The organism is Helicobacter sp. MIT 14-3879, assembly GCF_003364125.1.
The window spans coordinates 1-56,190 of the sequence record NZ_NXLP01000004.1 but is presented as its reverse complement, the minus strand read 5'-3'; the positions used below and the strand labels follow the sequence as shown (position 1 = coordinate 56,190).

Annotated in this window: 72 protein-coding genes, 2 tRNA genes and 1 pseudogene (1 of these 75 only partly in view); 11 read left to right on the top strand and 64 right to left on the bottom strand. The window is 28.4% G+C overall.

The window, feature by feature from the left end:
- Positions 1 to 560, bottom strand: the 5' portion of a protein-coding gene (locus tag CQA44_RS04285) for a hypothetical protein (RefSeq protein WP_115546055.1). 175 nt of this gene lie to the left of the window's left edge; only the first 560 of its 735 coding nucleotides appear in the window; the start codon lies at positions 558 to 560; its stop codon lies off the left edge, out of view.
- 45 nt (positions 561 to 605) lie between these two features.
- On the bottom strand, positions 606 to 1,409 hold the full coding sequence (locus CQA44_RS04280; protein WP_115546054.1) for a J domain-containing protein: 804 nt from the start codon (positions 1,407 to 1,409) through the stop codon (positions 606 to 608).
- A 95-nt stretch (positions 1,410 to 1,504) separates the two neighbouring features.
- Between CQA44_RS04280 and CQA44_RS04275 the strand changes: the two genes are divergently transcribed.
- Positions 1,505 to 2,266: a sulfite exporter TauE/SafE family protein gene (locus CQA44_RS04275; RefSeq protein ID WP_115546053.1), complete on the top strand. Its 762-nt coding sequence runs from the start codon at positions 1,505 to 1,507 to the stop codon at positions 2,264 to 2,266.
- A 58-nt stretch (positions 2,267 to 2,324) separates the two neighbouring features.
- Here CQA44_RS04275 and CQA44_RS04270 read toward each other — a convergent pair.
- The 43 genes and pseudogenes from CQA44_RS04270 to CQA44_RS04060 form a co-directional block, all read right to left on the bottom strand.
- A tRNA-Leu gene (locus CQA44_RS04270) sits at positions 2,325 to 2,411 on the bottom strand.
- A 12-nt stretch (positions 2,412 to 2,423) separates the two neighbouring features.
- Positions 2,424 to 2,508, bottom strand: a tRNA-Leu gene (locus CQA44_RS04265).
- A 38-nt stretch (positions 2,509 to 2,546) separates the two neighbouring features.
- Positions 2,547 to 2,864, bottom strand: coding sequence for a F0F1 ATP synthase subunit C (locus tag CQA44_RS04260; RefSeq protein ID WP_115546052.1), 318 nt, complete (start codon positions 2,862 to 2,864; stop codon positions 2,547 to 2,549).
- 101 nt (positions 2,865 to 2,965) lie between these two features.
- Positions 2,966 to 5,008, bottom strand: coding sequence for a polyribonucleotide nucleotidyltransferase (locus CQA44_RS04255; protein WP_115546051.1), 2,043 nt, complete (start codon positions 5,006 to 5,008; stop codon positions 2,966 to 2,968).
- A 12-nt stretch (positions 5,009 to 5,020) separates the two neighbouring features.
- The gene (locus tag CQA44_RS04250; protein ID WP_115546050.1) at positions 5,021 to 5,698 is read right to left on the bottom strand and encodes a phosphoribosyltransferase; all 678 of its coding nucleotides are present in this window, start codon (positions 5,696 to 5,698) and stop codon (positions 5,021 to 5,023) included.
- Between the two features lie 10 nt (positions 5,699 to 5,708).
- Positions 5,709 to 7,868, bottom strand: a complete 2,160-nt coding sequence (locus CQA44_RS04245) for an LPS-assembly protein LptD (RefSeq protein WP_147289747.1) — start codon at positions 7,866 to 7,868, stop codon at positions 5,709 to 5,711.
- A 20-nt stretch (positions 7,869 to 7,888) separates the two neighbouring features.
- Positions 7,889 to 8,362, bottom strand: coding sequence for an RDD family protein (locus CQA44_RS04240; RefSeq protein WP_115546048.1), 474 nt, complete (start codon positions 8,360 to 8,362; stop codon positions 7,889 to 7,891).
- Between the two features lie 35 nt (positions 8,363 to 8,397).
- Entirely contained in the window at positions 8,398 to 9,669 is a 1,272-nt protein-coding gene (gene purD, locus CQA44_RS04235) for a phosphoribosylamine--glycine ligase (RefSeq protein WP_115546047.1), read from the bottom strand.
- 364 nt (positions 9,670 to 10,033) lie between these two features.
- On the bottom strand, positions 10,034 to 10,390 hold the full coding sequence (gene rplQ, locus CQA44_RS04230) for a 50S ribosomal protein L17 (protein WP_115546046.1): 357 nt from the start codon (positions 10,388 to 10,390) through the stop codon (positions 10,034 to 10,036).
- Between the two features lie 11 nt (positions 10,391 to 10,401).
- Positions 10,402 to 11,394: a DNA-directed RNA polymerase subunit alpha gene (locus CQA44_RS04225; RefSeq protein WP_115546045.1), complete on the bottom strand. Its 993-nt coding sequence runs from the start codon at positions 11,392 to 11,394 to the stop codon at positions 10,402 to 10,404.
- Positions 11,395 to 11,413: 19 nt separating this feature from the next.
- Positions 11,414 to 12,040, bottom strand: coding sequence for a 30S ribosomal protein S4 (gene rpsD / locus CQA44_RS04220; protein WP_115546044.1), 627 nt, complete (start codon positions 12,038 to 12,040; stop codon positions 11,414 to 11,416).
- Between the two features lie 9 nt (positions 12,041 to 12,049).
- Positions 12,050 to 12,445, bottom strand: coding sequence for a 30S ribosomal protein S11 (gene rpsK / locus CQA44_RS04215; RefSeq protein WP_115546043.1), 396 nt, complete (start codon positions 12,443 to 12,445; stop codon positions 12,050 to 12,052).
- 9 nt (positions 12,446 to 12,454) lie between these two features.
- Positions 12,455 to 12,817 (bottom strand): 30S ribosomal protein S13, encoded by a 363-nt coding sequence (gene rpsM / locus CQA44_RS04210; protein WP_115546042.1) that lies wholly within the window; start codon positions 12,815 to 12,817, stop codon positions 12,455 to 12,457.
- Between the two features lie 10 nt (positions 12,818 to 12,827).
- A complete protein-coding gene (gene rpmJ, locus CQA44_RS04205) occupies positions 12,828 to 12,941 on the bottom strand; it encodes a 50S ribosomal protein L36 (RefSeq protein WP_112060632.1) in 114 nt (37 codons plus the stop codon).
- A gap of 168 nt (positions 12,942 to 13,109) precedes the next feature.
- Positions 13,110 to 13,367: pseudogene (gene infA, locus CQA44_RS04200) on the bottom strand (translation initiation factor IF-1); the annotation flags it as partial.
- A gap of 11 nt (positions 13,368 to 13,378) precedes the next feature.
- The gene (gene map, locus CQA44_RS04195; RefSeq protein ID WP_115546040.1) at positions 13,379 to 14,134 is read right to left on the bottom strand and encodes a type I methionyl aminopeptidase; all 756 of its coding nucleotides are present in this window, start codon (positions 14,132 to 14,134) and stop codon (positions 13,379 to 13,381) included.
- Entirely contained in the window at positions 14,134 to 15,393 is a 1,260-nt protein-coding gene (gene secY / locus CQA44_RS04190) for a preprotein translocase subunit SecY (RefSeq protein ID WP_115546039.1), read from the bottom strand. The genes map and secY overlap by 1 nt, the downstream gene beginning before the upstream one ends.
- On the bottom strand, positions 15,386 to 15,790 hold the full coding sequence (gene rplO, locus CQA44_RS04185) for a 50S ribosomal protein L15 (RefSeq protein ID WP_115546038.1): 405 nt from the start codon (positions 15,788 to 15,790) through the stop codon (positions 15,386 to 15,388). The genes secY and rplO overlap by 8 nt, the downstream gene beginning before the upstream one ends.
- Before the next feature lie 17 nt (positions 15,791 to 15,807).
- Positions 15,808 to 16,248, bottom strand: a complete 441-nt coding sequence (gene rpsE, locus CQA44_RS04180) for a 30S ribosomal protein S5 (RefSeq protein ID WP_115546037.1) — start codon at positions 16,246 to 16,248, stop codon at positions 15,808 to 15,810.
- Between the two features lie 15 nt (positions 16,249 to 16,263).
- Complete coding sequence (gene rplR / locus CQA44_RS04175) at positions 16,264 to 16,620, bottom strand: 50S ribosomal protein L18 (protein ID WP_115546036.1); 357 nt, start codon at positions 16,618 to 16,620, stop codon at positions 16,264 to 16,266.
- An 11-nt stretch (positions 16,621 to 16,631) separates the two neighbouring features.
- Positions 16,632 to 17,171, bottom strand: a complete 540-nt coding sequence (rplF, locus tag CQA44_RS04170; RefSeq protein ID WP_115546035.1) for a 50S ribosomal protein L6 — start codon at positions 17,169 to 17,171, stop codon at positions 16,632 to 16,634.
- Positions 17,172 to 17,180: 9 nt separating this feature from the next.
- On the bottom strand, positions 17,181 to 17,576 hold the full coding sequence (gene rpsH, locus CQA44_RS04165) for a 30S ribosomal protein S8 (protein WP_115546034.1): 396 nt from the start codon (positions 17,574 to 17,576) through the stop codon (positions 17,181 to 17,183).
- Between the two features lie 9 nt (positions 17,577 to 17,585).
- Entirely contained in the window at positions 17,586 to 17,771 is a 186-nt protein-coding gene (locus CQA44_RS04160) for a type Z 30S ribosomal protein S14 (RefSeq protein WP_115546033.1), read from the bottom strand.
- On the bottom strand, positions 17,772 to 18,317 hold the full coding sequence (rplE, locus tag CQA44_RS04155) for a 50S ribosomal protein L5 (protein ID WP_115546032.1): 546 nt from the start codon (positions 18,315 to 18,317) through the stop codon (positions 17,772 to 17,774).
- 16 nt (positions 18,318 to 18,333) lie between these two features.
- Entirely contained in the window at positions 18,334 to 18,558 is a 225-nt protein-coding gene (gene rplX / locus CQA44_RS04150) for a 50S ribosomal protein L24 (RefSeq protein WP_181881775.1), read from the bottom strand.
- Entirely contained in the window at positions 18,558 to 18,926 is a 369-nt protein-coding gene (gene rplN / locus CQA44_RS04145) for a 50S ribosomal protein L14 (RefSeq protein WP_115546031.1), read from the bottom strand. The genes rplX and rplN overlap by 1 nt, the downstream gene beginning before the upstream one ends.
- Positions 18,926 to 19,189 carry a 30S ribosomal protein S17 gene (rpsQ, locus tag CQA44_RS04140; protein ID WP_115546030.1) on the bottom strand — a complete coding sequence of 88 codons (264 nt, stop codon included), beginning with the start codon at positions 19,187 to 19,189 and terminating at the stop codon, positions 18,926 to 18,928. Before rpsQ ends, rplN begins: the two co-directional genes overlap by 1 nt.
- A complete protein-coding gene (gene rpmC, locus CQA44_RS04135; protein WP_408941378.1) occupies positions 19,176 to 19,397 on the bottom strand; it encodes a 50S ribosomal protein L29 in 222 nt (73 codons plus the stop codon). The genes rpsQ and rpmC overlap by 14 nt, the downstream gene beginning before the upstream one ends.
- Positions 19,384 to 19,809 carry a 50S ribosomal protein L16 gene (rplP, locus tag CQA44_RS04130; RefSeq protein WP_115546029.1) on the bottom strand — a complete coding sequence of 142 codons (426 nt, stop codon included), beginning with the start codon at positions 19,807 to 19,809 and terminating at the stop codon, positions 19,384 to 19,386. The genes rpmC and rplP overlap by 14 nt, the downstream gene beginning before the upstream one ends.
- A 2-nt stretch (positions 19,810 to 19,811) precedes the next feature.
- Positions 19,812 to 20,507 (bottom strand): 30S ribosomal protein S3, encoded by a 696-nt coding sequence (rpsC, locus tag CQA44_RS04125; RefSeq protein WP_115546028.1) that lies wholly within the window; start codon positions 20,505 to 20,507, stop codon positions 19,812 to 19,814.
- Entirely contained in the window at positions 20,507 to 20,863 is a 357-nt protein-coding gene (gene rplV / locus CQA44_RS04120; protein ID WP_115546027.1) for a 50S ribosomal protein L22, read from the bottom strand. The genes rpsC and rplV overlap by 1 nt, the downstream gene beginning before the upstream one ends.
- A gap of 9 nt (positions 20,864 to 20,872) precedes the next feature.
- Positions 20,873 to 21,154: a 30S ribosomal protein S19 gene (rpsS, locus tag CQA44_RS04115; RefSeq protein ID WP_115546026.1), complete on the bottom strand. Its 282-nt coding sequence runs from the start codon at positions 21,152 to 21,154 to the stop codon at positions 20,873 to 20,875.
- An 11-nt stretch (positions 21,155 to 21,165) separates the two neighbouring features.
- Positions 21,166 to 21,993 (bottom strand): 50S ribosomal protein L2, encoded by an 828-nt coding sequence (gene rplB, locus CQA44_RS04110; RefSeq protein ID WP_115546025.1) that lies wholly within the window; start codon positions 21,991 to 21,993, stop codon positions 21,166 to 21,168.
- Between the two features lie 10 nt (positions 21,994 to 22,003).
- The gene (locus tag CQA44_RS04105; RefSeq protein ID WP_115546024.1) at positions 22,004 to 22,285 is read right to left on the bottom strand and encodes a 50S ribosomal protein L23; all 282 of its coding nucleotides are present in this window, start codon (positions 22,283 to 22,285) and stop codon (positions 22,004 to 22,006) included.
- Entirely contained in the window at positions 22,285 to 22,902 is a 618-nt protein-coding gene (gene rplD, locus CQA44_RS04100; protein ID WP_115546023.1) for a 50S ribosomal protein L4, read from the bottom strand. The genes CQA44_RS04105 and rplD overlap by 1 nt, the downstream gene beginning before the upstream one ends.
- On the bottom strand, positions 22,899 to 23,477 hold the full coding sequence (rplC, locus tag CQA44_RS04095) for a 50S ribosomal protein L3 (RefSeq protein ID WP_115546022.1): 579 nt from the start codon (positions 23,475 to 23,477) through the stop codon (positions 22,899 to 22,901). Before rplC ends, rplD begins: the two co-directional genes overlap by 4 nt.
- A gap of 18 nt (positions 23,478 to 23,495) precedes the next feature.
- Complete coding sequence (gene rpsJ / locus CQA44_RS04090; RefSeq protein ID WP_115546021.1) at positions 23,496 to 23,804, bottom strand: 30S ribosomal protein S10; 309 nt, start codon at positions 23,802 to 23,804, stop codon at positions 23,496 to 23,498.
- A gap of 214 nt (positions 23,805 to 24,018) precedes the next feature.
- Positions 24,019 to 25,641, bottom strand: a complete 1,623-nt coding sequence (locus CQA44_RS04085) for an EAL domain-containing protein (protein ID WP_258864899.1) — start codon at positions 25,639 to 25,641, stop codon at positions 24,019 to 24,021.
- Positions 25,642 to 25,694: 53 nt separating this feature from the next.
- Complete coding sequence (locus CQA44_RS04080; RefSeq protein WP_181881774.1) at positions 25,695 to 27,212, bottom strand: hypothetical protein; 1,518 nt, start codon at positions 27,210 to 27,212, stop codon at positions 25,695 to 25,697.
- 56 nt (positions 27,213 to 27,268) lie between these two features.
- A complete protein-coding gene (locus CQA44_RS04075; protein WP_115546018.1) occupies positions 27,269 to 27,808 on the bottom strand; it encodes a HyaD/HybD family hydrogenase maturation endopeptidase in 540 nt (179 codons plus the stop codon).
- Positions 27,809 to 27,828: 20 nt separating this feature from the next.
- Positions 27,829 to 28,506, bottom strand: a complete 678-nt coding sequence (gene cybH, locus CQA44_RS04070) for a Ni/Fe-hydrogenase, b-type cytochrome subunit (RefSeq protein ID WP_115546017.1) — start codon at positions 28,504 to 28,506, stop codon at positions 27,829 to 27,831.
- A gap of 11 nt (positions 28,507 to 28,517) precedes the next feature.
- Positions 28,518 to 30,245, bottom strand: coding sequence for a nickel-dependent hydrogenase large subunit (locus CQA44_RS04065; protein WP_115546016.1), 1,728 nt, complete (start codon positions 30,243 to 30,245; stop codon positions 28,518 to 28,520).
- 28 nt (positions 30,246 to 30,273) lie between these two features.
- Entirely contained in the window at positions 30,274 to 31,434 is a 1,161-nt protein-coding gene (locus tag CQA44_RS04060; protein WP_115546015.1) for a hydrogenase small subunit, read from the bottom strand.
- A 289-nt stretch (positions 31,435 to 31,723) separates the two neighbouring features.
- Between CQA44_RS04060 and CQA44_RS04055 the strand changes: the two genes are divergently transcribed.
- Both CQA44_RS04055 and CQA44_RS04050 read left to right on the top strand, forming a co-directional pair.
- Positions 31,724 to 32,056: a histidine triad nucleotide-binding protein gene (locus CQA44_RS04055; RefSeq protein ID WP_115546014.1), complete on the top strand. Its 333-nt coding sequence runs from the start codon at positions 31,724 to 31,726 to the stop codon at positions 32,054 to 32,056.
- Positions 32,057 to 32,086: 30 nt separating this feature from the next.
- Positions 32,087 to 32,686: a UPF0323 family lipoprotein gene (locus CQA44_RS04050; protein ID WP_115546013.1), complete on the top strand. Its 600-nt coding sequence runs from the start codon at positions 32,087 to 32,089 to the stop codon at positions 32,684 to 32,686.
- A 124-nt stretch (positions 32,687 to 32,810) separates the two neighbouring features.
- Here CQA44_RS04050 and CQA44_RS04045 read toward each other — a convergent pair whose 3' ends face one another.
- The 9 genes from CQA44_RS04045 to CQA44_RS04005 form a co-directional block, all read right to left on the bottom strand.
- A complete protein-coding gene (locus CQA44_RS04045; protein WP_181881773.1) occupies positions 32,811 to 33,638 on the bottom strand; it encodes a TonB family protein in 828 nt (275 codons plus the stop codon).
- The gene (locus tag CQA44_RS04040) at positions 33,625 to 34,425 is read right to left on the bottom strand and encodes a hypothetical protein (RefSeq protein ID WP_115546011.1); all 801 of its coding nucleotides are present in this window, start codon (positions 34,423 to 34,425) and stop codon (positions 33,625 to 33,627) included. Before CQA44_RS04040 ends, CQA44_RS04045 begins: the two co-directional genes overlap by 14 nt.
- 2 nt (positions 34,426 to 34,427) lie before the next feature.
- A complete protein-coding gene (fliN, locus tag CQA44_RS04035; RefSeq protein ID WP_115546010.1) occupies positions 34,428 to 34,784 on the bottom strand; it encodes a flagellar motor switch protein FliN in 357 nt (118 codons plus the stop codon).
- Between the two features lies 1 nt (position 34,785).
- Positions 34,786 to 35,178, bottom strand: coding sequence for a hypothetical protein (locus CQA44_RS04030; RefSeq protein WP_115546009.1), 393 nt, complete (start codon positions 35,176 to 35,178; stop codon positions 34,786 to 34,788).
- Positions 35,175 to 35,819, bottom strand: coding sequence for an endonuclease III (gene nth, locus CQA44_RS04025; protein ID WP_115546008.1), 645 nt, complete (start codon positions 35,817 to 35,819; stop codon positions 35,175 to 35,177). Before nth ends, CQA44_RS04030 begins: the two co-directional genes overlap by 4 nt.
- A gap of 15 nt (positions 35,820 to 35,834) precedes the next feature.
- The gene (locus CQA44_RS04020) at positions 35,835 to 36,062 is read right to left on the bottom strand and encodes a FeoA family protein (protein ID WP_181881772.1); all 228 of its coding nucleotides are present in this window, start codon (positions 36,060 to 36,062) and stop codon (positions 35,835 to 35,837) included.
- A 69-nt stretch (positions 36,063 to 36,131) separates the two neighbouring features.
- Entirely contained in the window at positions 36,132 to 37,349 is a 1,218-nt protein-coding gene (locus CQA44_RS04015; protein ID WP_115546006.1) for a hypothetical protein, read from the bottom strand.
- On the bottom strand, positions 37,346 to 37,918 hold the full coding sequence (locus CQA44_RS04010; RefSeq protein ID WP_181881771.1) for a uracil-DNA glycosylase family protein: 573 nt from the start codon (positions 37,916 to 37,918) through the stop codon (positions 37,346 to 37,348). The genes CQA44_RS04015 and CQA44_RS04010 overlap by 4 nt, the downstream gene beginning before the upstream one ends.
- 61 nt (positions 37,919 to 37,979) lie before the next feature.
- Complete coding sequence (locus CQA44_RS04005; protein WP_115546004.1) at positions 37,980 to 38,447, bottom strand: hypothetical protein; 468 nt, start codon at positions 38,445 to 38,447, stop codon at positions 37,980 to 37,982.
- Between the two features lie 65 nt (positions 38,448 to 38,512).
- Between CQA44_RS04005 and der the strand changes: the two genes are divergently transcribed.
- Genes der through CQA44_RS03980 form a run of 5 tightly spaced genes read left to right on the top strand, consistent with a single transcriptional unit; the run spans position 38,513 to position 43,180 of the window.
- Positions 38,513 to 39,844, top strand: coding sequence for a ribosome biogenesis GTPase Der (gene der, locus CQA44_RS04000; protein ID WP_115546003.1), 1,332 nt, complete (start codon positions 38,513 to 38,515; stop codon positions 39,842 to 39,844).
- Positions 39,841 to 40,461: a dethiobiotin synthase gene (gene bioD, locus CQA44_RS03995; RefSeq protein ID WP_115546002.1), complete on the top strand. Its 621-nt coding sequence runs from the start codon at positions 39,841 to 39,843 to the stop codon at positions 40,459 to 40,461. The genes der and bioD overlap by 4 nt, the downstream gene beginning before the upstream one ends.
- A gap of 55 nt (positions 40,462 to 40,516) precedes the next feature.
- Positions 40,517 to 41,872: a cytochrome c oxidase accessory protein CcoG gene (gene ccoG, locus CQA44_RS03990; RefSeq protein ID WP_115546112.1), complete on the top strand. Its 1,356-nt coding sequence runs from the start codon at positions 40,517 to 40,519 to the stop codon at positions 41,870 to 41,872.
- A complete protein-coding gene (gene cmoB / locus CQA44_RS03985; RefSeq protein ID WP_115546111.1) occupies positions 41,859 to 42,743 on the top strand; it encodes a tRNA 5-methoxyuridine(34)/uridine 5-oxyacetic acid(34) synthase CmoB in 885 nt (294 codons plus the stop codon). The genes ccoG and cmoB overlap by 14 nt, the downstream gene beginning before the upstream one ends.
- Positions 42,743 to 43,180: a PaaI family thioesterase gene (locus tag CQA44_RS03980; RefSeq protein ID WP_115546001.1), complete on the top strand. Its 438-nt coding sequence runs from the start codon at positions 42,743 to 42,745 to the stop codon at positions 43,178 to 43,180. Before cmoB ends, CQA44_RS03980 begins: the two co-directional genes overlap by 1 nt.
- On the opposite strand, the gene CQA44_RS03975 is transcribed toward CQA44_RS03980, so the two are convergent.
- From CQA44_RS03975 to CQA44_RS03935, 9 genes are all read right to left on the bottom strand, one after another.
- Complete coding sequence (locus tag CQA44_RS03975) at positions 43,177 to 43,848, bottom strand: MqnA/MqnD/SBP family protein (protein ID WP_115546000.1); 672 nt, start codon at positions 43,846 to 43,848, stop codon at positions 43,177 to 43,179. The two genes, CQA44_RS03980 and CQA44_RS03975, sit on opposite strands and share 4 nt — an antisense overlap.
- A gap of 1 nt (position 43,849) precedes the next feature.
- A complete protein-coding gene (locus CQA44_RS03970; RefSeq protein ID WP_115545999.1) occupies positions 43,850 to 44,677 on the bottom strand; it encodes a peptidylprolyl isomerase in 828 nt (275 codons plus the stop codon).
- A gap of 27 nt (positions 44,678 to 44,704) precedes the next feature.
- Positions 44,705 to 45,646: a tRNA-dihydrouridine synthase gene (locus CQA44_RS03965; protein ID WP_115545998.1), complete on the bottom strand. Its 942-nt coding sequence runs from the start codon at positions 45,644 to 45,646 to the stop codon at positions 44,705 to 44,707.
- Positions 45,647 to 45,648: 2 nt separating this feature from the next.
- Complete coding sequence (locus tag CQA44_RS03960) at positions 45,649 to 46,149, bottom strand: hypothetical protein (protein ID WP_115545997.1); 501 nt, start codon at positions 46,147 to 46,149, stop codon at positions 45,649 to 45,651.
- Positions 46,150 to 46,229: 80 nt separating this feature from the next.
- A complete protein-coding gene (locus CQA44_RS03955; protein WP_115545996.1) occupies positions 46,230 to 47,243 on the bottom strand; it encodes a hypothetical protein in 1,014 nt (337 codons plus the stop codon).
- The gene (locus tag CQA44_RS03950; RefSeq protein ID WP_115545995.1) at positions 47,233 to 47,604 is read right to left on the bottom strand and encodes a TraR/DksA C4-type zinc finger protein; all 372 of its coding nucleotides are present in this window, start codon (positions 47,602 to 47,604) and stop codon (positions 47,233 to 47,235) included. The genes CQA44_RS03955 and CQA44_RS03950 overlap by 11 nt, the downstream gene beginning before the upstream one ends.
- An 11-nt stretch (positions 47,605 to 47,615) precedes the next feature.
- Entirely contained in the window at positions 47,616 to 48,065 is a 450-nt protein-coding gene (locus CQA44_RS03945) for a 23S rRNA (pseudouridine(1915)-N(3))-methyltransferase RlmH (RefSeq protein ID WP_115545994.1), read from the bottom strand.
- A complete protein-coding gene (gene accD, locus CQA44_RS03940; protein ID WP_115545993.1) occupies positions 48,025 to 48,912 on the bottom strand; it encodes an acetyl-CoA carboxylase, carboxyltransferase subunit beta in 888 nt (295 codons plus the stop codon). The genes CQA44_RS03945 and accD overlap by 41 nt, the downstream gene beginning before the upstream one ends.
- Before the next feature lie 9 nt (positions 48,913 to 48,921).
- Positions 48,922 to 49,632: an inositol monophosphatase family protein gene (locus CQA44_RS03935; protein ID WP_181881770.1), complete on the bottom strand. Its 711-nt coding sequence runs from the start codon at positions 49,630 to 49,632 to the stop codon at positions 48,922 to 48,924.
- A gap of 76 nt (positions 49,633 to 49,708) precedes the next feature.
- Between CQA44_RS03935 and recO the strand changes: the two genes are divergently transcribed.
- Both recO and CQA44_RS03925 read left to right on the top strand, forming a co-directional pair.
- The gene (gene recO / locus CQA44_RS03930; protein WP_115545991.1) at positions 49,709 to 50,326 is read left to right on the top strand and encodes a recombination protein RecO; all 618 of its coding nucleotides are present in this window, start codon (positions 49,709 to 49,711) and stop codon (positions 50,324 to 50,326) included.
- A gap of 597 nt (positions 50,327 to 50,923) precedes the next feature.
- On the top strand, positions 50,924 to 52,648 hold the full coding sequence (locus tag CQA44_RS03925) for a DUF262 domain-containing protein (protein WP_115545990.1): 1,725 nt from the start codon (positions 50,924 to 50,926) through the stop codon (positions 52,646 to 52,648).
- Positions 52,649 to 53,054: 406 nt separating this feature from the next.
- Here CQA44_RS03925 and CQA44_RS03920 read toward each other — a convergent pair whose 3' ends face one another.
- Positions 53,055 to 53,675, bottom strand: coding sequence for a methyltransferase type 11 (locus tag CQA44_RS03920; RefSeq protein ID WP_115545989.1), 621 nt, complete (start codon positions 53,673 to 53,675; stop codon positions 53,055 to 53,057).
- Between the two features lie 1,405 nt (positions 53,676 to 55,080).
- Between CQA44_RS03920 and CQA44_RS03915 the strand changes: the two genes are divergently transcribed.
- On the top strand, positions 55,081 to 55,404 hold the full coding sequence (locus CQA44_RS03915) for a hypothetical protein (RefSeq protein ID WP_115545988.1): 324 nt from the start codon (positions 55,081 to 55,083) through the stop codon (positions 55,402 to 55,404).
- The last annotated feature ends 786 nt before the right edge of the window (positions 55,405 to 56,190 follow it).

The window sequence follows — 56,190 nt, the reverse complement described above, 5'->3', positions numbered from 1 at the left end:
GGATTACTATCTACAATACCGCTAACCTCTAGTGCAATTAATTCTGTATTATCACTAATTAGTTTTTGGACTGCCACAGAAATATCATTTTCACATTGCTGTGGCATTTTCCATTTGCCATTTCTTAAATTTGTGCAAAAGAAAATATCTGCATTATTTGGCTTTATTGTATATTTTAAACTAGAAATTGTATTAACACTTGTTTGTTGAGGAACTTGAGATATATCTTGAACCGTATCCTCAATCACTGGATTATTAGCCTCTGTAATACTTGGTATATTTTGTTCTTGTATTACATTAGTTTGTGCAATTTGATCTTGTGTATTAACTTGATCTTGTCTATTATTAGATTGTTCTAAAACTTCTGTCTGTGTATTTGGGACTTGTATTTCATTTATTGCTGGAATATCTACATCATCATAGGTAGTTTGACTTGGATTATAAAAAAATAAGTAAGTAATTAATGCTAATATTCCCACCATTAGTATAATTATCACTAAAATCATAATTGCTTTTTTATTTTCACCATTTATTGTTGTTATTCTATTTAATATACTCATCAATATGCCTCTATATAAATTTTTAATTTCAAATTCTAGCAAAATTTAACTTGCAATTTCAAAATTACTCTTAATAATATCAAATGCTTCTTTTAACTCTATAAACTTAGTATTATAAGCCTGAATTATATCATTATTTTTCCCAAAAACTTTATCTGGGTGATATTGTTTAACAAGCTCTAAATATTTAGCCCTAATATCAAAAAAACTATCTGTATAATTGCAGCCAAGTATATTGTATGCTTTATGAATATTTTGTTCTTTAAGCGTTAGGTAAGAGATACCTCCTTTATCTTTTTTATCTCTCTTAAAACTATTATAATCAAACTCTATTCTTACATTATGAATTATCTTATTACCTATAATATTCATTATAGATACCCAAAACTGACTATTATTTGTATCTAAATATATATGATTTAAATCACTGCTTATAGTTATATTTGATAATAAAGCCCCTAAATAACGCTTTGCTATATGATTTGGTTTATCAAGTATAAGGACTGCACGATTAAGCCCTAACATTTTAAATGAGATTCTAATACATTCTAAAAGTGCATTTGTAGAAATTATCTTAATTCTAATTGGAAGATAACTCATAGAAAGTATGGAATCTAATGTGCTAATTTGTTCTACTTCAATAATTTGAGATTGCATAGATGAATGATAAGCCCAAGTTATCATATAATCTTTTTTAAATCTTTCCCCATCATCTAAAATTAAAATAGAGCTAGATAGATGATAATGTTTTTGAAAATATTTTGTAGCATATTTTAACAATTTTGGTAATAAAGGGTTATATTCTTCAATGCTTATTTGCACAAATCTACTAAATGCTTCAACTCTCAAACTATATTCCTAAAATTTAAGTTAAATATTTTTAAAGCAAAGTTTATTCCAAAAAGTCTATAATTAAAAACTTTATTTTACTTAGGCTTTATTTTATGGATTTAATAATACTTTCAATTTATGGCATAATTGCTGGAGTTTTAGCTGGGATCTTTGGTATAGGTGGTGGAACAATAATAGTTCCTGCAATGATGTTTTTTGGTTTTGATATAAAAAATGCCATAGGAATATCTGTAATGCAGATGATTTTTTCTTCAGTCTATGGTTCATATTTAAACTTAAAAGCAAAATTGCTAAATATTAAAATAGCAATATTTGTAGCATTGGGCGGGCTTTGTGGTGCTGCATTTAGTGGTCTTATTGTAGATTCCCTAAAACCACTATATTTAGAATTATCATTTATATTACTTTGTATTTACTCACTCTACAAAAGTATTGCAAAGAAAAAAGCTGCTACAAATAAGGCTAATTCAAAAAATCCTATAATATTTTTATTTATCATTGGTTTTATAACAGGAATCTTTGCAATATCACTTGGTATTGGTGGAGGGCTAATAATTGTCCCTGCCATTAGCTATGCTCTAGGTCTTAGCACAAAACAAGCAGTGCCTATATCATTGTTTTTTGTAATATTCTCTTCATTTTCTGGCTTTATTAGTCTAGCAGCTCATAACTATGTAAATTACAAAGAAGGCATAATCGTTGGAATATTTTCACTTATTGGAGTATATTTTGGAGTAAAGCTAAATAAATTAATATCTCCAAAAGTACATAAAATAGCTATAATTGGATTATATGTATTAGTTTTAATTGTAATGATTAAAAATGTTGTATTTCAATATATGTTAAATGGTTAAAAGCTAGTGTTTATATAATTTTATGTAATTTATAAAATTATTAAATAGTTAATCCTATTGGTGCCGAGGGTCGGACTCGAACCGACACAGGATTGCTCCTACTAGATTTTGAGTCTAGCGCGTCTACCAATTTCACCACCCCGGCTTAAATTGCTTATGGTGCGGTTAGCGAGACTCGAACTCGCACGAGCTGCCTCACCACCCCCTCAAGATGGCGTGTCTACCAATTTCACCATAACCGCAAATCCTAGAACTTTTTAAAAAAGTTCTAGTAAAAAAATTATTTTAAAAGAGGATTAAAATAAAGAACAATAAGAGCAACGATAAATGTATATATTACTTGAGCCTCTATCAATGCTATTGCAATAAACATTGTAGTAGTTAATTTTCCACCAACTCCCGGATTCCTAGCTATACCAGATATGGCTGCACCAGCTACATTACCCATACCAATAGCACCACCAAGTGCTGCAATACCAAGGCCTACAACAGCACCAATAGCCGAATAAGCTTTAATTAAATAAACACCACTTACACTACCATCTTGTGCAAAAGCAATACCTGCAAATGCCAAAAACACTAAAAATATCTTTTTCATTCTTTCTCCAAATTATTAATTTCAAAGCAAACTAAGTTCGGTTATGTATCCCTACTGATAAGAGCCTTGATATGAGTATTATTACTAACTTTAAATAAAATCTAACTTATAAATAATTCTATTTTGTCATTATTAATTGCAACAACTTCAACACTCAAAATATCCCCTTCTTTATAATCTGATAAATTAATATTATTTTTTAGTAATTTTGAATTATGAATTAATCCATCTATTCCATCTTTTATCTCTACAAACATGCCAAAATCAACAATTCTCTTAATTTTTCCATTAAATTTATCACCTACATTTATAGAATCTAAATTTATATTAACAATAGATAAAATGTATTCTTTTGCATTAAGAAGATTCTGTTTTGAAATGCTAGATAATCTGACAATACCACTATCTTTAGCAATATCTATATTTATATTAAATTTATCTATAATATTTTTTATATTTTTTCCACCATGCCCTATAACGCTTGGTATCTTATTTATTGGAATGCAAAAACTCTCAACTTGTGGAATATTATCTCCTAAAATTATATTGTCTCTAGCTTTAACCATAAGTGATAATATTTTTAATCTAGCTTCTCTTGCTTTCAACAAAGCATCTTTTAAAATATTAATATCAATATCATTAATTTTTATATCCATTTGAAGAGCAGTAATCCCAACCTCATTACCTGCAACTTTAAAATCCATATCACCATCATAATCTTCAATTCCCATAATATCTGTTAATATCTTATAATTTTTACCATCTTTTACAAGACCCATAGCAATTCCAGCCACTAGGAATAACGGTTTAATCCCTGCACTATATAAACTCAATGAACCTCCACAAACACTTGCCATTGATGAACTTCCATTACTCTCTAAAACTTCAGATACTATTCTAATAGCTCTGTTATCATTTTTAATACTAGATTCTAATGCCCTCCTAGCTAAATTGCCATGACCTAACTCCCTTCTACTAGGAGATGTAATAGGATAAGCTTCACCTGTGCTAAAAGAAGGAAAATTATAGTGAAATAAAAAACTATTTTTTAATACACTTTTAGAATTTAGCATTTCATATGATTGCATATCATTATCTCCACCTATAGTGCATACTGCCAAAACTTGTGTTTCTCCTCTTGTAAAAAGAGTGCTTCCGTGAGCACTTGGAAGGATATTTGTTAAAATACTAATATCTCTTATTTCATCAAGCCCCCTGCCATCAAGCCTCTTTTCTTCTAATAGAATCTTATTTCTAATAAAATTTCTTTTAAATTTTACTATTGCAACTTCTAAACCTAATTCATCAAATGTATTTTCTGCTATAATTTTCTCTTTTATATTATCTAGCATTGTATTGTTTTCGCTCTTTGACATAGCTACAAAACAAGATTCTAACTCATTTTTATATTTTGTTGATATAGTATTAAAAATATCACTAGAATATTCTTTGTTATATTGTAGAATCTTTGGTGGCTTAATATGGTCTTTTAAATACCTTTCATAAATATATGAAGTAGTTTTAATATGATTTTTAGCAAGTTCTAAAACCTCTAGCAATTTATCTTCACAAAGACTTTCATTATTACTTTTAAATTCAATCATGAATATATTATCACCCTCCCCAGAGATATATAAATCAATATCAGATTCTTGTAATAAATCTAGTGTTGGATTGATAATAAGTTCATTTTTAATCAATCCTACACGAAGACTATTAACAGCTACATTTATAGGTATATCAGATATATACAGGGCGAGAGAGGCAGCATTTAGTGCTAAAACCTGTAAGTCTAACTCCCTATCAATACTTAATACAAAAATAGTAATTTGAATAGGATAACAAAACCCCTTTGGAAAAAGTGGGCGAAGACTTCTATCAATTAATCTAGAAGTTAAAACTTCAAATTCATTTGGTTTTCCTTCTCTTTTAATATATCCTCCCGGAAACTTAGCATTTGCATAGCTTTTTTCTAAATATTGAACTGTTAGTGGTAAAAAATCTCCCTCTACACTCTTAGAATCTATTACTACACTTGAGAGTAAAACTGCCTTTCCTTTTTTATAAAGTATAGACCCATTTGCTTGTCTTGCAACCTCATCAATACAAATAATTTCACCACTATCTTCTATTTTTATTTCCATTTTACTTTCCTTTTATAACTTATTATTTTGTATTAGAGATTTATTTAGCATATCAAATATTAAATTAGAATCCAAATTATTATATTCTTCATAATAATATTTTGTGCTTACAAAATGTCTTGGTATATATACACTATAAACCATATCAGCACTAGTTTCTAGCATTTCTGCAACATCATAGCTTACAACAGGTGTTGCCACTATAATAGTGCTTGCTAGTTTTTTAGCACAAGTCTTAATTGCAACACGCATTGTAAGTCCTGTTTCAATGCCATCATCAATGATAATAACATTTTTTCTGCTAAGAGAGCTAATAATCTCTCCTTTCCTAAATTTATAGATATTTTGCAATATCTTTTCCTCATATTTCCTTTGTGCTTCCCCATAAATAAAATCATAAGTTATATCAAAAGAATTAACTAAAGTTTCATTTATCATTATATCCATACTTTCACTTACTATTGCAACTTCACACTCACTATTTTTAGGTGCTAAAATTGGTTCTGTAAAGAGAAAATCAAGTGCTAAATTATATCTATTTGATATTTCATAGGCTAATAGCAATCCTCCCTCACTAATTGCTATTAGAATAGTATTTGGCTTTTTTAGCTCTTGGGTGGGAATTATATCAAGTAGTTTATTTAATGCATCAATCCTATCTTTAAATTTCACATAACTTTTATCTATCATAACTATCCCTTTACTTAAATCTATAAGATAATGCTGTCGCTGTAACAGGGACAAATCTAAATTCTAAACTAACATACCTATTAACTATTGCCCTTGTTCCACTTGTTGTTAAAATAGGAGTAATTTCATTTGCAAATTTTAACCCTATACCAAAACATCTAATATCTTTTGAAATTATTAGATTCCAATCCCTTAAATATCCTTTACTAAAATCATATCCTATATCTCCATAAAGTGCAAAATAATTAAAATCATGGCTTAATCTAACTCTCAAAAAATTTGCTGTTGTATCAACACAAGTCTTATTGTCATAAATAGAGCATTTTTTATCAATATTATTAAATTTTCTTTTTAAATAATATGTTAAAAGCCCTCTAAAATAACCATAAGTTGTGCTTATAGATAGTGAAACCTCCTCTATTGACTTATTTTTATAGGAATAATAAAATGTATTGGAAATACTAATATTACTAATTGGCGAGAATCCAACTTCATTTCTAAGGCTATCAAACCTATTTTCTTTATCTTGTAAATTAATATTTTGATACATACGATGATATAATAATTCCACATTCTCCAAACCAAAGAAGTATTGTGAAAAATTAATCTGAATAGATGGTTGTGTTTCTGAATAGATATTATTATTTCCAAAAGAATCTCTAATCTCTGGTATTAATGCTTCATTTGGTTTGAATATATGATTTTTATCTTCTGCATAATTATAAAGCTTACTTGAAAAATCTACCTTAAAACTCATAGAATGAAACACTTTATCATATTGTTTTGCAATATCTGAACCTAAGGAAAATCCATAATTAGTTGAAAAATATGTGCTATTTTTACCTTGTAAATTAGCTAATCTCTCTGTCCTATTTAAAGTAATAATTCCAGCATTTACATTCAAAGATGTTCCAAAAGTTAAGTAATTTGCCAATAAAGGCATACTAAAATATATTGGCACTCTTACGCTATTATCAAAATATCCAAAACCTTTATATCTTAAAATACTCTTTGTATTTACATCAACAGAATATGTAATATTTTTAATATCTGTTTGTTCTAAAAATTTATGGTATTGAAATTGTGGTATTGTATGGAAAGTATTTTCATTTGTTGGAGATTGCAAATCTAAGAAATATTTAAAATATAGTCCAAAATAATGATCATCTTTTGTGCCAAAAAAGTTTGCTTTTGAAGTTTGGATTCTATTTTCTATATCTTTATTTTTAGCATTTTGCAATCTAATATAATCTAAATCATTCATAAATCTAAAATCTAAATAAATCCCATCACTATAACCTTTAAAAAACCTACTTAAAATATTTCTTCGCTTATGCTTAAAGTCAAATCCATAGATAGTTTGGTTTTTAACACTATTTCTTCTAATATATTTTTTAAAATTATTAAATATACCAAAATTAAACTCAAAAAGTTCATTATAAGTATCTACAAATCTTAATTGTGTGTTAAGTCCATATCCTCTACTAGTTCTAATTTGAGGGCTAAAAGTCATATCCCAAAAATCTTGTAAGGCAAGAAAAAATGGTTGAATATAAACAAAACCCTCTAGCGATGAGGAAGTAAATTCTGGATATAAAAAACCTGTTGTTCTGTTATTTTTAGTGGAAATAAAAATATATGGAAAATAAAACACAGGAATATCTTTAATATATATTCTTGGATTCCAAATTCCTGCAACATAATTATCTTGGTTATAAGTTCCTGAAGTTCCTTCAATACGCCAAATAGGGTCTCCAATATCACAACTAGAGACAACAATATCTCTAAATTCATATTCTTTCTCTTTACTCTTTGCCATTGATGCACTAATCCAAACACCACTTGAGCTATCTTGCATATAAAATGGTTCTACAATAGAATAGTTATCATCAAATTTAATATTTGCCTTTTGAGTGCTAAAATATAAATTACCATCTTTGTAAAACTTTGCATTACCATTGATTTGCGCTTCTCTTGTTTGAGTATTATATTTAATATAATCTGCCAAAACATAGATATTTTGACTAATCATTACAGCATTCCCTGTAGCTATTACAATCTTATAATCAATGGAATCTACATTATCAGCAAATAATTCAAAAACCCTATTGTTATCTCTATCAAACTCTTTTATTCCTTCTTCTGCAAAAACCAAAGACAAAAATAGCAAAAAAAAGAGCAGCCTTAACATTAATCTTGTAAATCTTGTGGAATACTCACATCAATAACTATGCTATTTATTAGCATATCATGTAAGCCTCTCCTAAATTTATCTGATAGTATAAATATAAAGGGAATATATAAGAGAAATTCTGATGATATTATTCTAAATACTGAACGAATTATAGATTCTAAGATATTTGGCTTATCTAAAGTATCTACTTTGATAATTTTAATCTTACAAATTATTTTTCCAATACTAGCACCATAAATTGCAGTAAAAAAACTATGATAAATGATTCTAAAACATACTATATATATAAAAATATTTGACATAAGATGGATGATTTTAGCAACATCACCATTAAATTCTGAAATTTGATTATAAAATGCTATAAAAATAATTAAAGCAACTACAATATCATCAATAATAAAAGCTGAAAATCTCTTATTATTTGATGCAAGCGTTAATCCCTCTCTATCCAAAGTCTCTAAAATATCCATTTTCTACACTTCATTATAAATTTTACTTATTTTTTTTAAATATTTAATGCTCTAAAGGCAATATCATTTCTTTTTTGAGCACCATTAAAGCTAATATTTTTGCATAAATTATAGGCATTATCTTTAGCTTCTTTTATATTATCTCCGATTCCAATAGAAACAAAAACTCTTCCACCACTTGCATAAATATTAGAATTTATATTACTAACACCTGCAAAAGATATATGACTTGCTTGATTTGAGGTATAATTTATATCATTAAAAACTACCTTTTCATTTGCTTTTGAAGAATATGGATAATCCTTTGAAGCTACTACAACACCAACGCAGTATTTATCTAAAACCTCATATTTAAAATCTTTAAGATTTCCATCAATAGCAGCATTTAGTATATCAAGCAAAGGAGTTTTTAAAAGTGGCAATATTACTTCACATTCTGGATCGCCAAAACGAACATTAAATTCTAAAACAAATGGTTTATTATCTACAACCATAATCCCGCAGAATAAAACACCTTTAAACTCCCTTCCTTCATTTCTCATAGCCTTTAGTGTCGGAGATATAATAGTATCTTTTATTTTAGTTAATAATTCATCATTGCAAAGCGTAGTTGGGCTATATGCACCCATACCACCTGTGTTTGGACCTAAATCATTATCTAACAATCTTTTATGATCTTGTGCAACAGGTAATAATATAAAATCTTCTCCATCGCATATAGCAAAAACAGATAACTCAAATCCATCTAAATACTCTTCTATAACAACACTCTTACCAGCTTCACCAAAAAGTTTTCCACTAAGCATATTTTCTAAAGTCTCTTTAGCCTCTAGTTTATTATTTAAGATAACTACACCCTTGCCTCCACATAAACCATCAGCTTTTAAAACAATATTTTGTGTAGTAATAGAATCTATAAAATCTAGCAATATATCTTTATTATTACCTTGTATTGAATTTGCAGTTGGTATATTATATCTATGAAGAAAATTTTTCATAAATATTTTAGAGCTTTCTAAAATAGATGCTCCTTTACTAGGGGCAAAAACTCTAATATTAGCTTTCATTAAATCATCGCTTAAACCTTCAACTAAAGGCTGTTCTGGTCCAATAATAACTAAGGAAATTTGTTTATCTATACAAAAAGCAACTATATTTTTATTACCTTTTATATCAATATTTTTACCTATCAATAAGCTAGCTCCATTTCCTGGACAAAAGTAAATATTACTTATTCTTTTATCATTTAATAAGCTAAGCCCTATACTATATTCTCTAGCTCCACTTCCAATTATTAAAATATCCAATCTTTAGCCTTTATAAAAATGATTAAGCCCAAGCGAGCGTTACTTGAATTGTCTAGCCCCTTTAGATACTAAACAAAAGATTCTAAGCATCTACGTAGGTGGCAAATCCTAAATATCTAATATTTAATAACAGAAACACCAACACATGTAAATGACTACACGAATCTAAAATATATTTTATCGGACTTATCAATTATTATAGAAACACGCTTCACTCAGGCTATAATAAAAATACCTTTAATAATATAAAATTATTTTGATTGTCTATACAATGGGTGCTGGTAATCATTTCTTTCACAAGCACTAAAACCAAACAACACAAACAACCCAATAAAAATACAAAAAAATAATCTTAAAAAAATCATTATTGACCAACAAAGCCTATAATAGCCATAGGGGATGCATCACCTTTTCTATTTTGCACTCTATGAATAGAAGTATATCCTCCACTCCTAGAAGAAAACCTTGGTGCTATTTCTGTAACTAATTTCTTAGTGGCAGATTTATCTTGCAATTTTGCAAAAACTTGTCTATGAGCATTACTATCACCTACTTTAGCCTGTGTAATTAGTTTTTCTATATGTGATTGCAATTCTTTAGATTTAAAAAGGCCTGTTTTAATTTTTTCATATTTAATAAGAGAAATTGATAGATTCTTCAGCAATGCTTTTCTATGAGATGAAGTTCTACCAAGTTTTCTGTAATCATTAGAATGTCTCATACTATTTCCTTTTACTTATTAAGTTTTTTATATAACATTTCTTTTACATTATTTGGTAATTTTGAACCAATTTGATAGCCAATTTCTTTTACTTTATCAACAATTTCATCATATGATCTTTTACCAAGATTTTTAATTGATTTTAATTCGCTCTCTTCCATTAACACCAATTCTCCAATATATTTCAACCCTTTTTTATCAAGACAATTAGAACATCTTGCACTAAAATTTAATACATCTAATTTTTGAAATAAAATTTTATTTTCGTTAGATTCTGGCTCAGTATCATTATTAGAAACACTTGTTATTTTTAACTCTGATTTAAAAATACTCATTTGACTATCCATAATCTGCATAGCATTTTTAAAAGCATCAATAGCACTAATTCTACCATCAGTTTCTATATCAAAAATAACTTTTTCAAATGTAGGGTCATCTTTAACTAACACATTCTCGATTTCATAAACTACGCTTTTAACAGGAGTAAAATATGCATCAACAGGTATAAAAGTATCTAAAATGATACTCCTAATATCCTCACTTGAGACATACCCTATACCTTTATTAATAATCAAAGAAAACTCAATTTTTGCATCATCATTTATAGTCGCTAAATAAACATCTGGATTTATTACATCAACTTCATCATTTTTAAGGTCAGAGCCAAACAAAACCTTTTCGCCAGAAAATGAGTAATTTACAACAATTTGAGTTTGTTCTGTATTTTTTATAACAAATTGTAACTTTCTAAGGTTAATTACAAACAATGAAACATCTTCTGTAATACCCCTTATAGAATCAAACTCGTGAGTAACGCCATTTATTTTAACGCCAACAATAGCATATCCAATTGAGCTAGACATAAGCAGTCGTCTTATAGGATGTGCTATTGTTATTCCATATCCTGTTTCAAACGGATATGCAGATATCCTAGCTTTATTTGGTTCTATTTGCTGCACATCAATATTTGTGGGAACAAAAGGGAAAGTTTTAATAGTTTTCATTCAATACCATCCAATAAAATTATTTAGAATACAATTCGACGATTAATCTCTCTTCGATAGGTATTACAACCTCATCTCTATTTGGTAATCTTGTAAATATACCAAATAGTTTAGCCTCATCTACATCTACCCAAGGAACAATTCCTGTTTGCTTAGTAAGCTCTAATGAACGAATAATTTGCTTATTATTAGCACTTTTTTCTCTTATACTTACTTTTTGTCCTGCTTTTAGGAGGTAAGAAGGTATATTAACTTTTTTGCCATCCACTAATATATGTCCATGTGTTACTAGCTGACGAGCAAATCTTCTTGTAGAAGCAAATCCCATTCTATAAACAACATTATCCAATCTTTGTTCTAGCAATCTTACTAGATTTTCTCCAGTATTACCTCCTAGTCTATGTGCTTCATTAAATACCATTCTAAATTGACGCTCTGAAATACCATACATAAATTTAGCTTTTTGTTTTTCTCTCAACTGAAGACCATATTCAGAAATTTTACCACCACTTTGACCATGCTGACCAGGTCCATATTTTCTTGAATTTAAAGCACATTTACCAGCTAATCTTCTTTCACCTTTCATATCAAGGCTAATGCCAAATCTTCGTTCAATTTTTTCTACAGGTCCTGTATATCGTGCCATATTTTCTCCTTACACTCTTCTTCTTTTAGGCGGTCTGCAGCCATTATGTGGCAATGGTGTTACATCTTTTAACCATAAAACCTTTATACCTTCAACTGAACCAACACTCTTAACAGCAGTCTCTCTACCACTACCGGGCCCTTGAACCTTAATTCCTACTTCCTTAATTCCATACTCTTTTGCTTTCATTAGAGCAGATTCTACTGATTGCTGTGCTGCATACGGAGTTGATTTTTTAGACCCCTTAAAACCTAATGCTCCTGCTGTACTCCAACATAAAACATTACCCATTTCATCTGTAATAGTTACAGAAGTATTATTAAAGGTAGCAGAAATATGAACTATACCTTTAGCTATATTTTTTTTTATAGCTTTTTTTCTTAAATTAGTCGATTTTGTAGCCATTATATCCTCCTACTTACTACCTATTGTCTTTCTTTTACCTTTCCTTGTCCGTGCATTATTTTTTGTAGTTTGTCCGCGAACAGGAAGCCCTTTTCTATGTCTAATACCTCTGTAATTACCTATTTCCATTAAAGCTTTTATATCCATTGTAACTTTTTTTCTTAAATCACCTTCGACTATGTAATCTTCTTGAATCTTTTTAGTAATCAATGAGACTTCATCTTCGCTGAGATCATTAACTCGCTTATCAAAAGATATATTTATAGCTTGCAAAATATCTCTTGCACTTTTAAGCCCAATACCATAAATATAAGTAAGAGCATACTCTACTCTTTTCTTTTTTGGCAAATCTACACCAGCAATTCTAGCCATTTCTTATCCTTTATCCTTGTCTTTGTTTATGTTTTGGAGTTACACATATCACACGAATAACACCTTTTCTTTTTATTATCTTACATTTATCGCACATTTTTTTAACAGATGGTCTAACCTTCATTATTTCTCCTTATAAATTGATAAAATTCTTATTAATTTTTTTGATTGCTCTCTTTAAAGATAATAAAAGCTGATATTCTATATTTTTTTACTTTAAAAACTACTTATATTTTTCATCTAATTTTTTCTGTATTTCAATTAATTCTGGTTCTTTTTGGATATCTTCTGCTTTATATCTTAGAGTAATTCTACCCTTATCTATACTATATGGAGTTAGCTCTATTTTGACTATATCTCCTGTTAGAATCCTAATATAGTGCATTCTAAGCTTACCTGCAATATGACATAAAACTATATAATCATTCTCTAAACCTACTCTAAAAGTAGCATTTGGCAATACTTCTACAACTTTACCATATATCTCTATAACATCATCTTTAACTTTTTTCTTTTTATTTTCTCTATCTTCCCTTCTATCTTTTGCCATTTAGTGTCCTTTTAATATTCTGTTAAGATAATAGCTTTATTATCAACTATTGCAATAGTGTGTTCATAATGACTGCCATTTAATCTATCTTCTGATACAACAGACCATTTATCATTTAATATTTTTGGATTTCCATTTGTTTGACATACCATAGGTTCTATACAAAAAACCATACCATTTTTTATTTTTGGACCCTGCATAACACTACTTTCTATAAAATTTGGAATTTCTGGCTCTTCATGTGGCTTCTTACCTATTCCATGTCCACAAAATCCTTTAAGAGGAACAAACCCAAAAGATTCTATATTACTTTGCAAAATAAAACTAAGTTCCTTAAATCTCATACCAACCCTAATGCTATTAATAGCATTTAAAAGCGTATCATAAGAACATTTAATTATTTTTTCATCAACTTTATTAATCTCATCTATTCCAAAAGTAATAGCACCATCTCCATACCAACCACCATACTCTACACCTATATCAACACCTAAAATATCACCTTTTTTAAGCTTATAATCACTTGGTATCCCATGAATTATAACATCATTAACAGACAAGCAAATAGACTTAGGAAACCCATAAAGCCCTTTAAATGATGGTTTTGCACCAAATGACAATATAAAGTCATCTGCAATTTTATCAAGATCATTTAAACTAACTCCAACTTTTGCATACTCCTTTACTTTTTGCAATGATTGAGCTACAATAGAATTTGACTTTCGCAATAAATCAATTTCTTTTATATTTCTTATAGCAATAGCCATTATAACCCTGTGGCACTTAATGTTTTATATTTATTCATATAAACTTGGGCTTCTATTCTTCTCATTGTATCAATAGCAACTTGAACAACAATCAATACAGCTGTTCCCCCAAATACGAATGGAATTCCAGCACTCTTTAATAAAACCCAAGGTATAGTAGATATACAAGCAAGATATAACGCACCCCAAAATGTTAAATTACTAGCTGTAGTATTTAAAAAGTTTATTGTTCCTTCTCCAGGTCTTAAACCCGGTATAAATCCACCTTGTCGCTTTAGATTTTCGGAGATATCTTTAGAATTGAATACAATAGAAGAATAAAAGAATGCAAAAAACATAACTAAAATAAACATCAAGCAATTATAAGCATAATTATTAGGACTTAAAAAATCAGCTATGGAAAGCATTATCTTATTTGATGATGCTTGAAGTATAGTGGATGGAAATATAAGCACTGCTGAAGCAAAAATTGGAGGAATAACTCCACTTAAATTTAGCTTAATTGGAATATAGTTCATTATCCTTTTATTTTGGTTTTGAATAATAATTTTTCTAGCATAAGATACAGGAATCCTTCTTTCAGCAAGTTCAACATATATAATAATAAAAATTGTTCCAAGTATAACTGCAAACATTAAAATTGCAACTAATATATTAATTTCACCCTTACTAATAGAATCAAAAGTTTTTCCTATTGCAGATGGAATCCCAGCAACAATACCTGCAAAAATAATTAAACTAATCCCATTTCCTACTCCTCTTTGAGTAATTTGTTCTCCAATCCACATAAGCATCATAGTTCCAGCAAGCATAGAAAACACCGAAATAAATACAAATGTATTATTATCAATTAATATAGGATTACCATATCCACCCTCTAATGCTTTTAAGCCAATAGACACACTAATAGCCTGAATTACAGTAATTGCTATTGTTGCATAACGAATAATTTGCATATATTTTCGCATGCCATCTCGCTCCTTCTTCATCTTAGCAAGATTAGGAAAAGTAGCTGCGAGTAATTCCATAACAATAGAAGCAGTAATGTATGGCATAATTCCTAATGAGATAATACTAAATCTCTCTACTGCCTGACCGCTAAACATATTAAATAACCCTAAAGCATTATTTTTATTACTATCAAAAAATTGCCTTAGAATTTCAGTATCAACACCAGGAATTGTAATATAAGCTAAGATTCTATAAGAAAATAAAAATGCTAAGGTTATTAGAATCTTATTTATTATTGTTTTATTCATTATTATTTCCACTAATGCTTACATTAGAATCTTTAATTTTAGATTTTATATCTTTTACTGCTTTACCTATAAGCTTAACTTTAGAAGTGCTTAATGGATATCTATAAATACCTCTAATACTCTCTTTTGTAATTTCACTTAAAGATAATATCTTTCTATTTTTATCAACATTAATCACAAATGGTTTTTTAACTCTACTTTTAAACCCTACTTTTGGTAATCTTCTTTGAAGTGGCTGTTGTCCACCTTCAAATCCTATCTTTTGACTATAACCAGTCCTTGCAGTTTGACCTTTACCGCCACGAGTAGAAGTTTTTCCCATACCGCTACCCTGACCGCGACCAACTCTCTTAACAGGTTTAACGCTATTTTTTGCTGGCTTAATACTTTCTAACATACAAGTCTCCTTTAATTCTAAGCTTTTATCTTACTTAAAGCATCTATTGTAGCCCTAACCACATTATACGGATTGCTAGAACCTATAGATTTTGTAAGAATATCTTTAATTCCTGCAAGTTCTATAACAGGTCTTGCACTTCCACCTGCAATCAGCCCTGTTCCCTCGCTTGCTGGACGAAGTAAAATCTTACTTGCATTGTATTTATGCTCAACATCATGTGCTATGGTAGTTCCTTTGATATTTACACTAACAATATTTTTAAAGGCATTATCAATAGCTTTTTTAATAGCATCTGGAACTTCTTTAGCCTTTCCCAAACCAAAACCAACAAGTCCATTTTTATTGCCAACCACAACAAGAGCATTGAAGCGAAATCTTCTACCACCTTTTACAACTTTTGTTACTCTGCCAATATTAACAACTACTTCTTTGAATTCTTCCCTATTTATTTCCATACTAAATATTCCTTCCTATAAAACTATACCATTTTCTCTTAAAGCATCGGCAAAACTAGCTACAACACCATGATATAAATATCCATTTCTATCAAACACTACTTTTGAGATTCCAGCTTTTTTAAGATTTTCTGCAAATATGGCTGCTACTTTCTTTACATCATCTTTATTATTTGACAAGCCTAATTTATTGCCATCAACGCTAGCTAATGTAAAGCCTTTTGTATCATCAATAGCTTGTGCATAAAAATATCTATTAGAACGAAATACACTAACTCTAGGCATAGTAGAATCTCCAAAAATTCTACCTCTAATTCTTGCTTTTCTTTTTTTAGTGAGCTTATGTTTTAACCTTAAAATATTATCTAACATTTTCTAACCTCTTATTTTTTTGCAGTTTTTCCAGCTTTACGCAAAATAGTTTCTTCAACATATTTTACGCCTTTACCTTTATAAGGCTCTGGTGGTCTAAATGAACGAATTTCTGACGCAATCTGTCCAATTTGTTGTTTATCACTACCTTTTAAAGTAATCAAATTTTTATCTAAAACTACTTCAATTCCATCAGGAATATCATAATTTATAGGATGTGAAAAACCTAAAGATAACTCTAAAGTTTTTCCCTTAAGAGATGCCTTATATCCAACTCCATTAATCTCAAGCTGTTTTGTAAAACCAGAGGTAAGTCCTATAATAATATTATTAGCTAATGCCCTATAAGTCCCCCAAAATGCTTTTGATTTTAGATTGTCTTCATCTTTTAATCCAAAAGATAAAACTCCATTGTCTAATGATATTTTAACTCTATCGTAAGTCTCAAGCTCTCTTTGCATTTTTGTATTCTTAAAAACTATTTTAGTCCCTTCTATTGAAACATCTAATCCTTTTGGAATATTTATTATTTTTTTACCAATTCTTGACATTTTTATCTCCTACCATATACTACACAAAGCTTCACCACCTACATTATTCTTATAGGCTTCTTCATTTGAAATTACACCTTTTGAAGTGCTAACTACAATAGTTCCATAGCCATTTTTATATTTTTTTAGCTCACTTCTAGATTTATAAACTCTTCTTCCAGGTTTGCTTATTCTTTTTAGCTCACTTATCAAAGACTTTCCATTTTCATCATAATTAAGCATCACTGTAATGTCTTGTTTATTGTCCTTAGAATTAACCCTATAGTCTTTAATGAAACCTTTAACTTTAAAAACTTCTAATATAGAAACTACAACTTTTGCATAATACAAAGTAGTATGCTCTAATCTCCTCATAGAAGCATTTCTAATTCTAGTGATAGAATCTGCTATTATATCATTTACCATTAATACTCCTTACCAGCTAGATTTTCTTAAACCGGGTATCAAACCCTCACTACCCATTTTTCTCAAACAAACACGACATAACTTAAAATCTCTATAAACAGAATGTGGTCTTCCACAAACTTGACATCTACTATAAGATCTTGAACTGAATTTAGCTTTACGCGCATTTTTTGCAATCATCGATTTTTTTGCCATTTATCTTCCTTTTGCAAAAGGCATACCAAGAAATTCCAATAATTTGAATGCCTCTTTATCGTTATTTGTTGAAGTAACAATTGTAATATTCATTCCGTGAGTTACCATAATATCATCATAAACAACCTCTGGAAAAACTAGTTGTTCTTTAAGCCCAAAACTATAGTTTCCATTACCATCAAATCCATTTCTTGAAATACCTCTGAAATCTTTAACTCTTGGTAAAGATATAACAATCAATTTTTCTAAAAAATTATACATTCTTTTACCTCTTAAAGTTACCTTTACACCAATAGGCATACCCTCTCTCATTTTAAAACCAGCGACAGATTTTTTAGCGTGAGTAACAACAGCCCTTTGTCCAGCTATAATAGAAATGGTATCAGCAATATTTTGTATAATCTTTACTTCCTTCGCATACTCACCAGCACCAACGCTTATTACTATTTTCTCTAATTTTGGGATAAGAGTAGGATTATTAATATTGAATTCTTTTGATAATTTATCCTTTATTTCATTCAAATAAAGATCTTTTAATTGATACATATACTCTTTCCTTCCTTTATATCTTTTTAACATTAGAAATATGAATTGGTTTTTCTTTAGTAATAAATCCACCTTTTGGATTATCGTCAGTGGGTTTAATTGCCTTTTTAACTACATTGCAACCTTCAATAATAACTTTTGATTTTTTTGGTAAAACCTGCAATACTTTACCCTCTTTTCCCTTATCATCACCTGTTATGATTCTTACCAAATCATCTCGCTTAATAGAAAACTTAATCATCATAAAACCTCCGGAGCAAGTGAAACAATCTTCATAAAGTTCGCATATCTAACTTCTCTTCCAACTGGACCAAAGATTCTAGTGCCAATAGGCTCTTTTTTAGCATCTAAAATTACAGCTGCATTATCATCAAACCTAACAGAAGAGCCATTATCTCTATGAACTTCTTTTTTAGTTCTAACTATAACTGCTTTAACAACATCACCTTTTTTTACTTTACCATTTGGAATAGCTTTTTTTACAGAAGCAACAACAACATCTCCTATACTAGCATACCTTCTATGGCTACCGCCTAAAACCTTTATACACATAAGTTCTTTAGCACCACTATTATCAGCAACATTCATTCTAGTAAAACTTTGTATCATCACTCAACTCCCATACTTATAATCTTATTAAGTTTAAAAGACTTGATTTTTGAGATAGGCTTACATTCGATTGCCTCTATAATATCACCAACCTTACAAGAATTGCTTTCATCATGAATAATATACTTTTTAAATCTTTTTACTATCTTTCTATATTTTGGATGAAGAACCTTTCGTTCAACTAAAATACTAAAACTCTTATCACCGCTTTTCTTAATAACCTTACCTTGCATTAAGCGTTTAAATGACTTATTTTTGTTCATAATTAACCCTTTTAGCTGATATTGCAGTATTTATTCTAGCTATTTCTTTTCTAATAACAGAAATCTCACAATAATTTTTAAGCTGCATTGTTTTAAGCTGTAATTTTAACTCAAAAAGTTTTAATTTCTTTTCTTTTAAAATGGCCTGTAACTCTAGTATGTCTTTATCTTTAATATCATTAAACTTTATTACATCAGTAGATTTCATTTTCACTCTCACTTGTTATAATTTTTGTTTTAAATGGGAGCTTACTCTGCCCTAGGGCTAATGCTTCTCTAGCAAGAGATTCTTCAACACCAACCATTTCATATATAATTCTACCAGGTTTTATATTCATAACCCACTTTTCAACTGCACCTTTACCTTTACCCATTCTTGTTTCTAATGGTTTTGCGGTAATTGGCTTATCAGGAAATACTCTAATCCAAATTTTTCCCATTCTTTTTGTATGCCTAGTCATTGCAATCCTAGCAGCTTCAATTTGCCTAGAATCTATCCTACCAGCTTCAACTGCCTTAATAGCAATATCCCCAAAAGCAAGTGTGTTGCCTCTTGATGCTTTTCCACGATTACGACCTTTCATTTGCTTTCTATATTTAGTTCGTTTTGGCATTAACATAGCTATCTACCTCTCTTCTTAGTATTTCTTATTTCAGTTTCAGAATCTTTCTTTTCAACTTGAATACCTTTTTGAAGAACTTCTCCTCTAAATATCCAAACCTTAATACCTATAATTCCAAATGTAGTAACAGCTTCAGCAAATCCATAATCAATCTTTGCTCTTAATGTATGTAAAGGCACTCTACCTTCCATATACCATTCTGTTCTAGCCATTTCAGCACCTGCTAATCTACCTGAAACTTTTACTTTAATACCTTTTGCACCAGACTTCATTGCAGCTTGCATAACCTTTTTCATAGCTCTTCTAAATGCAACTCTTCTTTCTAGTTGCATAGCTACATTTTCTGCTGCTAATTGTGCATTAGCTTGAGGCTTTTTAACTTCTTTAATATTAATTGCAATATCTTTTTTCACTAATTTTCTTAAGGAATCTTTAATTTTCTCAATATCTGCACCTTTTTTACCAATAATTAATCCTGGACGAGCTGCTATAACTGTTACCTTTATCTTTTTAGTAGTTCTTTCTATAATAGTTTCACTAATGCCAGCATAATAGAGCTCTTTTTTAATAAATTTACGAATCTTATAATCTTCTCCAATATTAAATACTGTAACTCTATTAGAAGGAAACCATCTTGATACCCAATTCCTATTAATTCCTAATCTAAGACCTATTGGATTTACTTTTTGCCCCATTATTTATCCTTGCTTTTGTTAGATTTTTTTACTACATTTTCTTCTTGTGCAACTTCCACAGTAATATGAGAAGTAGGTTTTCTTATAGGTGCACCTCTACCTCTAGCTTTTGGTGTCATTCTGCGAAGCACAGGACCTGCATCTACTCTACAAGACTTCACTATAACACTTTGTGCATCATAATTACCATTTGCAATAGCAGAAGCTAAAACCTTATAAATAGCTTTAGCAGCTTTATTTGTAGTAAATTCTAATGTAGCTAATGCTAACTCTGCATTCATCCCTTGTATCTCCCTTGCAATTAACCTTGCTTTAGTGGGAGAAAGTCTAGTGTATCTTAACAATGCTTTACTCATATTATTCCTTTATTTGCCTATTTTCTTTTGTACTGTGCCTTTGTGTCCTTTAAAGGTTCTAGTAAGCGCAAATTCACCTAATTTATAACCAACATGACTTTCTGTAACATACACAGGGATAAAAGATCTACCATTATGAACATTAAAAGTCAAGCCTATCATTTCAGGTATAATAGTGCTTCTTCTTGACCAAGTCTTGATAGGTTTATTATCCTTATTTTCCTTTGCTTTTAATACCTTTTTTACCAAGTAATCATCAGTAAATGGACCTTTTTTAATTGACCTTCCCATTATCTATCCTTTTATTTTTTCTTTCTTGAAATAATAAGTCTATCACTAGATTTTTTACGTCTGGTTTTATAACCCTTAGCAGGAGTACCCCAAGGAGAAACAGGATGTCCACTAGAACCAGTTTTACCTTCACCTCCACCGTGAGGGTGATCTATTGGATTCATAGCAGAACCTCTAGTTTGGGGGCGAATACCCATATATCTAGCTCTTCCAGCCTTACCTAATGATATATTCATATAATCTTCATTACCTACGCTTCCTATTGTAGCCCTACATTCTTCTAAAATATACCTCATTTCACCACTTGGCATTTTAATAATGGAATATTTACCCTCTCTACCCATTAATTGAGCACTAGCACCAGCACTTCTAGCTAACTGCCCTCCAGCTCCTGGATGAATTTCAATATTATGTATAATAGTTCCAACAGGAATACCTTTTAATTTCATAGAATAACCAACTTTAACGTCAATACCATCATTTGCAGACAAGATTTTATCTCCTACTTTAAGTCCGCTAGGTTGTAGAATATATCTTTTATCCCCATCAGGATAAAAAATTAATGCAATTCTACAATTTCTAAACGGATCATATTCAATAGCTTTTACAATACCTTCAATATTTAGTTTATTTCTTTTAAAATCTATGATTCTATATAGTTTTTTTGCTCCACCTTCTTTATGGCGAGAAGTTATTCTTCCATTATTATTTCTACCAGATGTTACTTTTAACTTTATAAGAAGTGATTTTACACTGGCTTTAGCGGTTATATCCTTTGAACTTAAGCCTGTCATAAAACGCCTACTTGGCGTAATTGGTTTATAAGTTTTTATAGCCATACTATTCCCCTTATACTTTTAAGGATTCTATCTTAGCACCTTCTGGCACTTTTACATAGAACTTTTTAAAATCTGCTCTACTGCCTTTAACCCCTCTAAATCGCTTAACTTTACCTTGTTGTTTTAATGAGTTAATTCTAATTGGATTAAAACCAAAATATTCGTTAAAAATAGCTCTAAGCTGATTTTTACTTACTTTAGATGAAGTCTGAACAACTATAATCCCATCTTCTTGCTGACTTAAAGATTTCTCTGTATACATAATTGACTTTATATCCGTTATATCTGCCATTATTTACCACCTTTAATAAGTTCATCAAATGCTTCTTTTTCAATTACAACAGACTTAAACACTGCAACTAAATAAGCGTTAATTTCATTAATATCAATTAAATAGCAATCTTTTATATTTCTAAAAGCAAGAAAGGTTTTATCACTATTTGCCTTAGTGATAAACAAGATGCTTCTCTCATTAATTGACTTAAATATTTTAAAAGCATCTTTTGTTTTACCACTCTCAATATTAATAGAATCTACAATATATAACTTCTCAAGATCAGCTTTTTGATTTAGTGCATATTCTAATGCTAATATTTTTTGCTTTTTATTAATCTTAAGCTTATAATTTCTATTGCTTTGTGGTCCATGAGATACACCACCACCTACAAATACAGGTGACGTTATACTTCCAGCTCTAGCCCTACCTCCACCTTTTTGGCTCCAAGGTTTCTTACCGCCACCACTAACTTCTCCTCTATTTTTAGCTTTAGCAGTATTAGCTCTAAGAGAAAATAAATAATACTTTATATACAAATATAAATTATGCTCTTTTATTTCTGCGTATGAACTAGGAAGTTCTATATTAGAAGTTTTATTGAAATCGTTATCTAAAATAATTGCTTTACTCATTTTATAACCTTTATTCGTCCAAATATACCATTATAACCAGGCACAGAACCTTTTAATATCAATATAGAATTATCTTTATCAAAAGATAAAATCTCATTTTGAGTAGTAACCATTTCATTGCCATAATGACCACTCATTTTTTTGCCCTTTTGAACACGACCCGGCCACTCTCTATTCCCTATTGAACCTGGTGCTCTATGAAATCTAGAGCCATGTGCCGCCGGACCACCCTGAAAATTCCATCTCTTCATTACACCACTAAAACCTCTACCTTTTGTCTTCATAGAAACTTTTACTCTCTTAGCACTTTCTAAAATGCTCAAATCAAGATTCCCAATTTCTTTATTATTAACAAGTAGAGTGGAAAACTTATTAAATTCCTTTGTAATGTTATATTTTTTTTGCTGACCTAAAATAGGCTTATTTATAAATTTACCCTTTTTGTAAGCTACAATAGCCCTACTACTGTCTAATAATTCGCATACTTTAGTATCTATTATTTTAAGAAGGGTTACAGCTTCACTTTTATTGCCTATAGTCCTACTCATACCAATTTTTTCTACTAAAAATTCCATTATCCTATCCTTAAAAAATTAGTTTATAAAAGTAACTTCTACTTCTACTTCGGGTGCTAAATCAAGCCCCATAAGACTATCAACAGTATCTGGAGTAGCTGACATAATATCAATTATCCTGCTGTGGATCCTCATCTCAAATTGTTCTCTTGAATCTTTATTTACGTGAGGAGAGCGTAAAAGAGTGTATTTTCGTTTTCTAGTTGGAAGTGGAACTGGTCCTATAATTTCAGAACCTGTCCTTTTAGCAGTTTCTACAATAGATAAAACTGACCTATCTAGAACTCTGTGATCATAAGCCTTTAATTTCAGTCGCATTTTTTCCATATTTTTTAATCCTTAAAGCAAAATATTAAACAATCTAAAAATTATTTAATATTAATTTTTGAGATGAGATTCTATTAAAAAATAATAACTTTAGTCAATAAGATTATAGTAAAAAAGGAAAGTAACTAAAATTTCATTTCCTTTATAAAAGGAATATGAAGTTTACTATAAAAACTTAATATAACTTTTAAATTATTATAATTTAAATTAAAAATTATATTTCTTGTGTTGGCTTACCTATATAATAACCCTGTGCATAATCAACACCCATATATTTTACAACATCATAAACTTCCTTAGAACTCACAAATTCTGCTATAGTTTTAATATTTAAAAGCTTTGCAAACTGAACAATAGTTTGCACTATAATTCTTGCATTACTATCTTTATCTATGTTTTTTATAAGGGAGCCATCAATTTTTAAATAATCAATTTGCAGTTTCATTAACACTGAAAAATTAGAATATCCACTTCCAAAATCATCTAACGCAATTTTAATACCTAATTCTTTAATATTAGTTATAAAACTATTTACACTATCAAAATCTTCCACACTCTCTTGTTCTGTAATTTCTACTACAACCCTACCTTCTAATTTATAATATATAATCCTATCCATAAACCAAACTAAAAAATCAACTGAGTTCATATCCTCTAATGCAAGATTTACAGAAAATATGCAATTCTCACGTTTTGAAAGATCTAAAAAGGAAGCTTCTATCATCATTCTTGATAGTTTAGAATAAGAGCTAGACCTCTTTGCTACCTCTAAAAAAAGTCCCGGAACTATCATATGTCCATCTCTATCTTTAATACGCATCAATGCTTCATATTTTACTTTATCATTTTCTAAATAATCTTGTATTATGTCAATCTTTTGATAAAATGGAATTATGTTTTTATCTTTTAATGCCTGATAAATAATTTCAGTATATTGAATATTGTTTTTTAGTATATTTAAAATGGGTAGATTTCTATCATATACAACTATTGGATTCTTATATTCTTTTGCGTGATGAAGAGCCATTATAGCATTTACCATACTATATTTCGCACTATCATAAGAAAATGCAATACCAATAGTAGCAGCAATATTTAGGTATGTATAATTATCAATTAAAATTTCTTTTTTTCCAAGATATTCTAAAAAACCTTCTAACTTATGTAAAAAGATGCTTTTATCAGTGCAGTTAATCCAGAGAATGGCAAAATCATCACCGTGGATTCTGTATAACAAATAATTTTCATCTTTAAAATAAGATTTCAAAACATTTGCAACAGAATGCAAAATATCATCTGCTAATTTAACTCCATAAAAACTATTAATCTCTTTAAAATTACTTAAATTTAATACGGCAATTACATGATTTGGATACTGCTCTAAATCTTGACGAAGGATTATGCTTGTGCGAAGCCCAGTGAGCTTATCATATGTGATATTGTTATATAACAAATACATCTGATTTGCTATATTATTATGAAAATATTGAGATATATTCATAATTTCTCTTGAAGACTTTATAATTCTTTGAGACCAAGAAGTAAAGCCATTTTTATTCTTCTCATAAAAATTTTGCATATCAATATAAAACTCATTCAAAGGGTTTAAAATATTATCTTTAATAAATTTATTAGACATAATTAATATTGAGATAAAAAAAATAATATTTAGGGCTAATAAAATAAAAATATAAATTAATATAAATGTAGAGCTATAAAAAACTTGCTTATCTTTAAAAAAAATAAAAATAAAAGCACCTAAAGATACATAAACGATATTGATTATCAAAACAAAAATAAATGGAACAACTAAGAGTAATTTAAATTTTGTTATCATATCAGCCACGGATAAAACCTCTCCTTTTGTAAAACTTAAATTATAACAAAATATTAACTCTTAAAATCTAAATAATTAGGAAAAATTAAATTAAAATCTAATGGAAATTTTTTAGTTAATTTGTCAAAAATAATTTTATTTGCAAACATATTGCCAATAATACCTATATCTTTAATAGAATAATTTGTATCAACATCTCTAAAAATTAAGATTAAATAATCAACTAACGACTCAAGGACTCCATAACCTAAAGTCTCTATTTCAACACCTGCAATAGAAAAGCTCATTATAGAGCGAATAGTTAATATATGGTCATAAAAAATTTCACCATTTATATTAATATTTTTAAAATCAATTTTTGGACCAATATCACGCAAATACAAATCTGCTAATTCAAAAATCTTATTCTTGTCTAATTCAAAGCCAAGAATAAAACTAACAGAATCTAAAATATCAACAATATTATTACTTTGTTGTGGAGTATCATCTAAAGCTTCTATCCTTTCAAATCTATCAAAAAAAGATTTCTTAAAATTATTTATTAATTTATCTCCATTTTTACGTTTTAAAAGCTCTTTTAGTATATTTTTTGGATTTTTATCAAACGATATATTTAAAACAGGATCTATTTGATTATTATATAGTTTTCCAAAAATTGTTTTATGATTAGTGCTTAAATAACTAACAAACATTGCATTCTCTGCAATAAAATTAGAATCTAATAAGTTGCATACAGTTTCCTCAGTCTCCTTAGAATCTATATAATTATTATGTATAAAATACCCCCTATTCCCAACAATAATCTCAAAAAAATTATCTTTAAATGGCACATCATAAGTTAAGGTTGAATTACTAGTATTTTTAATATAAACAAATGGAATATCTTTTTTAAGTAAAATGTTTGCAACAATATATAAAATAATATCATAAGGTAGAACAAACAAAGCTCTCTTAAAACCTAAATCTTTAACGAAAAGCTCTTTTATTAATAAAGAGACACAAGGCTTCTCAAAGGTTGCTAAAGCATCCATTTCATCTTTACTTGCACGAGTATATAGAGCAATGTTTGACATTCCATTTGCCATAATGTAATCAAAATTATCTGAATTTAGAGAAATAGAAATTCTACCTTTTATAGTTTGTAAAGAAATAGTTTCATTATTTTGCAACATATTACAAATATCAAACAATACTTTTTGCATAATATCTCTTGTATCAATTTTTTTATCTTTATAAAAAATATCAAAATCAACTTTAAATTTAGGATAATTAAAAATATCACAAAAATTCGGACTTTCTAAATCCTTAATTTCATTAATTTCATTTATACTAAAATCAAATGTAGAAGTATTTTTTATAATATCATTAGAATAATCTTTAGACATATCTTTAGCAACTTCTACACTTTTTAAAATAAAATAGAGAGAGAGCGGAACTTCAGTTTGTAAAGCAAGTGCAAAGTCATTTAGATTCTCTTCACTGCCATTAACAAAAAATAATAATTCATCATTAATAACCATATCATAATGCTTTAATTCATATTTACTAGCAGTATTTTGCATAATTTTCAAAAAATAATCTTTATTTGAATTTTTATATAAAAAAATAAACTTTAATATCATACTTTTCAGTAACCCTTATATGAATAATTAGCCACTTCTTGTAAATCTCTATTATCAATCTGTTCTATACTAAAACCAATTTCTTTTAGGTTTTTAATAACAGCATCACGCATAATTAATGCAGAATCTTTAATAATATTTGATAATTGAAATGTTGTATCAGAATCTAAAATTTCAGGAACTGTCGCAATAATCTTTATAGTTGGTAAATCTCCTAGAAATTCTATCATCTTTAGTGTTTGAAGCATCTCTACCTCGTGTGCAGTTCCTTGCCAATTAATATTTAATGGAACATTGTTAAAATCAAAACAAAAAACATCCCCAATATTACCATCATCTGCATTTATGCAATCAAGTAAGATTACATAATCATAAGAAGTGATGAGAGGTATTAAGCTTTGAGCTAAAGTACCCCCATCGACAATATCAAGAGAATGCTTTGTAGAGCTAAATTTATAATTTAGTTTTAATAAATTTGATAGATGAACACCAATACCCTCATCGCCAAATAAAATATTACCAATACCTAATAATAAAACTTTCATACATTTAAGCTTTTAGCTACTTAAGTTTCTTGATATCTAAATCCACCAATTATAGAATCTGCACCACCATCTGGATGTTTTATTGCATTCCAAACGACCATATATACATGTATAGGTATGAAAATCATAATAGCCCAAGTTGTAATATGATGAAGTTTTCTAACATTTGCGAGCCCACCTAAAGCAACTTCAAACCACTTAAATGCTGACTGCAAAAATGCACCAAGCCCATTATGATAAACATTATAATATAAAACAATCCCTGTAAGAGAAATAATTAACACAAGAATTGCCAATAAAAAATAAGAACAAAATTGTATAGGATTATAAACACCTTTAATATGTGGATGTGGTCCTAAAAATAAATAATTTTTTATCTGACCTATCCAAATATCTTTATTAAATAAATCACTAGCAGACATTCTCTCATTTTTATTTCTTCCTGAAACTAAAAATAAATATAGCCTGAATATTGATACAGAAATAAGTAAGAAACCAACCATAATATGCCAACTTCTAAATAAGGCATAAAGAAAATTTGTAGGTTCTCCATTCGGTTCTGGTGCAAAAAATGGATATGCTATATAAAATCCACTAAAAATTAAAAAAAATATACTAAATGCCCTAACCCAATGGAAAAATCTAACAACAGGTGTAAAAGTTGGACTTCTTTTAAAAGTTTTTTCTTCTGTTTTCATAAAATTCTCCTTTAAATACGCAATGTAGCTGGATTAATTCTATATTCACCTATTTTATTACCGCTAGTATTTATCATATGAACGGAACAAGCAATGCAAGGATCAAAAGAATGTATAGTTCTAATAATCTCTAATGGTTGTGATAAATTTTCTATCTTTACACCAATCAAGCTAGCTTCATATGGTCCTTTTTGTCCCTTAGAATCTCTTGGTCCTGCATTCCAAGTAGATGGCACTACGGCTTGATAATTTGCAATTACACCTTTTTCAATTCTAACCCAGTGACTTAAAGTTCCTCTAGGAACATTGCCTATATATCTTCCTTCATAAGTTTTATTCTTATCAATCACATAAGGAGAACAGGTCTTTTTATCTCCACTTTTAATATTTTCTATCAGAGAATTAAATACTTCTATACCATAGTCAGCAGATAATTTACATTCTAATGCTCTAGCAGCAGTCCTACCTAATGTGCTAAACAAAGCGTTAATTGGTAAATTAGTATCCTTTAAAAATTGTTGTGCAATTGCTGTAATTCTCTTATTTTTAGCTGCCAGTCCAACTACAATAGCAGCTAGTGGCCCAACCTCCACTGGCTCACCATCATATCTAGGAGATTTAATCCAACTATATTTACCATCTGTATCAAGTAATTTTGTATCAACTTCTTTCAAATCAGGACCAATACTTTTTCCATCTTTAAAACCTGTATAATTTGGTTCTGTTTGTCCTTGATAAGGATGAAGAGGTTTATCACCCTTATACCAAGAATGTGTAACTTCCTCAGCAATTAAGCTTTCATCAATCTCATGTAATTTTGAAATATCATAGTCTTTAACAATTCCACTGCTATATAAATACTCTCCATTCCCAACTGGTATTTCTTGATAACATAAGAAATTCTTAACACCAGAACCCTTAAGAACGCTAGGTTCATTTTTATAAACTTCTGCTGCCATTAAAATATCAGCATAATAAGCTCTATCAACAAAATCTTGAACATATTGATATTTAGTAAGCCATTCACCAAGTCTGCTTGGATCTAGAATATCCATAACAGAAGTAACACCTCCTACTGTTAGAGTTTGCGGATGCGGCTGTTTAGAGCCGAAGATAGCCATCATTTGTGCAGCCACTCTTTGAACTTCTAGTAACTTTAAATAATGTGATAAAACAATTAGATTCTGTTCTGGAGAGAATCTGTATGTTTTATGTCCCCAATAAGCATTATCAAATGGACCTAAAGAACCTTTTTTGGCAAAATCAGCAACTTTAGTTTGAACCGCTTTTAGTTCATCTTCTCCTGTGTTTAAGGGAAGTGAAGAATAGTTAAATGCTATTTTTGCAGCCTTTGCCGGAGATGCTTTTAGTGCAGAAAGTATATCACACCAATCAAGACCATGTAATGTATAAAAATGAACAGTATGATCATGCAAAACAAGAGAAATATTCATTAACGATCTAACAAGCTCTGCATTTTTTGGAGGAACTATACCTAAAGCATTCTCTACAGCAGTAACTCCAGCTTTATAATGAGAAAATGTACAAACTCCACAGATTCGTTGCATCAAAAATCCTGCATCTCTAGGGTCTCTATTTTGCACAACTCTCTCTAAACCCCTCCAAAGTGTAGAGCTGGAAAAAGCATCTTGTATTATATTATTATCATCAACTACAACTTCAACTCTTAAATGTCCTTCTATTCTTGTAATAGGGTCAACTACAATTCTTTTTGTCATAAAATTCTCCCTCTTCGTATTTATTATTTTATTCTTTATTTTTTGTTACAGCAGAAATTGCGGCATGTGCAGCAATACCAATAGCAGTAGCACTAAGCAAAACAACACCAACAGTATCTGCAGTTTTATCTGCACCAATCCCATTAAAAGAAGTAGCATACAATTTATTAGCCAAAGGTTCTTCAAATGGACTCATAGTATCCCAAAAATTAGGCTCACTACAACCAATACATCCGTGTCCAGCTCTTATAGGCCAACTTGTATGCTGATTAAAACCAAGTCTTGAACAATTATTGAATGTGTATGGACCCTTACAACCTACTTTATATAGACAATATCCATTTTCAGCACCTTCATCGCCAAAACTTTGAACAAACTCTCCAGCATCGAAATGTCCTCTTCTTTCACATAAATCATGGATTCTATGTCCATAAGCCCAAGTAGGACGATTATATGCATCTAGTGAAGGGCGGGTTCCAAATAAAATAAAATGTAAAACACTGCCTACAATATTTTTTTCACTAGGAGGACAACCTGGAACATTAATAACAGGTTTTTTAGTAACCTTGCTAAGTGGCATAGCATTTGTTGGGTTAGGATTTGCAGCTTGCACACCACCAAAACTAGAACAAGTTCCAATAGCAAAAATAACCTTAGCTCCCTCTGCTGCTTCTCTTGCATTTTGTGCTCCTGTTTGTCCGTGAGCCCCTATAGTTAGATAAAATTCACTTTGTCCAGATGGTATTCCACCCTCAACCATTAAAATATAATCACCCTTATATTTTTTCATCGCATTATGTGCATTTTGCTCTGCTTGCCAACCAGATGCTGCCATAACAGTTTCGTGATACTCTAAACTAATATAGTCAAAAATAAGAGAATCTATACTTGGAGCATCACTTCTTAATAGACTTTCGCTACAACCCGTGCATTCTGCCATATGAAGCCAAACAACAGGAAGTCTACCTGCTAATTCTGCCGCTCTAGCAGTAAGTGGAATAAACGATGATGGAAGTGCTAATGTAGCAGTCATTGCCGCTGCCCATTTCATAAAATCTCTCCTAGAGATTCCATTATTTTCCAAAATATCTTTGATATCATTTTTATTATCAATTTTATTTGGTAACCTTTCTATTTCATTTAACCTATTCAAAGCTTTTTCATAAGCTTGATTATTTTGATTGTCCATCTTAACTCTCCTTGTCTTTAATTTTAAAGTATCATAAAAATAATTTTAAAGTATCATAAAAACTCAAATTAATAATACTTAAAAGTAATGTAAATATTAAAATAAATATATTGTATCATCTTAATATTCTATATATCACATTACAAAAAGTAATACAAGATTGAAGTTATAATTTTATGCTTTTAATGTTTAAAAATAGATTATTTATTTGACTTTAAACTTAATTTGATAATAATCCAAAATCATTAATAAAGTTTGAGACTAGAATTAAAGTAAAAATGGAGATACAATGACAATATTTGAAAAGATAATAAAAGGAGAGATTCCTTGTAAAAAAGTCCTAGAGAATGATGAATTTCTAGCATTTTATGATATTAATCCAAAAGCTCCTATTCATATCCTAGCTATACCAAAAACAAATGTGAAAGACTTTAATGAAGCAAATGCTACTTTACTTGGAAAAATAAGTGATTTTATTAAAGAAGTAGCAAAAGAAGTTGGGATTAATAAAAGTGGATATAGAATAATATCAAATATCGGTAAAGATGGAGGACAAGAAGTCCCTCATTTGCATTTTCACATATTAGGCGGTGCAAAACTAAAGTGGGAGAATCTAGAATAAAATTAAAAATTAATACTTAAGGAAATACAAGTGAAACATATAAAAAAAATCAATGAACATAAGTTTATGGGAGGCATCGGTATTGCTACATTGTTAGTTTTAAGTGGTTGCAACAATGCAAATAAGACAGATAATCAACAAACTGCAAGCCAAGCAATTAAAAATGGTGCCTTTGTTGTGATTGAAGAGCAAGCAGATGGAAACTACAAAATACTAGAAGAATACCCAAGCGAAACTACAAGAGTATTGCTTAAAGAAAAAAATGGAACTGAAAGAATGCTAAGTCAAGAAGAAATTGATAAATTATTAAAAGAAGAAGAAACAAAGATTGATAATGGTACTTCAGAGCTAACGAATCCTAGTGGAAGCGGACTATCACTTGGTGGTGCAATACTTGCATCAGCTGCTGGTGCAATAATTGGTAGCTGGATAGGAAACAAACTATTCAATAACCAAAACTATCAAACACAGCAAAGAACAAGCTATAAATCCCCTCAAGCATATGAGAGAAGCAAAAATTCATTTAATACAGCAAAAAACACCACAGCAACAAAAGCAACAAGCAGTGGTAGGAGTGGTTTCTTTGGTGGTGGAAATAATGATAATAGAAATAATGCCATTGGAGGTTAAAAAAATTAAACAAAAACTAAAAATAATATTTTAGGTTAAAATATAATACTGCTTTTTTTTGAAAATTTTCAAATCTAAAATCCACCCTTTAAATAAAACAAATTGCAGAAATTAAGATTGCATTTTATGAAGGCATTGATAGACTATAAGTCATATTTATTATAATCTTTACTTTTGTAGTTGGACGTGGGTATTCCCTAAAAGCAGCTTTAACATTTGTCTGTATGTCCTTATCAAGTATAAGTGATTTTGAACTAGAAACTATTTTTAAATCTGAAATATCACCATTTGGGTATAGAAAAAATTCAAGTATATTTTTACCACTTTGCTTTAATATTGCAGCTTCTTTAGGATAACCTCTGCGATTAATATGATATTGCGTAATACGCCCAATATCTCTTAAGTTATTTACCAAAAAATCAATCTCTGCCATTCCATAATCACCTAGCTCATCTCCATATAAATCTATTATTTCATATTTTTGATCTTGAGGAATATTTTGTGCCATAATATAATTAAATGCATTTTTATATTGTTGTGATTTGATGTTTTGCAATGAATTTATATTAATATTATTTTTACTATAAATCTGTAAAGAATTAAAATCGATTGTATTATTTTGATTTATATTTTTGATAATTTTATCTGCTTTGGAAAAATCTTTACTAGTTAAAGATGTGTTTGGTTTTATCTCATTAATAATCGCACTAGCACTTAAGGTTTGCTGTAAAATATGCTGTGGAATTGAGGTATTTTCCTTTACATTGCTGTTTTCTTTTTTACTATCACCGCCTCTTTTAAATGAAAGCGAAATCTTCTCTTTGTTTTTTTTGGATTCTACTATTTTTTTACTATCTAAATTAAAATATAAAAGTAAAGCTATTGATATATGTATTAAAAAAGAAATTGATAGTGTGATTTTAAAAACATTTTTAGATTTATTTATATTCATATCTATCCTCATAAGCTTTAAGGAGATATGATATTTTATTTTTCTTATTTTCTAATAATTTCTCTAAATCTTGTTCTTTAAATCTTTCAATTTTATCTATTATAAACGAACCGCTTTGCCCAACAAATAATATATAACTAGAATCCTTAGAATCTATCACTATAATCTTATTTTTTAAATCTAAATTAATGCTTTGAGATACAGAAATACTAGGCTTTCTGAAATATGAAAACTCAAAATTGCTATTCTTCCTAAGAGTCTTTCTTTTTACTAAAATTAAGGCAATAATAAGAATAATTAATATGATAATTACTGATATATAACGCCAAGATTCTAACTTTGGTGCTGTAATATTATTTTGCTCTTTTATAGAACTTATAGCATCCTCTAGAGATTGAGGTTTAGTTGATAACATACTAGATAATATACTCTCTTTTGGTTTTAGTAAAATCTTTATAGCATCATTGCTATTTAATACCTCTAGATCATATTCTAAGTTAAAATTATTTTCATCAAAAACAATATAAACATCATCACCTTTTCCAAAAATTTCAATATTTTTAACAAATTTTGTTTTTGAATTAATCCTATTTTTATTATAAATCAAGTTTTTTAAAACAATACTACTAAAAGTGCTAGTATCATTTCTTATAACCTTATCTTTAAATTTAGAATCTAAAAATAATAATATTTCAAGATTATCTTGATTTGATTTTATATTAACATCTTTTAATATTACTCCAAATACAGATGAAAGTAGAAATAAAATGCAAACTATAAACTTCAATTTTAAAGTTTTTCTTTGGTTAGATAATAAATTATTGCATTAGAATCCAAAATTTCATTTATTCTAATTGCAAGACTTTTTTCATATACCATAACTTCTCCTTTGCCTATTATTCTATCATTTACAAAAACCTCTACACTCTCTCCTGCAGGTTTTTGTAAATCTATCACAGTGCCTTTTTCAAACTTCAAAATTTCTTCAATGGTTATTTTTGTGCTACCAAGCTCAGAACGAAATGTAATATCCATATCAAGCAATCCAGAATAACTATCCATCATTTCTTGCAAATATTTTGCAAGTTCTATATCTTTTGGATTATGAACTAATCTATCATCTAATATATCATCATTATCTGCCATTTTAAACTACCTCATAAATACTGCATCGCATATTTTTATATTTATAGCTAAGCACATTATTGTAATTCTTAATAACTTTATAACCAATAAATTCTGGAATTCCCAATTTAAAAATACTACCACTATTTTCATATAAAACTTTTGCTTTACCTATTATTAGATTTGCAATTTCTTTTGCAATATCAATTAAAATATCATCATTAGGATTTACAATATCTAAAAAATCTAATGCAAATTTCTCAAGTAATGGCTTATTTATAACAATAATAAAATTTTTATTATCTAAAGTAATCTTTGATGAAAACGCTTTTTTTAAGAGTTTATTATCCTTTTTTAACATAATGCCCATAGACTCTCGTATAGCCTCAATTAACGCATTTTGCAATGTTTTCATTTCAACTCCATTTTATTATCATATTTACAAAAGTCATAAACAAAACATTCTTTACATTCTGGCTTTATAGCCTTACAAATATAGCGACCAAACAAAACAAATCCCTGATGCAAGATAGCACGATTTTGTTTAAAAATCCTATTTAAATCTTTCTCTGTAGATTCTGGATTTGATGCCTTACTTAAGCCAAGCCTGTGAGATACACGAAATACATGTGTATCGACTGCCATTAGATTCTTGCCACAATACTCTAACAAAACAACATTAGCAGTTTTTTGACCAACTCCAGATAACGATTTTAATTCTTCTTGATTTAGTGGTATTTCTCCATTAAATTTATCTACTACTTGCTTTGCCATAGCAATAATATTTTTTGCTTTATTGTTAAAAAAAGAACAACTTTTAATTAACTCTTTTACATCTTTTAGCGATGCTTTAGAGAGGGAATAAACATTAGGATATGACTTAAACAAAGCTGGTGTTATTAGATTTACTCTTTTATCTGTGCATTGTGCTGATAAAATTACACAAATTAAAAGCTCATACAGATTCTTATAATTCAACTCTGTTTTGGCATCTTTATATCGCTCAACAAAAATCTTTTCAATTTGTTTATATCTACATTTTTGTAAGCTTTTCATAATATCATACTTCTATTACACTTCTTTTATAAAAACTTCTTTAGCTTCAGTCGCCCTTAGAGCTATCCTTGTATTATTAGAGAGTATGGCAATAGTACTTTTATCAAGAGATTTTTCTAATAAAGCAGTCTTTGTTCCTTCGCAGATTCCAAGTGCAACCAACCTTTCTCTTAAAACATCATCATTAGTTATAATTTTTGAGATTTGATAACTTTTATTTTGCTTCATATCAACTAAAGTCATTTTTACTCCTTCAAACATAAAAATAAGAATAGTTATTATACAGCTATAAGCTTAAAATATTTTTTAATTTTATAGTTTAACAAAAAGTCCATTTTCAACGCCATATAAACTATTATTATAAATTACTATATTATCATTAACTTCCTCATTAAAATATCTATCTATATTTGGTGCCATGTTATGTAAAAATAAATCTACTCCAAGTGCTGTTGAGTAATTTACCCAATCATATTTCATATCACTTGAAAGTAAATATCCATATTCCAAAAGTTTTTGATTAATTTCACCAATTGAGTTTATTATAAAGATATTATCAGTATTTACACCACGCAAAAGTGATAGAAGTGCAGGATTATAATTAACTTGAGTTGAAAAAATTTTCTGTGGTAGTTTATCTAACATATTAATCTGTGATAAAAGCAATCCCGATATTATAACGCGAGTATTTAAAAATACACTACTTTGTTCAATATTATTCTTTTGTTTCTCTAAACTAGAGCTAAAATTTGTAGCTGCTTTATTATTAACTACCTCATTAATTAACTTTTTATTACCATCATTTATTTGTGAGAGCATGTTACCAAGCAATAAGCCAAGCTGGCTATCATCATTATATGAAATAATTATATTAGAATCTACTTCATTTAATAAACTTTTAATTTGTGCAAAATAATCAATACCACCAAAAATAATATTGCTATCGCTTCTACTACTCATATTTATATTACTCATAGTTGGGATATAAACAGGCATATTTATATTTTCAATAATATCTAAGGTCTCTTTTTTTGATATGATAGCTATCATAAAATTAAAATGTTCTTTTCTCATTTCATTTAAAGCATTACTAATTGAATTTGGATTTTCATCTACACTATCAAAAACCTTGAACTTAAAATCTAAATCTCTTGATAAAAGATAAGCAAGTATAGTATCCGTAGTAGTTGTGGAATATTTACCAATTAATTTTCTAGGTATTAATAATGCTACTTCTAGCTTTTCTCCTAGTAAATCAAATCTAACTTTATAATATATACCAACCTCACTGCTATATTCCATCATTAAATTTTGAAGTTTTTCATCTTGTATATTTCTATCAAATCTAGCAATAAAAGAAAATATCTTTTTATTCTTACTTAAATCAAATAAACAATCCTCATCACAAGATTCTGGATTAACATTTATTATTTCTATCTTTGCTGGAGGGATATTTGAAAAAACATTGCCCTCTGCTAATAATATAAATGGCAGCGACAAAATAAAAATAAATTTGGTTAAATGTGTCATTTACAGCCTTTTAAATATATTTTTGCAATCTTAAAATCTTCCATTGCAGCTTTTTTAAATGATTGATTTTTTAATAAATCACTAATCGAATATGTTACTATAAAATCTCTTTGCTTATCTAATAAATTATTCAAAACTCTTCCCCTTAAATCCTCTAATTTCTCATCACCTCCTATTAAATACTTAGCTGAATCTATCCCAAAAATTATTATTAATTTAGGGTTTAAGTTATCTATTTGCGATTTTAGATACTCCATACAAACTATTGCATGTTCATCTTTAATTTGTAAGTGAGTATTACACTTGATAAGAGATAGTGTATTATAAAATTCTTCTTCAAAAACTCTATTTGAAATATTTGAAATCATCTCAAAACTAGCACTATATTTAACAATTGGCTTTAATGTTATAAAAGTTATTCTAGATTCTGTATTAATACTTCCTATCACTTTATTATTAGCACTCTTTGATAGCTCACAAAGAGAGCAAGAGTGTATAACCTCATCTAAACTTGATTTTCTAAAATTTATTTTATTTGGCTCTCTTATAACAACATTTTGGCAATACACCTCACCGCAAAGCCTCTTTAAGTAAAGTTGTTTTAATAATAATACTTTAGCTAACATAAATTTAGAAAATATAATTTTTATTTTTTATGCAATTAATATAAATTCTATTGTTTGAAGTGGAATCTAAACTATCAATATCTAATAATATTGCACTACTTTTAGTCTTCATATTCTTTTGTTCAGCTCTTTTTAAAACAAGAAAACAATTCTTAAAATCTGAATAATAACTATTTGCAACATAAGACATATCTTTCTTTTTCAACTCTACTAACTCCTCTATATAATTATGGTATCTATTTGTATGGTAATAATATGCTAAATTATTATCAAAGACAATTTTAAAAGATTGTGCTTGTAAGCCTTTATAGATATTTTGAATTAATTTATTATTTAATTTATTTATTTTTACTTCTATTATGCCATTATTTATACTAAACTCACTTTCATTTAATTTATATACAAAATTCTCTTCAAATATGAAATCAAATGCAAATATAAAAATAGGACATAATAAAAACAAAATCTTCAAAAAATGCTTCCTATATAAATTTTGCTATGATTCTAAATAAAATAAAATAAATCTAAAGTAAAGTTATGCAAAAAATAATTATATTAGGCAAACCAAATGTTGGTAAAAGCTCGCTTTTTAACTGCTTTTTAAAACAAAAAGTAGCAATTACTTCAGAAGTTGAAGGAACAACAAGAGATATTAATATGAAACAAATTCAGATTAATGGGATAGACGCAATAATTTGTGATACTGCTGGAATTGTTAAAGAAAACAATGGAATATTTAAAGATATAAAAGAGAAGATTCTTTCATTCATCTCAAAAGAAGATATTGTAATTTATGTTACTGATTCTAGTCTTGGAATACAAGATGATGATATAAGTTTGTTTCATAGATTAAAAAATGCTATTTTGGTAGTTAATAAAACAGATTTAAAAAAAAATGATGATTGGGAATATTCAGCATTTGGCTCTAAAGAAATATTTTTTATTTCAACTGCACATAATAGAGGGTTGAAAGGCTTAAAAGATTATATTGGCTTCCTTTTGGTAAAAAATAACAATGACGATGAATTACTACAATCTTTAGAGCAAAAGAATAAAGAAATAATAAACATAGGGATTATTGGAAGAGTTAATGTTGGCAAAAGCTCACTTTTAAACGCCCTTTTAGATAAAGAACGCTCGCTTGTAAGCGAAATTGAAGGAACCACCATAGACCCCGTGAGTGATGATATAGAGTATAAAGATAAGATATTACATTTTGTTGATACCGCTGGCATTAGGAGACGCTCTAAGATTGAGGGAATTGAAAAATACGCACTAGATAGGACAAAAAAAATTCTAGAATCTAGCAATATAGTTTTGCTTGTGTTAGATTGCTCAAGACCATTTGTAGAATTAGATGAAAAAATTAGCGGACTTAGCGACAAATACAATCTAGGGATAATTATCATCTTAAACAAATGGGATATAAGATATGAAGAATTTTCATTTATTAAAAAAGAAATTTTAAGAAAGTTTGCATACCTAACACATGCTCCAATACTAACAATTAGTGCTGTCAATAAACGGCATATCAATAGTATAAAAGATATGATTTTAAAAGTTTGGGAGAATTTTAACACTAGGATTCCAACATCTATTTTAAATGAGCACATTAAAATAGCAACACAAAGACACCCTCTACCTAGTGATAAGGGAAAAATTATCAAAATTTATTATGCTACACAAATAGATTCTGCCCCTCCAAAGATAATATTGATAATGAATAAGCCAAAATCACTTCATTTTAGCTATAAAAGATACTTAATAAATTATTTGCGTAAAAATTTTAATTTTAGTGGAGTGCCAATATTGATTTTTCCAAAAGCAAAACATAAAGATAATGAAATAAATATTAAAGACAATTTATGATTATATTCATAAGTGGCACTGGAACGGGTATAGGCAAGACTTTTATAAATATTAAAATAAACCAAGCCCTAATAAAAAAAGGATATAAAATTTGCTCTCTAAAACCAATAGAAACAGGGGTAATAAAGCAACCTCAAGATGCAATTCTTCACAAAAAAAATCAAAGCAATAAATTAAAATTAGATGATATTTGCTTTTATACATTCTCTACTCCAAGCTCTCCATTTGTAGCAGATATAAATAATATTATTGATATAAATTTATTAAAACAAAAGGTAAAAAGTTTAGAAAAACAATATGATATTGTGCTAATTGAAGGGGCTGGTGGTCTGTTTGTGCCAATAAAAAAGAATTATTTTTTTATTGATTTAATAAAAGAATTAGAATCTATTTGTTTTTTAATTTGTAGTGATAAATTAGGCTGCATTAATGAAATTCTAGTTCATAGAGAAGCCCTAAAAAATAGAAATATTAAATTTATTAGCATTATTAATTTATTTAATGAAAGTAGCTTTTTAGAAATAAGCTATCCATTTTTAAAAGACTTAGATAATAATTTTATATTTCAAATGCAAGAAAAAGAATTGCTTGATTATATTTTATTACTTAAAAATTAAGTTTGTATATGAAATAATTTTAATCTACTTTGAAACAAATAGGAGCTTTATTACTATGGAAAATACTATTGGAAAGCTAAATAAATACTTTAGAATGAAACGTTATGCTATGTATATTATTACTACAATAGTTATTCTATCAATTCCCTTTATTAAAATAAATGGAAATCAAATTTTTCTATTATCATTTGATAAAAAACAATTGCATTTGCTTGGAATAGTGTTTGATATGCAAGAACTATACATTATGCCATTTTTAGTAATCACGCTTTTTGTTGGAATTTTCCTTTTGACTACACTTGCAGGTAGAGCTTGGTGTGGCTGGGCTTGTCCTCATACAATTTTTAGAGTAATTTATAGGGACATAATTGAAACAAAACTATTAAAACTAAGAAAGTCTATTCAAAATAAGCAAATCAATCCAGATTTAAGTAGCGGAATAAATAAGATTAAAAAAATTATTAGTATCTTTATATGGCTTATAATATCACTTATTGCAGCATCAAACTTCTTATTTTATTTTGTGCCACCTAGTGATTTTTTTACTTATGTATTGGATTATAAAAACCATATGATATTATTTGCATTTTTAGTTGGAATAACTATGTTTCTAACGCTTGAGATTATATTTATTGGAGAAAATTTTTGCATTTATATTTGCCCTTATTGCAGGGTTCAATCTGTTCTCTATGATAATGATACAAAAACCGTTATTTATAATACCAAAAGAGGATCAAATGTATATGATAAAGATGGTAACTTACTTGATAAAAGCCAAATTGATGGTGAATGTATAGCTTGTAATAAATGTGTTAGAGTTTGTCCAACCCATATTGATATTAGAAAAGGACTTCAACTTGAGTGCATAAACTGCCTTGAATGTGCTGATGCTTGTAGTAGCGTAATGGATAAACTAAATAAAAAGACATTAGTTTATTGGAGTAGCACAAATGCAATAAACACTAATAGTAATATTAAATATTTTAGAGGCAAAACCATAGGATATATGATAGTTATTGCTATTGTGCTAGGCATTTCACTTATACTATCACAAAGCAAGTCAAATATGCTATTAAACATAAATAGAACTGCAGAATCCTATAAAATCTTAGATAATGGCGATGTAGAAAATCACTACACAATGCTATTTCAAAATACTGATAATAAACCACATAGCTATTATTTTAGAATATTAGATAATGATAATATACTAATAAAAAAACCAAGTGAATCATTTAACATAAACCCCGGTGAAAAGGTAAGAAAAAGAGTGTTTTTATATACAAATAAGAATCTATATAAAGGGGATAATAAAGATAGTATCATACCAATTAAAATTATGGCTTATTCCACTGATGATATAAATATTAATATTATAAAAGAGAGTATTTTTGTTTATCCAAAAAAATGATATTAAACAAAAATTAAAGGCAAAAAACATAGCTACCTTAATGGAAAAAATTTACAAATTTCCTACACCAAATAATGTATCAATTAAAATTGAAGACATTATTAATATAGATTCTTTATATATTACAAAAGATTTTAAAAATGAATTAAATACATTATTATTATTATTAAAGCCTTGGAGAAAAGGACCTTTTAGCTTTTTTGGAAGCTTTATAGAGAGTGAATGGGATAGCTCTATAAAATACAATATCATTAAAAATCATTTAGACATAAAGAATAAAATAGTAGCAGATATTGGCTGCAATAATGGATACTACATGTTTAGAATGTTATCACTTTCTCCAAAAAAAATAGTTGGATTTGACCCTAGTGCTTTTTGTAAAATGCAATTTGATTTTATTAACCATTTTATAAAAAGTAATATAGAATTTGAGCTCTTAGGGCTTGAGGATTTAATCTTATATGATAGTAAGTTTGATTTTATAATATGTCTTGGGGTTTTGTATCACCGCACTAATCCAATAGATTCTTTAAAGATTCTAAAAAAAGCTCTAAATAAAAATGGAAAGATTCTAATAGACTGCCTAATTATAGAATCTAATGAAGAAATCGCATTAAGTCCTCTAAGATATGCTAAAATGAAAAATGTTTATTTTATCCCTAGCATAAAAACTTTGAAAAATTGGCTAACTCGTGCTGGATTTAAAAACATCACAATAATTACGACTAAAAAAACTGACTTTAATGAGCAAAGAAAAACTCCATGGATAAATGGGGAAAGTTTAGAACATTTTTTAGATAAAAACAATCCCAATAAAACAATAGAAGGATACCCTTCACCAATTCGCATATATATCAAAGGAGAGATATAATGGAAGAAGAACAATATAATTTTGATGATATAAATGAGCTTAAAATCTATAAAAAGATAAATAAAGAATTATGCGGAGAAATAGCAGAGATAGAACCAAACAAGGCTATTGTTAAATTTACTCCTAGTGAAAAAATGATAATTGATGATAGTATGATAATTCACTATGGCTTTGTGTTTTCCTCTGCATCATTTTGTGCAATGGCTGCAGTAAATAAGCCAAACTCTATGATTATTTATTCAGAAGTAAAGTTTCTCTCTCCAATTGAGCTTGGAAATGAGGTTACATTTAAAGCAAATTCCTTACAAAGCGATTTAAAAAAGAGAGAAGTTTTAGTTGAAGGCTTTTTATATAATATAAAAATATTTGATGCAATATTTCATATAGTTGTTTTTGAAAAAAGTATGTTTAAAATTGACTTTAAAAGTATAACTTAGAATCTAGATGGTATCTTGATTTTATTTATCCTAACTAATCTATAAAACCTACTTAATGCAATATTTGGCTTATATGATACCTTGTAGTGAATATGTTTTAGATAGTTTTTTATATCATTTTTATTTATACCTGTATCTATGGAGTATTTATCTAATAAATATTGCGGAATCTTAATATTTTTAATATTAAATGATTTAGAAAGCTTTAAATAAAAATCTTCATATTTATTATAGCAAAGCAATCCAAATACAAATGGAAGTCTATATTTTTTATACCATTCTTCTCCTAAATCTATATACTTTCCACCACTTAACTTATACTTTAGTGCTCTATCACCTATCAATACTTCTCCATTAATACGCAAAATCTTAGATAATGCATTAGAGCTTGCAGATTGATAATCTAACTTATTTTCTTTAGGGATAGCAATCACACTCCAAACTTCACCATAAGAGATTATCCCACTAAGAGTTTTTTTTGACTTCATTCCTGCAATTGATGATATAAATCCTGCATCAATCCTTTTGTATAGAAACTCTATATTTAATTTTGATGGATAATTTCTATTATGATTTAAAAATGCCTTAAAAGCAGAATTGGTTTTATATTTTTTAATAAAAACATCAAATGGAGCTAAATTTAGATAGCTAATCTTTCCAAATTTCATTTTATTCTCTAATAATTTCTATCTTTGAGTTTGCTTTAATTTTATTAAAATATTCATTTAATATTTCATTTTCTTTTACTTGTGCATATTTTTGCATAACATTTGTTCTAATATCTTCAAATGGTAAAACTTCTTTACTACTCTTTTCTTTTATAAAAAATATTATCAAAGTGCTACCTGAATTAAGAACAGGAGTAAACTTTTTTTCTGGAGTTTCTAAAAAGATATTTACTATTTGCTGTGGTAAACTCCTAATATCAATCTCTTCATCTTTAGATTGAATATTAGGATTTAACATCATTGGGTTTTGTAAAAACCTCTGTAAGGCAACATCACTATTAGATGTATAGCTTGTAACCTTAATTTTAGTGGGAATCATAAATTCATTCTTATTATTCTCATAATATTTTCGCAAATCATCCTCACTAGTTAAATTAGTATTTGTTTGTAAAATATTTTGCATTAATTCTCTATTGATAATATGGCTTTTAAGGTCATTTTTATATTTCTCAAAATCAACACCCTGTGATTTTATTGCATTTTCAAAATCATTCCTTGTAAGATTATTGCTTATTGCAATATTGTTTATCTCTTCATTAACCTTATTATCATCAACTTTTATTCCTAATCTCTTTATCTCATTTTCTTTTAGTTTTTCTTGGATTAATATTTCAATTGCTTTATTTTTATCAATTTTTTGCTTTTCTTGTAATTCTTTAATTTCATATAAGGTTATAATATTACCATTTACTTTAATCGCAATTCCATCAATGATATTTGCACTCAATCCATAAATAAACAACAGCAATGCTATAATATTTCTTATCATAAAAATTTCCAAATTTTTATTGGAATTCTAGCTTATTTTATCAAAAAAATTAATTATAGATTCTCTCATTATTTTTGGCGAAGTGATAGAATTAACAATATTCCTATATTCACTAGAATCTTTCATGCCTCTTGCATAATTATGTAGGTTTTTTCTAAACATAATACAACCTCTATCTCCATAAAAACTAACCATATTATCAAAATGTTCTAGCACAATATCTCTTTTTACTAGATTTGGTGGCAAATGCTCTTTATTTTTTAATTGATAGAAAATCCAAGGCTCTCTTAAAGCAGCCCTACCAATCATAAGACCATTTGCATTAGTGATTTTCAATACTTCCTGTGCCTTAGAAAAGGAATCTATATCGCCATTTGCAATTAATGGAATCTTAATATTATGCTTAATTAAAGCAATAGAATTATAATCAATCTTTTCTTTTTTATAAGAATCTACTTTTGTCCTTCCATGAACCACGACAAAATCAGCTCCGCTATCATTTAGTGCATTAGCAAGTTCAATGGGAATTTTCTTATCGAATCCAAGCCTAACTTTTATACTTGTATATGGCTTTTTGGAATTAAGCTTAATTGTATTTACTAACTTTACAAGTAAATTCAAATCTTTTAATAAACCGCTCCCATTTCCGTGCGAGCTTACCTTTGGGGCAGGACAACCACAATTTAAATCAATAATATCTATTCCATCTTCTTCATTTAAAATCTCTACACTTTTTTTAATAACTTCTTCTTTATTGCCAGCTATTTGAACGCTAAATGGAGTTTCTATTGGGCTTTTTTGTATCATTTTTAGAGTTTTTTTAGAATTATAATTTAGTGCATAAGAACTAATCATTTCGCTAACTGTTATATCAACACAAAATTTTTTAATCATACTTCTAAAAGGTAAATCACTCCACCCAGCAAGTGGTGCTAACATTAAGAGGTTATCAAAGATTATTTTTTGCATTTTTAGATTGAAAGAGTTGAATTTGTAATTAAATTTATCGTTACATTATTATTATTTTTATAACTTTCTGCAAATAACTTACAAAATGTAATACGTTTATCAATATTATTTGGAACAAAATACAACTTTCCCTCTTTAGTATCAATATATAAATAATTACCACTACAAACTTGCGGAGATTTAGATGAGTCTAACGTATTACTTAATACTTGCAATCCATTATTAGTAGCTTTCCACCTCTTTTTATCAAGAGATGAAATATCTAGTAGATACTCCCCCCAAGATTTATAACCATTTGGTGGATTCCCACTGGCAACCTCCATATTACCAGCAAAAACAAATGATGGAATAGTTTTTAAAACATTTGATAAATCACTTCTTGCTATCGCTACTTGAGAATCATTTCTAGTAGATGATATCCAAGATAAAGCTAAAGATGCCAATCCACCAAGTATAATAACAACAAATACAAATTCTAATATACTAAAACATTTTCTTTTCATATAAAAACCTCACTATTTAATTAAAAAGCCATAATTGTAACTTTTTTTCAATAAAAGTAAATAGTTTTTAAACAAAAAAATCAACTAAAAAATAGATCTGTAGGATATGATTTACCAACAGATTTTAAATCTAAATATGCCCTTACATTTATAAATTCATAGTTAGGCTGTGTTCTTAATCTACTCTTTACTTCTTCTAACATTTCTAATTCAAGTAAAATATAAAAATAAGCATTTTCTGCAAGATCATCATTATCAGAAAGATATTCAAATAATTTAATCAAATCACTTGGATTGCTATTATTTTTCATACTTTTTGCACAAAATAAATAATCCTCTTTGCTAAACTTTGCATTCTTGCAAATATTAGATAATTCTTGAAGATTAAAATTAACTTTCTTATTAAAATAAGCCTCTATTAGGGCTAATGAAATATCTCTATCATAACTTATAGAATCCTTATATTTCTCAATCTCTTTAGAATCCGCATTATTTAGCAAAGCCATAAATGCAAACTTTTTAAGTTCATAAATATAATTCTTATTTTTTAATATTGGCAATCCATTTTTATAATTCTTAATAATACTATTTTTAATATTCATAGTAAAAATTGTGCTAGTTTGCGGAATATTAAACTTATATACATCAATTTCTTCTCCATTTTGAAGATTCTCATACATTGCAAATAATTTTTTAATATCTTTATTAGTACAATTTGCATAATGGGGCTTTGGCGCAATATCTAGCCCTTCAAAAATACTATCTATTTCCTTAAATAGCTCTGTTTTTAATACTAACTTTTCATCGCTCCTTTCAATTATCCTATTTTTAATTTTTGCAACAAATGTTTTTTTGTCATTCTTTAGGGCTTTACTCTCTAAAAACTTTGAAAGTCTTTCAGAAAACAAAAACACAAGGCTTAATAAAAAAAATACAAAAATTATCATTACTATATAAATTGCCACAGGCATATCGTATGTAATCTCACTAAAAGGAAGTGTGTAAGCAAAACTTACATCAGTTAAATTATACACATAAATTCCAGTTAATATCCCAAGAATCAATATTGCAAGTGGGTAGTATCTAAAAACCATTTGAAAATCCTTTATTTTGTGCTTCATAAACCTCTCTACAAAAAATACAATATCTAGCATAAGGTTTAACTCTAAGTCGCTTTATATCAATTTGTTTATTACACATTTCACATTTTCCATATTTATTTAATTTAATTTTTTCTAATGCTTTATTTATTTCTAACAATTCTTTATTTCCTTTTACTAAAGCATTCTCATCAATCATAGCAATAGACATTACACTTCCTAATTCAGCCTCCTCGCTCGAACTCAAGGTATTCAAAATATCTATGTTATCACTTGTAATTCTAATACTTTTTATAATTTCATATTTTAATAAGTTAAGTTTTTTTTCTAATTCATTAATTTCTCTTTTTCTCATATTGTTTCCTTTTATTCCTTATGATATGGGTGATTATTAATGATGGATAGAATCCTAAAAATTTGTTCGCATAATATTAATGTAACAATATTATGACTAAAAGTTAATTTACTTAATGAAATATTTTTTGTCTTTGACAAAAAATTCTCCTCAAAACCAAATGCACCTCCTATAAAAAAATTAATACTAGATTTATCTTTAATAATATTACTAAATTCATAAGAATCCACTTCATTTCCACTTGGGTGAAGGGCAATATTTAAAGAATCTTTAGATATATACTTTGATAATTCATTACCATATGATATTTTTGCTTGTAAAGGAGAGGTTTTTTGTGCTTTTTGTATATTTGCACTAAATACATCAATCACTTCCAACCTCACTCCAAACTGGCTAACAAGTTTTATATACTCATCAAATTTAGTTGTTTTTTTTGTTATCTGATAGATTCTTATTCTCACTTAATAACATTCCTAATAAATCACTAATTGTTTTTTTTAAATCCTTTCTATGCACTACCATATCAACCAAGCCATGCTCTAACAAAAATTCAGCAGTTTGAAAGCCTTTTGGTAGATTTTCCCCTATGGTTTGTTTTATAACCCTAGCCCCAGCAAAACCTATTGTAGCTCCTGGTTCAGCTATAATAATATCACCTAAAAATGCAAATGAAGCACTAACTCCGCCCAAAGTTGGGTCTGTAAGTATTGATATATAAGGAAGTGAAGCAGAAGAAAGCTTCTCCAATGCCGCACTAGTTTTTGCCATCTGCATTAAAGAAAATGTACTCTCTTGCATTCTAGCACCCCCGCTTGCAGAACAAATTATCAATCCTTGCTTTTTATTTATAGCACGATTAATTGCCCTAACAATTTTCTCACCCTCTACAGAAGCTAAACTCCCCCCCATAAATTCAAAATCAAATATCACAGCTTGGACTGGAATCTTATTAACCTTAGCCTCAATACTAATAGCCGAGCTCTCTCTTCCACCACTTTTTGAGGCATACTCCTCAATCCTTTGTTTATAACTTTTTTTATCTACAAAATTTAGGGGGTCTATTGGAGATAATTTTTTATCTAATTCTTTTATACTACCCTCATCAAAAATTAATTTTATTCTATCATTAGCATTAATTTTAAAATGGTAGTTGCATTTTGGACAAACAGAGTTTTGCAAGATAATTTCTTTATAATACATTGTTGCATTACATAAATTGCATTTTATCCATTGTGTTTGAATTTCTTGGGTTTTTTCTTTTTTATCTGCCTCATTTTTTTTATTACTCTTAAAAATGTTTAAAGCCATATATTTCCCCTAAAATAAAAGTTTTGCAATATTATCAAATAAGTTCTTATCTTTACTTATAAGAGCTAATTTTTTATTTTCGATTTTATATAAATTCTTAGATATTAAATAACCAGCTTCCAAATCATATTTACGCTTTTTTCCACAAAAAAGAACAAAGCTGACATTATACACTAAACCTAAAGATAACGCTAAAGCCCCTAAAGAACGGAATTTAATATTACTAGAGGCTAAAAGGCTACATATATTGGGATTTGAATATGCACCCTCAAAGATTCCACATTTTGAAGTATTTAGTGCTATAAGCTCCTTAAATTCACTAAAATCCTGTGCTAAAGTTCCACAAAAATTTTTATTTTCACTATGCACTATTGCATTAAGATTGCAAAAATTCATAATAATCCCAATATCTAAGCTAGGAATTGCAATACTTGCACCATAATATGGTATATTTGATAAAAAATTATCACTTCCATCAAGTGGGTCAATTATAATAGTATGTTGTCTATTATTATCAATAAACCCACTTTCTTCAGAATCTATATTGCCAAATTCACTTAAACTCTCAATGAATATTTGCTCACTTATTAAATCTGCACCTATGCTTATGTCTCCACCTGCACCTAAAGTATGCTTTATATATAAATCTTTATTTGTATTATTTAGCTCTAATGCTATTTTTAGTCCCGCATCTAAGGCTTTATTTATAAATTCTTTCAATAAATTCTCCAAAAAAGTTTTAAAAATGAATTATAATTTTTAAATCTAATTTAAAAATTAAGCAAATGGAGAATCTTTGAAAGGCTATATAAGTAATATCATAAAATTAAAAAATGAAGATATTATTGTAAAAATTATAACTAAAAATAAATTTCTAAGTTTATATAGATTTTATGGGATTAGACATAGTATTATCAACATTGGCAGAAAAATTGATTTTGAGATAGATTATAGTGGAGTTTTTATGCCTCGCCTCCGATCCATAGCACAACTTAGCTTTGAATGGGAGAGAGATTATAATAAACTATATTATTTCCAAACCTTTATCAAGACACTAAATAAACACTTACAAGATACTCAAGATATACCCAGCTTTTATTTTGAATTATTAAATGAAGCTACAATAAAGATAAATAAACAAGCTCCAAATAGAGTTTTAATCAATCTATATTCAAAATTATTAGAAAATGAAGGGAGAAAGATTCTACATAAAAAATGTTTTATTTGTAATAACCCACTTGGTGGTGAAATACTTATTGCTAGGGGGTTTTTGGGGGCACATAAAAATTGTATTATTAGCGAATGCCTTTTAGATAGAGATAAATTTTTTGATTTTTTAAAAAATAATAAAAGTATTTTTCTAAATGACATTGAAGTAGAATCCTTATTTAATATTATGATTGAGGGGTTATAAACTATAACTTAATAAATAAATTCTTAGTAAATTACAAAATATAAAATATTAAGGTAGCCATGAAAAATCATTATTATTTCTAATTTAACTTACTTTTTTGTAGTTTTAGGAGACATTGTTGAATGTTTTTTTTGGTAAGTGTTCTAAAATATAATAATAGATTTTCTTAAATTTTCATAGGAGTGGGCATATATTTCTTTTATAATGTTTGCTTTAAAAAAGGCTAAAGCAAAGCATTGAAAATGCTATATTGAGGCATTGGCGTAGCTTGAGTAGCATTAGATGAAATGTTTGTTTTTGACAAAAAATTTTTTCTTTAATTTAAAATTATTTTTTATAAATAAGGAAAATGTGATAAAAACCGCACAAAATCCTTCTTAAAATATTATATAATGGGCTTAATTTTTAAATTGTATAAGATTCTCTCATTAGCTTTTATTATGAAAAATATCAAGTAAATAATTTTAAAATCATTACAAAAAAGCAAATATATAGCTAGTATATCTCCTAGTGTTAATCAATATAATTTAGATAAAAATTATGTTGAATTATAATAAAATTAAATATTATAATTGTATGTCAAAAAAGGAGAGAGAAATGGAATTTAAACCAACAAAAGAATACATAGCAAAGCTACTTGGAAATGAGGGAATAAGATTTATAATTCCTGAATATCAAAGACCATATCGCTGGGAAAAAGATCAGTGTGAAACATTGTGGAATGATATTATAGAGGTTTTTGAGAGTGAAAATGAAGAATATTTTTTGGGCTCTATCGTTACTTACAGGGATAATAATGATGAACTATCAATTATAGATGGACAACAAAGAATCACTACTTTTATTTTAATTTTTAGGGCATTTTATGAGTGTTTTGAGAGTGAAAATGATAAGGGAGATTTTCCAAAAGATTTCGGGAAGTGTATTTGGGATTATGAAAGGGATAAAGGTTTGCTTTATGAAAAAACACATCTAAAAAGTCAAGTAGCAATAGAATCTGATTTAGATAATTTAGAGAAAATTTTAAGCAAAACAATTAATAATGAAAAACTCAATAATAATTCCTTTTATGTTAAGAATTACTTTTTCTTTTATGAAAAACTTAAAGAGTTTAAGACAAATCATTCAATGAGTTGGGGGAAATTTTGTAATTTTATTTTGGGAAACAAGCTTTTTGTTTTATTAGTAATTTGTGATAGTCAAGAGTCTGCAATGATTATTTTTAATACCCTAAATTCGCGTGGTTTGCCTCTTTTAAATTCTGATATTTTAAAAGGGCATATCTACAGATACAAGAAAAATAATCAAGGGGATAGTCACCAATTCACGCAGGATTGGCAATATTTAGAAACACTCATAGAATACAATAAAGAAATTGAAGGTGTAGATTTCTTTTTCTTGCAATATATGCACATAATAAGAGCAGTAAAGGGTGATTATGATACTACTAAATTAAGTATGTTAAGCTTTTTTACCAAAAAAGATAGAAAGAAAAAATATTATGGTGCATTAGATGATTGGCTTTATAAAGATGGGACTATACCATTTATTATAAATTTGGCAAAGTTTTGGACAAGCTACAAAGATTTTTTAAGCGATATATCTTGTCGCTATATGAATGTTTTAAATCTATTTCAAAACGCGAGTTGGAAATCTTTTGTAAGTTGTTTAGTTTATAAAAATAGAGAATATTTCGAAAATGATGATTTTGACAAAGTAAATTTTAGCAAGGATTTTGATAAATATTTGGTAGAATTAATAAAATATATGACTTTGCTATTTTTGAACAATAATGCAACAACAAGTATAAGTAATGAGATTGTCTTCAAACTCAATGTAAATGTATTACAAAAGAAAGATTTATCTACAAATTTTACACAAAAGTATGAATTTCCAAAATTTGAAGATTTCAAAGAATTTTGTATTTCTTATCCAAGAAAAATGAAATATCTTTTGTATCTTTATGCTTTTATTTATAGTGATTTTAAAGATGATATAATAGAAGCTTCAAAGTTACAAATTGAACATATTTTACCGCAAAAATGGCAGTATAAGTGCAATGACTGGACAGAGAAATTGCACAAAAAATATTTAGAAGAAATTGGTAATAAAATCCTACTTGATTCTAAAACAAATAGCAAATGTAGTGATAATTTTTTTGCATATAAACAAAGAATCTACAGCAAAAAAGGTGATAATTCATTAAAGGAAATCAAAGATTTAGGCAGCAGAGAAAAGCATATTTGGCTAAAAGAAGACATAGAAGCAAGAAATAAAGAGATTTATAGGAGATTAAAAGCGTTTTTTGATAAAAACTCATAACTATAAATAAAATAAAAAATCTTAATCTTATCCTAATAGCAACAATATGGTATATTAAATATTAATCATTAATTTACTTAATTACTTTATTATTTTAAAAAAGGGGTGATTTAACTTAAGGTTGTAGATAATTTTAGGATAAATGTTAGTATTAAAAATTACTTAATCTTAGGTAGATAGCTTATAAAGTTTATGCGTAAGTAATTTTACTAAAATCAAAGGAAAAGGGAGGAGTGATTTAACTTCGCATTCATTACCATTACACTAGCATTTACTAACACCTAGCGATTATTACTAACAGCCAGCAATTACTATTTCACTACTAATCTCTAGCATTCACCACCAACCATTACCATTACACTAGCATTTACTAACAGCCAGCAATTACTATTTCACTATCATTACACTAGCATTCATATTGAAAGTCTAATCGCACTAGCTTTTTTCCATTAGGCAGGGGATTGTCTCTTTGTGCTATCAGTTTATATTTTGCACTCTCTAAAGCCTCAATCAAGCCTTTTTCCTCTATGCTATGATGCACTCTATCAAGCTTGGCAAATGTAGGCATATAGGGAGATTGAGAGATAAAGCCCCCATTAGCATTGCTTTGAATAACACAAGAAACATATCTAGCCTGTGTTTGCCTAAGCACCCTTTGAAAGCACTCATAGCCAATGTATTCAATGAGTAAGTTTGCAATCAATAATTCGCTTTTAGGGAGCTTATTTGCCTCCTTAATGAGATTGCAACGCACACAACATAGTGCTGAAATATCCCCATACCTTTGCTCAACTGCCCTTAGATAGCTTTCATTAATATCAACGCCATATACTTTTTGAAAATTATGCTTATAAATATGCTCTAAACCATTGCCACCAGCAATACCCAAAATCATCACAGAACTAGCAGGATAGGTATCAAACTGCTCTTTCATCATTTGATTGAGATTCTGCAACTGCCTCACAGAATCTAATCGCATATGATTTTCGTAATCAGATAGGGGGATATGCTCCCAAGGATTTGTCATTATCTTGCTTCCTTTTCTTAATAGATTCTAAGTTGATAGACTCTATGCTTATAGATTTTAGCTTATGCTATGCGATTTAACACTTACTGAATCTTAGATTCTTAAACTTTGCTACTCTATTTTTTATTCTTAAACTTTTGCTCTCAAGCCTTACACTCTACTATTCTTTAAGTCTTAATTCTAGCCTATTTTAAGCTCTAAAGCTTTTTAATGCAATTATTGTATATTATAAACTAGCAGCTATTGCGTGGCACGAATCTTGTTCTAAAGCTCTTTAAATGTCATTACTCAAAATATCAAGCAATGAAACACGCAAGTAATTAAGCATATAGTAATTAAGCATAAGTAATTAAGCATAAAAGAATAGTAATAAAAATATCAAAATTACAAAACTTCTTAAAACTTCACTAAATAGCAATGCTAATTTAGGGCTTTAGGTAGCAATATCTAGGGTTTCAAGTAGCAGTAATTTATGACTATAAGTAGTGGGTCTTAAGGCTTGAAATGGCAATAATTGGTTTTAAAGCAATATTCAGGCTTTAAGGTATAGGATAAGGCTATTTTATGCTAAAAACTCTATCATTATTTAATTTTTAATAACACATTGCTAAACATATCTTTAACAAACCTCTCTTTGTCGCCCTACCCTACTACCTTAAATAACTGCCAAAATTATATTGAAATATAATATAAATAGTTAAAGAAAACTGCCTAACTACCAATCTTTCCTTTCTTTCATCAGCATAAAATACCCAACCTGTTTTTAAGAACCTCTATAATAAAGATTGATAGGGCAATTTGCTCATTTTATTCTTGTTTAATAGACAAAAACTTACATATAATTAAGTTGCTTCAAATAATAAAATTCATAGTTATATCCTATTAAATACTAGCTAAATACTTAGTGCTTATATTTTTATCCTTTATTATTTTTAAATATCTGGATACAACAATCTTGTTTTTTCGTTATTTTTTGACCATAACATTTCTTACCTCCATTATTTTCCCAACCCATAAAAGCAAAAGGAATTTCCTCATATTCACATTGATATTGCTTAGAAATAGCTCATTTTTCCCTCTATTAAGGTAGATTTGCCTCTTTTGGAGTGTTAGAATCTAGCTCTTTAAAGAATTTGTCTGTGGAGAATAAGGATATGGGTATGCCCTTTTTTAATTTCTAGCTTAAATCTCTATGCTTTGTTGTTTCTAAAAATGTATGTAATCTAATCTCTTGTGATTTCTAGCAATAAAGTCAATGAAAAGTGCTTTTTGATAAGCAATAATCTAAAAGGATTTGTCTTTATATCAAAGAAAATAAATTCGATACCATTATGAGTGTAAGAGAGACTGCAATGATAAAATATCACTTTATAGACTAGAGATACTTCGGCTAAAGCCTTTAGTGATGAAAAGTGTAAATTTAAGCTTAGAATCTAAGTCAAGTTTGAGGATTCAGAGATATTTCGCTTTCGCTCAACAAGACAAACTAGATTGTCATTCTGAACTTTGCTTGCAAAGTGAAGAATCTCAAAACAAGCTTATAGTTTATTGTTATTTTAAGGCTTTAAGCCTCAATTTACCTTGTCATTCTGAACCTGCTTTAGCAGGTGAAGAATCTCTCATTGATTCTAAGAGATGTTTTACTTTCCCTCAACACGACAAGGGGGGGGTTGTCATTCTGAAACTTTGCGTAGCACGATTGAATAATCTAGCAACTTTGTCATTCTGAAGCTTTAAGCGTAGTGAAAGTGAAGAATCTCCTAAAGATTCTCATACAAATATTTCGCTAACACCAAACAAGACAACTGCTCTTGTCATTCTGAAGTCTTGCGTAGCAAGGCTGAAGAATCTCTTATTGTAGAATCTTAGATTCTTCGCCTAAAGGCTTAAGAATGACAATGAAAAATCCATTAATATCCTCAACGCTTTAACCCAATCCTGTCATTCATAAGCCCTTAGCAAAGAAACTAAAATATAGTTGTCAAATTTTAACTAAATTAACATCAATAATAGTGTCATTACTTTGTCATTCTGAACTTTGCAAAGCAAAGTGAAGAATCCATAGAATCCTCCTACTAGATTCTAAAAAAGACTAAAGAATCTTAAAGCTTTAATAAAATTTTCAAATTAGGCTAAGTATAGAATCTTAAAAGATTCTATTAGAGAGACTGCAGTGATAAAATATCACTTTATAGAATAGAGATACTTCGGGCTTCACCCAAAGTAATGACAAAAAAAAGGAATCTTAGTATGATTAAGGGGAAAGTAGGCTCACAATGACAAATAAGAATCCTTGTCATTCTGAATTTGAGCGTAGCGAAAGTGAATAGTCTCTTATGTAGAATCTTTAAGATACTTCAGCTAAAGCCTTTAGTAATGACAAGGTAGCACATTACAAAGAGGACATAAGGATTCCTGTCATTCTTAAAGCTTTGTGTAGCACGACTGAAGAATCTAGCAATTCTTGTCATTACTAAATAATATACTCTTTACTTCTGTCATTCTTAGGCTTTAA

What these genes read in the sequence shown, in the direction of transcription:
- CQA44_RS04275 (WP_115546053.1), top strand. Translation starts at nt 1,505, where the DNA reads ATGGATTTAATAATACTTTCAATTTATGGCATAATTGCTGGAGTTTTA.
- CQA44_RS04260 (WP_115546052.1), bottom strand. Translation starts at nt 2,864, where the DNA reads ATGAAAAAGATATTTTTAGTGTTTTTGGCATTTGCAGGTATTGCTTTT.
- CQA44_RS04255 (WP_115546051.1), bottom strand. Translation starts at nt 5,008, where the DNA reads ATGGAAATAAAAATAGAAGATAGTGGTGAAATTATTTGTATTGATGAG.
- CQA44_RS04250 (WP_115546050.1), bottom strand. Translation starts at nt 5,698, where the DNA reads ATGATAGATAAAAGTTATGTGAAATTTAAAGATAGGATTGATGCATTA.
- CQA44_RS04240 (WP_115546048.1), bottom strand. Translation starts at nt 8,362, where the DNA reads ATGGATATTTTAGAGACTTTGGATAGAGAGGGATTAACGCTTGCATCA.
- rplQ (WP_115546046.1), bottom strand. Translation starts at nt 10,390, where the DNA reads ATGAGACATTCTAATGATTACAGAAAACTTGGTAGAACTTCATCTCAT.
- CQA44_RS04225 (WP_115546045.1), bottom strand. Translation starts at nt 11,394, where the DNA reads ATGAAAACTATTAAAACTTTCCCTTTTGTTCCCACAAATATTGATGTG.
- rpsD (WP_115546044.1), bottom strand. Translation starts at nt 12,040, where the DNA reads ATGGCACGATATACAGGACCTGTAGAAAAAATTGAACGAAGATTTGGC.
- rpsK (WP_115546043.1), bottom strand. Translation starts at nt 12,445, where the DNA reads ATGGCTACAAAATCGACTAATTTAAGAAAAAAAGCTATAAAAAAAAAT.
- rpsM (WP_115546042.1), bottom strand. Translation starts at nt 12,817, where the DNA reads ATGGCTAGAATTGCTGGTGTAGATTTGCCAAAAAAGAAAAGAGTAGAG.
- rpmJ (WP_112060632.1), bottom strand. Translation starts at nt 12,941, where the DNA reads ATGAAGGTTAGACCATCTGTTAAAAAAATGTGCGATAAATGTAAGATA.
- map (WP_115546040.1), bottom strand. Translation starts at nt 14,134, where the DNA reads ATGGCTATTGCTATAAGAAATATAAAAGAAATTGATTTATTGCGAAAG.
- secY (WP_115546039.1), bottom strand. Translation starts at nt 15,393, where the DNA reads ATGAATAAAACAATAATAAATAAGATTCTAATAACCTTAGCATTTTTA.
- rplO (WP_115546038.1), bottom strand. Translation starts at nt 15,790, where the DNA reads ATGTTAGAAAGTATTAAGCCAGCAAAAAATAGCGTTAAACCTGTTAAG.
- rpsE (WP_115546037.1), bottom strand. Translation starts at nt 16,248, where the DNA reads ATGGAAATAAATAGGGAAGAATTCAAAGAAGTAGTTGTTAATATTGGC.
- rplR (WP_115546036.1), bottom strand. Translation starts at nt 16,620, where the DNA reads ATGTTAGATAATATTTTAAGGTTAAAACATAAGCTCACTAAAAAAAGA.
- rplF (WP_115546035.1), bottom strand. Translation starts at nt 17,171, where the DNA reads ATGTCAAGAATTGGTAAAAAAATAATAAATATTCCAAAAGGATTAGAT.
- rpsH (WP_115546034.1), bottom strand. Translation starts at nt 17,576, where the DNA reads ATGGTAAATGATATAATAGCAGATTCTATCACTAGAATTAGAAATGCT.
- CQA44_RS04160 (WP_115546033.1), bottom strand. Translation starts at nt 17,771, where the DNA reads ATGGCAAAAAAATCGATGATTGCAAAAAATGCGCGTAAAGCTAAATTC.
- rplE (WP_115546032.1), bottom strand. Translation starts at nt 18,317, where the DNA reads ATGTATCAATTAAAAGATCTTTATTTGAATGAAATAAAGGATAAATTA.
- rplX (WP_181881775.1), bottom strand. Translation starts at nt 18,558, where the DNA reads ATGATTAAGTTTTCTATTAAGCGAGATGATTTGGTAAGAATCATAACA.
- rplN (WP_115546031.1), bottom strand. Translation starts at nt 18,926, where the DNA reads ATGATACAAAGTTTTACTAGAATGAATGTTGCTGATAATAGTGGTGCT.
- rpsQ (WP_115546030.1), bottom strand. Translation starts at nt 19,189, where the DNA reads ATGAACAAAAATAAGTCATTTAAACGCTTAATGCAAGGTAAGGTTATT.
- rpmC (WP_408941378.1), bottom strand. Translation starts at nt 19,397, where the DNA reads ATGAAATCTACTGATGTAATAAAGTTTAATGATATTAAAGATAAAGAC.
- rplP (WP_115546029.1), bottom strand. Translation starts at nt 19,809, where the DNA reads ATGTTAATGCCAAAACGAACTAAATATAGAAAGCAAATGAAAGGTCGT.
- rpsC (WP_115546028.1), bottom strand. Translation starts at nt 20,507, where the DNA reads ATGGGGCAAAAAGTAAATCCAATAGGTCTTAGATTAGGAATTAATAGG.
- rplV (WP_115546027.1), bottom strand. Translation starts at nt 20,863, where the DNA reads ATGAGTAAAGCATTGTTAAGATACACTAGACTTTCTCCCACTAAAGCA.
- rpsS (WP_115546026.1), bottom strand. Translation starts at nt 21,154, where the DNA reads ATGGGAAGGTCAATTAAAAAAGGTCCATTTACTGATGATTACTTGGTA.
- rplB (WP_115546025.1), bottom strand. Translation starts at nt 21,993, where the DNA reads ATGGCTATAAAAACTTATAAACCAATTACGCCAAGTAGGCGTTTTATG.
- CQA44_RS04105 (WP_115546024.1), bottom strand. Translation starts at nt 22,285, where the DNA reads ATGGCAGATATAACGGATATAAAGTCAATTATGTATACAGAGAAATCT.
- rplD (WP_115546023.1), bottom strand. Translation starts at nt 22,902, where the DNA reads ATGAGTAAAGCAATTATTTTAGATAACGATTTCAATAAAACTTCTAAT.
- rplC (WP_115546022.1), bottom strand. Translation starts at nt 23,477, where the DNA reads ATGGAATTTTTAGTAGAAAAAATTGGTATGAGTAGGACTATAGGCAAT.
- rpsJ (WP_115546021.1), bottom strand. Translation starts at nt 23,804, where the DNA reads ATGGAAAAAATGCGACTGAAATTAAAGGCTTATGATCACAGAGTTCTA.
- CQA44_RS04085 (WP_258864899.1), bottom strand. Translation starts at nt 25,641, where the DNA reads ATGATAACAAAATTTAAATTACTCTTAGTTGTTCCATTTATTTTTGTT.
- CQA44_RS04075 (WP_115546018.1), bottom strand. Translation starts at nt 27,808, where the DNA reads ATGAAAGTTTTATTATTAGGTATTGGTAATATTTTATTTGGCGATGAG.
- cybH (WP_115546017.1), bottom strand. Translation starts at nt 28,506, where the DNA reads ATGAAAACAGAAGAAAAAACTTTTAAAAGAAGTCCAACTTTTACACCT.
- CQA44_RS04065 (WP_115546016.1), bottom strand. Translation starts at nt 30,245, where the DNA reads ATGACAAAAAGAATTGTAGTTGACCCTATTACAAGAATAGAAGGACAT.
- CQA44_RS04060 (WP_115546015.1), bottom strand. Translation starts at nt 31,434, where the DNA reads ATGGACAATCAAAATAATCAAGCTTATGAAAAAGCTTTGAATAGGTTA.
- CQA44_RS04055 (WP_115546014.1), top strand. Translation starts at nt 31,724, where the DNA reads ATGACAATATTTGAAAAGATAATAAAAGGAGAGATTCCTTGTAAAAAA.
- CQA44_RS04045 (WP_181881773.1), bottom strand. Translation starts at nt 33,638, where the DNA reads ATGAATATAAATAAATCTAAAAATGTTTTTAAAATCACACTATCAATT.
- fliN (WP_115546010.1), bottom strand. Translation starts at nt 34,784, where the DNA reads ATGGCAGATAATGATGATATATTAGATGATAGATTAGTTCATAATCCA.
- CQA44_RS04030 (WP_115546009.1), bottom strand. Translation starts at nt 35,178, where the DNA reads ATGAAAACATTGCAAAATGCGTTAATTGAGGCTATACGAGAGTCTATG.
- nth (WP_115546008.1), bottom strand. Translation starts at nt 35,819, where the DNA reads ATGAAAAGCTTACAAAAATGTAGATATAAACAAATTGAAAAGATTTTT.
- CQA44_RS04020 (WP_181881772.1), bottom strand. Translation starts at nt 36,062, where the DNA reads ATGACTTTAGTTGATATGAAGCAAAATAAAAGTTATCAAATCTCAAAA.
- CQA44_RS04015 (WP_115546006.1), bottom strand. Translation starts at nt 37,349, where the DNA reads ATGACACATTTAACCAAATTTATTTTTATTTTGTCGCTGCCATTTATA.
- der (WP_115546003.1), top strand. Translation starts at nt 38,513, where the DNA reads ATGCAAAAAATAATTATATTAGGCAAACCAAATGTTGGTAAAAGCTCG.
- bioD (WP_115546002.1), top strand. Translation starts at nt 39,841, where the DNA reads ATGATTATATTCATAAGTGGCACTGGAACGGGTATAGGCAAGACTTTT.
- ccoG (WP_115546112.1), top strand. Translation starts at nt 40,517, where the DNA reads ATGGAAAATACTATTGGAAAGCTAAATAAATACTTTAGAATGAAACGT.
- CQA44_RS03980 (WP_115546001.1), top strand. Translation starts at nt 42,743, where the DNA reads ATGGAAGAAGAACAATATAATTTTGATGATATAAATGAGCTTAAAATC.
- CQA44_RS03975 (WP_115546000.1), bottom strand. Translation starts at nt 43,848, where the DNA reads ATGAAATTTGGAAAGATTAGCTATCTAAATTTAGCTCCATTTGATGTT.
- CQA44_RS03970 (WP_115545999.1), bottom strand. Translation starts at nt 44,677, where the DNA reads ATGATAAGAAATATTATAGCATTGCTGTTGTTTATTTATGGATTGAGT.
- CQA44_RS03965 (WP_115545998.1), bottom strand. Translation starts at nt 45,646, where the DNA reads ATGCAAAAAATAATCTTTGATAACCTCTTAATGTTAGCACCACTTGCT.
- CQA44_RS03960 (WP_115545997.1), bottom strand. Translation starts at nt 46,149, where the DNA reads ATGAAAAGAAAATGTTTTAGTATATTAGAATTTGTATTTGTTGTTATT.
- CQA44_RS03955 (WP_115545996.1), bottom strand. Translation starts at nt 47,243, where the DNA reads ATGGTTTTTAGATACTACCCACTTGCAATATTGATTCTTGGGATATTA.
- CQA44_RS03950 (WP_115545995.1), bottom strand. Translation starts at nt 47,604, where the DNA reads ATGAGAAAAAGAGAAATTAATGAATTAGAAAAAAAACTTAACTTATTA.
- accD (WP_115545993.1), bottom strand. Translation starts at nt 48,912, where the DNA reads ATGGCTTTAAACATTTTTAAGAGTAATAAAAAAAATGAGGCAGATAAA.
- CQA44_RS03925 (WP_115545990.1), top strand. Translation starts at nt 50,924, where the DNA reads ATGGAATTTAAACCAACAAAAGAATACATAGCAAAGCTACTTGGAAAT.
- CQA44_RS03920 (WP_115545989.1), bottom strand. Translation starts at nt 53,675, where the DNA reads ATGACAAATCCTTGGGAGCATATCCCCCTATCTGATTACGAAAATCAT.
- CQA44_RS03915 (WP_115545988.1), top strand. Translation starts at nt 55,081, where the DNA reads ATGAAAAGTGTAAATTTAAGCTTAGAATCTAAGTCAAGTTTGAGGATT.